Annotated in this window: 41 protein-coding genes, 2 tRNA genes and 3 rRNA genes (2 of these 46 only partly in view); 21 read left to right on the forward strand and 25 right to left on the reverse strand. The window is 34.8% G+C overall.

The window, feature by feature from the left end; translation table 11 throughout:
- A protein-coding gene (locus CGC48_RS03715; RefSeq protein ID WP_041992429.1) for a fused DSP-PTPase phosphatase/NAD kinase-like protein crosses the window boundary here: on the reverse strand, window positions 1–334 show its 5' portion. Its footprint begins 218 nt before the window's first position; 334 of the gene's 552 nt are visible here — the first part of the coding sequence; its start codon is at window positions 332–334; the stop codon falls past the left edge of the window.
- Between the two features lie 30 nt (window positions 335–364).
- Window positions 365–1,237 carry a bile acid:sodium symporter family protein gene (locus tag CGC48_RS03720; protein WP_098028505.1) on the reverse strand — a complete coding sequence of 291 codons (873 nt, stop codon included), beginning with the start codon at window positions 1,235–1,237 and terminating at the stop codon, window positions 365–367.
- A 245-nt stretch (window positions 1,238–1,482) separates the two neighbouring features.
- Between CGC48_RS03720 and CGC48_RS03725 the strand changes: the two genes are divergently transcribed.
- Window positions 1,483–2,433: a GSCFA domain-containing protein gene (locus CGC48_RS03725; RefSeq protein ID WP_098028506.1), complete on the forward strand. Its 951-nt coding sequence runs from the start codon at window positions 1,483–1,485 to the stop codon at window positions 2,431–2,433.
- Between the two features lie 35 nt (window positions 2,434–2,468).
- The gene (gene rlmB / locus CGC48_RS03730; RefSeq protein ID WP_098028507.1) at window positions 2,469–3,215 is read left to right on the forward strand and encodes a 23S rRNA (guanosine(2251)-2'-O)-methyltransferase RlmB; all 747 of its coding nucleotides are present in this window, start codon (window positions 2,469–2,471) and stop codon (window positions 3,213–3,215) included.
- Here the strand turns inward: rlmB and dgt are convergent.
- From dgt to CGC48_RS03745, 3 genes are all read right to left on the reverse strand, one after another.
- Window positions 3,210–4,544, reverse strand: a complete 1,335-nt coding sequence (dgt, locus tag CGC48_RS03735; protein WP_098028508.1) for a dGTP triphosphohydrolase — start codon at window positions 4,542–4,544, stop codon at window positions 3,210–3,212. The genes rlmB and dgt overlap by 6 nt on opposite strands.
- Before the next feature lie 21 nt (window positions 4,545–4,565).
- Complete coding sequence (gene yidD, locus CGC48_RS03740) at window positions 4,566–4,790, reverse strand: membrane protein insertion efficiency factor YidD (protein ID WP_098029748.1); 225 nt, start codon at window positions 4,788–4,790, stop codon at window positions 4,566–4,568.
- A gap of 100 nt (window positions 4,791–4,890) precedes the next feature.
- Window positions 4,891–5,697, reverse strand: a complete 807-nt coding sequence (locus tag CGC48_RS03745; RefSeq protein WP_018279577.1) for an enoyl-ACP reductase FabI — start codon at window positions 5,695–5,697, stop codon at window positions 4,891–4,893.
- 196 nt (window positions 5,698–5,893) lie between these two features.
- Here CGC48_RS03745 and CGC48_RS03750 point away from each other — a divergent pair, with 196 nt between their 5' ends.
- Both CGC48_RS03750 and recF read left to right on the forward strand, forming a co-directional pair.
- Entirely contained in the window at window positions 5,894–6,835 is a 942-nt protein-coding gene (locus CGC48_RS03750; protein WP_098028509.1) for an NAD-dependent epimerase/dehydratase family protein, read from the forward strand.
- An 84-nt stretch (window positions 6,836–6,919) separates the two neighbouring features.
- Window positions 6,920–8,002 (forward strand): DNA replication/repair protein RecF, encoded by a 1,083-nt coding sequence (gene recF, locus CGC48_RS03755; protein WP_098028510.1) that lies wholly within the window; start codon window positions 6,920–6,922, stop codon window positions 8,000–8,002.
- Here the strand turns inward: recF and CGC48_RS03760 are convergent, their stop codons facing one another.
- Together CGC48_RS03760 and CGC48_RS03765 are read right to left on the reverse strand one after the other, a co-directional pair.
- Entirely contained in the window at window positions 8,003–8,245 is a 243-nt protein-coding gene (locus tag CGC48_RS03760) for a hypothetical protein (protein ID WP_098028511.1), read from the reverse strand.
- A gap of 2 nt (window positions 8,246–8,247) precedes the next feature.
- Complete coding sequence (locus CGC48_RS03765) at window positions 8,248–8,517, reverse strand: Sec-independent protein translocase subunit TatA/TatB (RefSeq protein WP_098028512.1); 270 nt, start codon at window positions 8,515–8,517, stop codon at window positions 8,248–8,250.
- 162 nt (window positions 8,518–8,679) lie between these two features.
- Between CGC48_RS03765 and CGC48_RS03770 the strand changes: the two genes are divergently transcribed.
- The 11 genes from CGC48_RS03770 to CGC48_RS03820 all read left to right on the forward strand — a co-directional run bounded on the left by CGC48_RS03770 (window position 8,680) and on the right by CGC48_RS03820 (window position 24,127).
- Window positions 8,680–9,963 (forward strand): NAD-dependent succinate-semialdehyde dehydrogenase, encoded by a 1,284-nt coding sequence (locus CGC48_RS03770; protein ID WP_098028513.1) that lies wholly within the window; start codon window positions 8,680–8,682, stop codon window positions 9,961–9,963.
- Between the two features lie 70 nt (window positions 9,964–10,033).
- Window positions 10,034–11,464, forward strand: a complete 1,431-nt coding sequence (asnS, locus tag CGC48_RS03775; RefSeq protein ID WP_098028514.1) for an asparagine--tRNA ligase — start codon at window positions 10,034–10,036, stop codon at window positions 11,462–11,464.
- Between the two features lie 388 nt (window positions 11,465–11,852).
- On the forward strand, window positions 11,853–12,461 hold the full coding sequence (locus CGC48_RS03780; protein WP_098028515.1) for an outer membrane beta-barrel protein: 609 nt from the start codon (window positions 11,853–11,855) through the stop codon (window positions 12,459–12,461).
- A 704-nt stretch (window positions 12,462–13,165) separates the two neighbouring features.
- Window positions 13,166–15,532 (forward strand): TonB-dependent receptor, encoded by a 2,367-nt coding sequence (locus CGC48_RS03785; protein WP_098028516.1) that lies wholly within the window; start codon window positions 13,166–13,168, stop codon window positions 15,530–15,532.
- Between the two features lie 3 nt (window positions 15,533–15,535).
- Window positions 15,536–16,435, forward strand: a complete 900-nt coding sequence (locus CGC48_RS03790) for a DUF4249 family protein (RefSeq protein WP_098028517.1) — start codon at window positions 15,536–15,538, stop codon at window positions 16,433–16,435.
- A gap of 4 nt (window positions 16,436–16,439) precedes the next feature.
- Window positions 16,440–17,429 carry a glycosyltransferase family 2 protein gene (locus CGC48_RS03795; RefSeq protein ID WP_098028518.1) on the forward strand — a complete coding sequence of 330 codons (990 nt, stop codon included), beginning with the start codon at window positions 16,440–16,442 and terminating at the stop codon, window positions 17,427–17,429.
- A gap of 42 nt (window positions 17,430–17,471) precedes the next feature.
- Entirely contained in the window at window positions 17,472–18,338 is an 867-nt protein-coding gene (locus tag CGC48_RS03800; protein WP_018279565.1) for an OmpA/MotB family protein, read from the forward strand.
- 201 nt (window positions 18,339–18,539) lie between these two features.
- The gene (locus tag CGC48_RS03805; protein ID WP_098028519.1) at window positions 18,540–19,496 is read left to right on the forward strand and encodes a PhoH family protein; all 957 of its coding nucleotides are present in this window, start codon (window positions 18,540–18,542) and stop codon (window positions 19,494–19,496) included.
- Window positions 19,497–19,537: 41 nt separating this feature from the next.
- Window positions 19,538–20,404: a nucleotidyltransferase family protein gene (locus CGC48_RS03810; RefSeq protein ID WP_018279563.1), complete on the forward strand. Its 867-nt coding sequence runs from the start codon at window positions 19,538–19,540 to the stop codon at window positions 20,402–20,404.
- Window positions 20,405–20,478: 74 nt separating this feature from the next.
- Entirely contained in the window at window positions 20,479–21,534 is a 1,056-nt protein-coding gene (locus CGC48_RS03815) for a phosphotransferase (RefSeq protein ID WP_041992377.1), read from the forward strand.
- Window positions 21,535–21,619: 85 nt separating this feature from the next.
- Window positions 21,620–24,127, forward strand: coding sequence for a DUF5686 and carboxypeptidase-like regulatory domain-containing protein (locus CGC48_RS03820; protein WP_098028520.1), 2,508 nt, complete (start codon window positions 21,620–21,622; stop codon window positions 24,125–24,127).
- A 49-nt stretch (window positions 24,128–24,176) separates the two neighbouring features.
- On the opposite strand, the gene ypfJ is transcribed toward CGC48_RS03820, so the two are convergent.
- Window positions 24,177–25,037: a KPN_02809 family neutral zinc metallopeptidase gene (ypfJ, locus tag CGC48_RS03825; protein ID WP_098028521.1), complete on the reverse strand. Its 861-nt coding sequence runs from the start codon at window positions 25,035–25,037 to the stop codon at window positions 24,177–24,179.
- Window positions 25,038–25,226: 189 nt separating this feature from the next.
- On the opposite strand from ypfJ, the gene CGC48_RS03830 reads away from it, so the two are divergent.
- Entirely contained in the window at window positions 25,227–25,841 is a 615-nt protein-coding gene (locus CGC48_RS03830; protein ID WP_098028522.1) for a bifunctional nuclease family protein, read from the forward strand.
- Window positions 25,842–25,861: 20 nt separating this feature from the next.
- On the forward strand, window positions 25,862–27,283 hold the full coding sequence (locus tag CGC48_RS03835; RefSeq protein WP_198537152.1) for a NupC/NupG family nucleoside CNT transporter: 1,422 nt from the start codon (window positions 25,862–25,864) through the stop codon (window positions 27,281–27,283).
- Between the two features lie 39 nt (window positions 27,284–27,322).
- Here CGC48_RS03835 and CGC48_RS03840 read toward each other — a convergent pair whose 3' ends face one another.
- Both CGC48_RS03840 and CGC48_RS03845 read right to left on the reverse strand, forming a co-directional pair.
- Window positions 27,323–27,796: a type I restriction enzyme HsdR N-terminal domain-containing protein gene (locus tag CGC48_RS03840; protein ID WP_098028523.1), complete on the reverse strand. Its 474-nt coding sequence runs from the start codon at window positions 27,794–27,796 to the stop codon at window positions 27,323–27,325.
- A 42-nt stretch (window positions 27,797–27,838) separates the two neighbouring features.
- Complete coding sequence (locus CGC48_RS03845; RefSeq protein WP_098028524.1) at window positions 27,839–28,858, reverse strand: TQO small subunit DoxD; 1,020 nt, start codon at window positions 28,856–28,858, stop codon at window positions 27,839–27,841.
- Window positions 28,859–29,475: 617 nt separating this feature from the next.
- On the opposite strand from CGC48_RS03845, the gene CGC48_RS03855 reads away from it, so the two are divergent.
- Entirely contained in the window at window positions 29,476–30,180 is a 705-nt protein-coding gene (locus CGC48_RS03855; protein WP_098028526.1) for a carboxypeptidase-like regulatory domain-containing protein, read from the forward strand.
- 63 nt (window positions 30,181–30,243) lie between these two features.
- Window positions 30,244–31,863 carry an outer membrane beta-barrel family protein gene (locus CGC48_RS03860; RefSeq protein ID WP_098028527.1) on the forward strand — a complete coding sequence of 540 codons (1,620 nt, stop codon included), beginning with the start codon at window positions 30,244–30,246 and terminating at the stop codon, window positions 31,861–31,863.
- Window positions 31,864–32,031: 168 nt separating this feature from the next.
- Here the strand turns inward: CGC48_RS03860 and rrf are convergent.
- The 9 genes from rrf to purB form a co-directional block, all read right to left on the reverse strand.
- A 5S ribosomal RNA gene (gene rrf / locus CGC48_RS03865) occupies window positions 32,032–32,139 on the reverse strand.
- 116 nt (window positions 32,140–32,255) lie between these two features.
- Window positions 32,256–35,089, reverse strand: a 23S ribosomal RNA gene (locus CGC48_RS03870).
- A 227-nt stretch (window positions 35,090–35,316) separates the two neighbouring features.
- Window positions 35,317–35,390, reverse strand: a tRNA-Ala gene (locus tag CGC48_RS03875).
- 132 nt (window positions 35,391–35,522) lie between these two features.
- Window positions 35,523–35,596: transfer RNA gene (locus tag CGC48_RS03880), tRNA-Ile, on the reverse strand.
- Between the two features lie 148 nt (window positions 35,597–35,744).
- Window positions 35,745–37,260, reverse strand: a 16S ribosomal RNA gene (locus tag CGC48_RS03885).
- The 16S, 23S and 5S rRNA genes sit together here with 2 tRNA genes alongside, the layout of an rRNA operon.
- A gap of 870 nt (window positions 37,261–38,130) precedes the next feature.
- Window positions 38,131–40,755: a carboxypeptidase-like regulatory domain-containing protein gene (locus CGC48_RS03895; RefSeq protein ID WP_098028529.1), complete on the reverse strand. Its 2,625-nt coding sequence runs from the start codon at window positions 40,753–40,755 to the stop codon at window positions 38,131–38,133.
- A 5-nt stretch (window positions 40,756–40,760) separates the two neighbouring features.
- Window positions 40,761–41,435, reverse strand: a complete 675-nt coding sequence (locus tag CGC48_RS03900) for a GLPGLI family protein (protein WP_098028530.1) — start codon at window positions 41,433–41,435, stop codon at window positions 40,761–40,763.
- Window positions 41,436–41,505: 70 nt separating this feature from the next.
- On the reverse strand, window positions 41,506–41,670 hold the full coding sequence (locus CGC48_RS11720; RefSeq protein ID WP_157909862.1) for a hypothetical protein: 165 nt from the start codon (window positions 41,668–41,670) through the stop codon (window positions 41,506–41,508).
- Window positions 41,671–42,083: 413 nt separating this feature from the next.
- Window positions 42,084–43,421 carry an adenylosuccinate lyase gene (gene purB, locus CGC48_RS03905; protein WP_098028531.1) on the reverse strand — a complete coding sequence of 446 codons (1,338 nt, stop codon included), beginning with the start codon at window positions 43,419–43,421 and terminating at the stop codon, window positions 42,084–42,086.
- A gap of 153 nt (window positions 43,422–43,574) precedes the next feature.
- Here purB and pbpC point away from each other — a divergent pair, with 153 nt between their 5' ends.
- Window positions 43,575–45,932, forward strand: coding sequence for a penicillin-binding protein 1C (gene pbpC, locus CGC48_RS03910; protein WP_394336569.1), 2,358 nt, complete (start codon window positions 43,575–43,577; stop codon window positions 45,930–45,932).
- Window positions 45,933–46,002: 70 nt separating this feature from the next.
- Here the strand turns inward: pbpC and infB are convergent, their stop codons facing one another.
- The 3 genes from infB to rimP all read right to left on the reverse strand — a co-directional run bounded on the left by infB (window position 46,003) and on the right by rimP (window position 50,687).
- On the reverse strand, window positions 46,003–48,858 hold the full coding sequence (gene infB / locus CGC48_RS03915; protein ID WP_098028532.1) for a translation initiation factor IF-2: 2,856 nt from the start codon (window positions 48,856–48,858) through the stop codon (window positions 46,003–46,005).
- Between the two features lie 114 nt (window positions 48,859–48,972).
- A complete protein-coding gene (gene nusA, locus CGC48_RS03920; RefSeq protein WP_018280248.1) occupies window positions 48,973–50,208 on the reverse strand; it encodes a transcription termination factor NusA in 1,236 nt (411 codons plus the stop codon).
- Window positions 50,209–50,219: 11 nt separating this feature from the next.
- The gene (gene rimP / locus CGC48_RS03925) at window positions 50,220–50,687 is read right to left on the reverse strand and encodes a ribosome assembly cofactor RimP (protein ID WP_018280249.1); all 468 of its coding nucleotides are present in this window, start codon (window positions 50,685–50,687) and stop codon (window positions 50,220–50,222) included.
- A gap of 284 nt (window positions 50,688–50,971) precedes the next feature.
- Between rimP and CGC48_RS03930 the strand changes: the two genes are divergently transcribed.
- Window positions 50,972–51,793 carry a universal stress protein gene (locus CGC48_RS03930; protein ID WP_098028533.1) on the forward strand — a complete coding sequence of 274 codons (822 nt, stop codon included), beginning with the start codon at window positions 50,972–50,974 and terminating at the stop codon, window positions 51,791–51,793.
- An 83-nt stretch (window positions 51,794–51,876) separates the two neighbouring features.
- Here the strand turns inward: CGC48_RS03930 and dusB are convergent, their stop codons facing one another.
- The 3 genes from dusB to CGC48_RS03945 all read right to left on the reverse strand — a co-directional run.
- Window positions 51,877–52,851, reverse strand: a complete 975-nt coding sequence (gene dusB / locus CGC48_RS03935; RefSeq protein ID WP_098028534.1) for a tRNA dihydrouridine synthase DusB — start codon at window positions 52,849–52,851, stop codon at window positions 51,877–51,879.
- A 120-nt stretch (window positions 52,852–52,971) separates the two neighbouring features.
- A complete protein-coding gene (gene polA, locus CGC48_RS03940) occupies window positions 52,972–55,761 on the reverse strand; it encodes a DNA polymerase I (RefSeq protein ID WP_098029751.1) in 2,790 nt (929 codons plus the stop codon).
- A gap of 302 nt (window positions 55,762–56,063) precedes the next feature.
- Window positions 56,064–57,671: the 3' portion of a TlpA family protein disulfide reductase gene (locus tag CGC48_RS03945; RefSeq protein WP_098028535.1), read on the reverse strand. The gene runs 465 nt beyond the window's last position; the window shows 1,608 of its 2,073 coding nt (coding positions 466–2,073); the start codon falls outside the window, past its right edge; it ends in the stop codon at window positions 56,064–56,066.

The raw sequence follows: 57,671 nt of genomic DNA on the forward strand, positions 1-57,671 counted from the left end.
GCTGATGTTTTCTTATTTTTGAAAGCACATTGGCTATATCCTTTGTTTTAATTCTCCAAGTTAGTAATGGAACATTTATTAGGTTTATGTTTCCATTTTTATCAAAAACTTTAGAATTTCCACTACGTGTAAAATAACGCAAATTTATAATTGTTTTTATTGGTGTCTTTTCTATTGCTTGTCTATCTTCCTCTCTTAATTGCTCACTACGATACAATCTATCATCTACCTTATATAGATTAGCTTCAGCACGAATTAATTCTGCTTGATTTTGAGAAAAAAGCGATAAAAAACATAAAAAACAAACAACAAAAAACGTATACTTAATATTCATAATTTGATTTTCTGAAATTATTTATTTTTTCTATCTATTATATTTTGCTCTCATTGCAATAAAAGCAAAAACTAATGTCGTAAAAAAAGAAAACATAGCAAAAACTAAGGCTGGTTTTGCCATTTCTACACTTTGAATGAGTCCTGCCACATAAATAGCTAATACTGTATTTTGTAATCCTACTTCTATACCTATCGTGGCTGATTGTATGTTGGTGATGTGAAAAACCTTTTTAGAAATCACATAACTCAAAATCATCGAACTTAAGTGCATAATTAAAGCGTATGGAAGTATACTAAGAATTTCGTCAAAAACGATTCCTGTTCCTCCTGAATCCTTATCTGCAAAGAATTTAATAATAAAGACTAAGCCAAGTAAAATTGTATTGATAACTTTTAAAGGAATTTTGATTCGTGCTGTTACATCTGGAAGGTAGCGATTGAAAACCAAACCTAAAAAAGCTGGAATTATTGTAATTTTACTAACTTCCCAAAAAGTATCCAATATTGACAATGAAAACTCTGAAGAGGTTCCCATAAATAATGAAATCGCAACATTGGCTAAAGTAGGAATTGTTAGCAAAATTAAAATACTATTGATAGTTGTTAAAGCTACTGCCAAAGCCGTATCTGCATTAACTAAATAAGTAATAAAATTAGATGTTGTTCCTCCAGGACAAATAGCCACAATAATTAATCCCACTTTTAATTCAGGAGACAAATCGGAAAAATAAGCAACTAAAAACGCTAAAATTGGTAAAAATACCATTTGAGCTATTAATCCTATATTAAATGCTTTTGATTTTTTAAATACGTTCTCAAAGTCACTGAAACGCAAAGAACTACCTATCGCGAAAGTAATCAACATCAAAACTGCCGACATCAAATGATTTATCAAATCCATCTTCTTTTTCTCCTTAAAATTTATTCATACATCATTTTTGTATTCTCAAATGAAAACAATTGCCGAAATTACATATTTTTTTCATATCTGTATCTATTTTCACTTTTTTTAACTTTAAAAAGAGTAAAACAAGTATAATTCAATAATTTATATATCTCTCTTTTAAGTTTTCATTTTTTAATTCTCAATAACTAGCTTTCAACTGAAAATTTCATACTTTTGCCCTCAAATCACTTTCTATAAAAATGAATTTCAGAACCATCATCCCTTTGAAAGAATCAGACTTCAAAATCAGTTACAACAACCGAATTTTGAGTATTGGGTCGTGTTTTTCAACAAATATTGCTAAAAAACTAAAATACTATAATTTCCAAATAGTTACAAATCCTTTTGGAATTCTTTTTCACCCTTTAGCAATTGAAAAATTAGTAAAAAAATCATTGGAAAATACCTATTTTGATGAAAATGATTTTTTTAAACACAATGATTTGTGGCATTCGTTCGACTTACATTCTGAGCTAAGCCAAACCTCGTTAAGCGAGGTAATAGATATTGCGAATAAAAAAACTGAAGAATTCAAAAATTCAATTCAAAACTCTAATTTTCTATTCATTACATTGGGAACATCTTGGGTATATTCTCTCGAAAATGGAAATGTGGTGGCTAATTGCCATAAAGTACCTCAGGCAAATTTCTCAAAAAAATTACTTTCTGTTGGTGAAATTGAAAAAAGCATTCAAAATACTGTAAATCAAATAAAAAATAAAAATCCCAAAATAAAAATCGTATATACAATTTCACCAGTTAGACATTTAAAGGACGGATTTGTTGAAAATCAAATAAGCAAAGCTCACCTAATTGCTGGTTTGCACTCTTTTTTATTGCAGAACACTGAAATACAATACTTTCCTTCGTATGAAATTATGTTGGACGAGTTACGAGATTATCGTTTTTACGCAGAAGATATGTTACATCCTTCTGATGTGGCAATTGACTATATCTGGGAGCGTTTTGTGGAAAAATACATATCTGAAGAATGCTTTTCCGATATGAAACAAATAGATTCTATACAAAAAGGACTGAAACATAAAGTTTTCTACCCAAAAAGCGAACAATCTAAAATTTTTCAACAAAAATTATCTGAAAAAATACATAAAATCATCGAAAAGTATCCTTTTATGACTTTTCAACAATAAAAAACAACACTTTTTATTTTTTAAATTAAAAAACTATGGAAAAAGAATATCAAATTTTTGGCATTCGTGCCGTTATAGAAGCCATTTCAGCAGGAAAAACAATTGACAAAATTTTTATCCAAAAGGGATTAAAAGGTTCTCTTTTTCAGGAATTACAAGCACTACTGAAACAAGAACAAATTATCGCTTCTTATGTTCCTATTGAAAAATTAAATCGTCTGACAAAAAAAAATCATCAAGGTGTTGTAGCAAATCTGTCACCTGTGGAATATCATAATTTTGAAAATCTGGTCATTACAACAATTGAAAGTGGAAAAATTCCTCTTTTTCTGATATTAGATCACCTTTCAGATGTTCGCAATTTTGGAGCTATTATCCGTACCGCTGAATGCACTGGCGTTTCGGGAATTATCATACCTAAAAGAGGAAGTGTTTCAATAACTGCTGATACAATAAAAACCTCAGCTGGAGCTGCTTTTAATGTTCCCGTTTGCAAAGTTGACAACTTGAAAGATGCCGTTTATTATCTTCAAGGAAGTGGGATAAAAACCATTGTGGCTACCGAAAAGACAGATAAGCTCCTATATGATGTTTCGATGACTGAACCTCTGGCAATTGTAATGGGTGCGGAAGATGTCGGCGTATCTCCAGCCTTAATTAAACTTGCAGATGATAAAGCTAAACTCCCAATGACAGGAGAAATTAGCTCTTTGAATGTTTCTGTAGCTTGTGGCGTATTTTTATACGAGGCTATGCGACAGCGGATAATGCAAACTTTATAATTTACCTAAAGTTTTCAAATGAAGTTCTACAGCCTTACTATCGGTTAAGCTGGCTATATAGCAGGTAATCCCCATTATTTTATCATAAAGAGAAGTTTCTTTTTTATACTTTTCTGGAAGAATTTTGAAAATTGATTTATCAAAAGACGTAAGTCTGCCCTTATAATCGTTCATTGCCGCAGTAAAAAACACATCAAGCAGATTTTGAAGCACAACGTAACCAGAAATTTCCTTTTCAACCACCTCATCTGATTGATAAATATGTGATACACTGATATCTATGATATCTTCTATCTGAGGTCTGTAAGTACTTTTACTCAAAAGCGAAGAATGAAAATCACCTTTGAGAATATCCTCTTCATTTTTGATGAAAATTTCTACAGCTTCCTGAATAAGTGTACCAATAGCAATAGCCCTAAGATAAGCAATGCGTTCCTCTTTTGTAAGTAATTGGGCGTATTTCTTTGTGTTAATTCGCTCATTAATCAACTTTCCAAGATATTCCAATGCTAAATCCTCAGAAATTAGCCCCAAATTAATTCCATCTTCAAAGTCGATGATTGTGTAACATATATCATCAGCAGCTTCCACCAAAAAAGCAAGAGGATGTCGAGAAAACCGCAAATCAGAATTAGTAGAATTGGATTTCAATTGAAGTTCACTTGCCACATCAACGAAAAAATCTCTTTCTGATTGAAAAAAGCCATACTTCTTATCTGAAATATTTTTGGTTGGACGAACGGGTAAAGATTCCTTAGGGTATTTCGTAAACGCTCCGAGTGTTGCAAATGAAAGTCGTAAACCTCCTTCAACTCCTGGTCTGGATTCGTTTAAAATGCGAAATCCGTTGGCATTTCCTTCAAAACTACACAAATCCTCATACTCTTTTTCTGAAAGGAAAGACTTAATGTCTGCTCCTTTCTTATACCTAAAGAACTCGCCTATAGCTTTTTCTCCACTATGCCCAAAAGGAGGATTTCCAATATCGTGAGCCAAAGCTGCCGCTGCCACGATAGCTCCAAAATCATTCGCCTGATAGCCTAAGGTTTGTAAATTAGGATATTTTTCTAAAATATAATTCCCCACAGCCCTTCCCAAACTTCTTCCAACTACTGATACTTCCATACTGTGAGTCAGACGTGTATGCACAAAACTTGTTTTTGACAAAGGAATCACCTGTGTTTTATCCTGCAAACTTCTAAACGCACTTGAGAAGACAACACGATCATAATCTGAATCAAAATTCAGACGTGTTTCATTTTGTCCTTTACGCAAACGTTTCTCTAAATCTCCATATCGATTCAAAGAGAGTAAACTTTCCCAATTCATTGGCTTTTATATTTTTAACAATTAAGGCACAGGGTCATATCCGCTTCCTCCCCAAGGGTGGCAACTAAGAATTCGCTTAACCGCATACCAACCTCCCTTTAAAATTCCGTGTTTTTTTAAGGCTTCCAACGTATATTGAGAGCAAGTTGGTGTATATCTGCAAGTTGGTGGCTTTAACGGAGATATAAATAGCTGATAAAATCGAACTAATAGAACAAAGGGAAATATGAGTATTTTTCTTAACATCACTAATTTATAACCTAAAAGGCAGTAAGTTACAGAATAATCGTACGCAGTTGAAAAATCTGCAAAACTTACTGCCAAATAAAATGAAGTTCTAAACTAATTAGCTAAATCTTTCTATAACTTCCTGACTAACACCTGTATTGGAAAATCCTCCATCGTGGAAAAGATTTTGCATTGTAACCTTGCGAGTCAAGTCAGAGAACAAACTCACAGTATAATCCGCACAATCTTGTGCAGTCGCATTTCCTAATGGAGACATTTTTTCAGCATACGAAATAAATCCATCAAATCCTTTAACTCCTTGTCCTGCAGTGGTTGGCGTCGGAGACTGGGAAATTGTATTAACACGTACTTTTTTGTCTTTTCCGAAGAAATATCCAAAACTACGAGCAATTGATTCCAAATATGCTTTATTGTCTGCCATATCGTTATAATCAGGAAAAGTTCGTTGTGCTGCCATATAAGTAAGAGCTACGATACTTCCCCATTCATTCATTGCATCATTTTTGTAAAGAACTTGACACACTTTGTGGAAAGAAAGAGCCGAAACGTCCCAACCTTTTCCCGTGAAATCATAATTTGACTCTGTATAAGGAATATTTTTACGAACATTTACAGACATTCCGATAGAATGAAGTACAAAATCCAATTTTCCGCCCAATATTTCCATTGCTTTGGTTACCAAATTTTGCAAATCTTCCATATTGGTCGCATCAGCAGGAATAATTTCCGAACCTGTTTTTTCTGCCAGTTGTTTTATTTGTCCCATACGCATTGCAATTGGAGCGTTTGTTAGCACAAATTTTCCTCCTTCTTCGTGAACACGTTCTGCTGTTTTCCAAGCTATTGAATTTTCATCTAAAGCACCGAAGATAATTCCTCTTTTCCCTTTTAGTAAATTATACATAATGATTCTTTTTTATTCGGACAAAGGTACAAAAAAAGTTGAAAAATGAAAAAACTACCACCTATTCTGTTGTTTTTCAAAGTAGCCAATCTTTTATACTTTTTTTAACTTGAAAATGTAGAGTTATAAATTCTGGATTTACTTTTTTTTCTTATCTTTGTGGGATAAAATATTAATCAAGCCAATATTTAAGAAAATGACAAAAACACGTGTATTACTTACGGGAGCTGGTGGGCAATTGGGTAGTGAACTAACCGAGGCTTTGGCTCAAAAGTTTGGTTCAGAAAACATTGTCGCTACAGACATTAATGAAAAAGTTGCCGAAAAATTTTCATACTGCAATTTTGAAGTTTTAGACATTCAAGATAATTCAAGATTGGAATATCTTGTTGATAAGTACGAAATTACACAGATTTACCATTTAGCTGCATTGCTTTCAGCTGTAGGAGAAAAAAATCCTCTTTTTACTTGGAATCTGAATATGAACGGATTACTGAATGTTTTGGAAATTGCTCGTAAAAAGAACTTAGATAAAGTGTACTGGCCTTCATCAATCGCTGCTTTTGGCGTTAACACTCCTAAAGAAAATACTCCTCAAGAAACAGTAACTGAACCTAATACGGTTTACGGAATTACCAAAGTTTCAGGTGAATTATGGTGTCAATACTATTTTCAAAAATATGGAGTAGACGTTCGAAGCATTCGATACCCAGGTCTTATCGGTTACAAATCATTACCTGGTGGCGGAACAACAGATTACGCTGTAGATATTTATCACAAAGCTATTGCTGGAGAAGAATTTTCTTGCTTCCTGAGCGAAAACTCATATCTGCCAATGATGTATATGCCCGATGCTATAAAAGCTACAATCGATTTAATGGACGCTCCGAAAGAAAAAGTAAAGGTACGTACTTCTTACAATGTTTCGGCTTTATCATTTTCACCAAAGGAAATTTACCAAAGCATCAAAAAAATAATTCCAGATTTCAAAATTAAGTACGAACCCGATTTTCGTCAGAAAATAGCTGATAGTTGGCCAGATAGCATTGATGATTCTGCCGCACGGAAAGACTGGGGTTGGACACCGAGCTTTGATTTGGACAAAATGACAGAAGATATCATCAAAAACTTAAAATAAAATATCAATTTTCAACCTCTTAATAAGCTATAAGCCATAGAATCTGAAACTATTGCTTATAGCTTACTTTTATAAAAAAGGATTATGTTTCTGAAAAAACTTTCAATTGTAAATTACAAAAATATCACTTCAAAAGATTTTGTTTTTGATGCAAATATCAACTGCTTTGTTGGCAACAACGGCGTTGGAAAAACAAATCTGCTTGATGCTATTTACCATTTAGGAGTTGGGAAAGGATATTTTAATTCGTCTGCCAGTCAAAGCATTCGTCACGGAGAGGAATTTTACGTAATTGATGGTCTTTTTGAAACACAAGAACGTGAAGAACAGATTGTTTGTAGCATAAAACGAGGACAAAAAAAAATCATAAAATGTAACGGAAAAGCATATGATAAATTAGCTGACCACATAGGAAAATATCCAATGGTTATCATATCACCAGCAGATCAAGATTTAATAATCGAAGGAAGTGATGTTCGGCGGAAATTTTTGGACAACGTAATCTCGCAATCAGATTTGGAATATTTAGACAAACTTATTCGTTACAATCGGGTTCTTTTACAGCGAAATACTTTGCTGAAACATTTTTCTGAGAATCAATATTTTGATGCAGAAACGCTATCCATTTACGACGAGCAACTCTCTGAACTTGGGCAGTTTATTTATGAAAGAAGAAAACTCTTTATGAAAACCTTTTTACCCATTTTTGAGTATCAATACCAATATATTTCTGAAGGAAAAGAAAATGTAAATCTGACCTACGAAAGTACTCTTCATCAAACAGATTTAGCAACTTTACTTAAACAAAACATCAACAAGGACAGATTGCTACAACATACCTCTGTGGGCATTCACAAAGATGACTTACTTTTTGAAATAGAAAGTTTTCCGATGAAAAAATACGGAAGTCAAGGTCAACAAAAATCCTTTCTAATTGCGTTAAAACTTTCTCAATTTGAAATGATAAAAAAACAACTAAAAGTTGTTCCTATCTTCTTATTAGATGATATCTTTGATAAATTGGATGATAATCGAGTAGCCAAACTAGTATCTCTGGTAACAGAAAGGCACTTTGGTCAATTATTCATAACTGACACGCACTATGAGCGTACCGAAAATGTAGTAAAACGAACCCTTTTGAAGTACAAAATTTTCAGGATAGAATAGTTATTTTCCTCCTATTTTTTTAACGTCTTTGAAGAAAATCCACTTCATAAACAACTTCTCTCCCTCATCTGTAGGTACAGCTGCAAAACGAGGAGAAATGATTATCGTGGTTATTCCCGAAATGAGTGATGCGAACAAACGTCCTAATTCAGGAAAGAAATAATTAATCCCGAGCCTAATCGTAATAAAAATCACTCCAAAACAAATAAAATTAAATAAAAATGCTTTTGTTTTTGGTGCCATAATTATCGTTGTCTTTTTATAGTTCCCGTAATATTTGTTGCTTCCTCGATTTCTTCTTTTACCTTATCTATCTCATTTTGAGTTTCTTCTATGAAAGAAGTATCTATATTGTTCTGTTGTGCACTTTTTTTGATTTCGGACTTAATTTCGTTGGTTGCGTCACGAAGTTGTCGTATTCCTTTGCCCAATCCACGAGCTATTTCTGGAATCTTGTCCGCTCCGAAAAGTACTAGAACTACGAAAAGTATGAAAAAAATCTCAGAAAACCCCATATCCTAAAAATATTTGCAAACCTACATATTTTTTAAGTATCAGACAATTTTTTACAACAGAAATTAAATTTTGTACTCCTAAACAACCGAATTTCTAAATAAATCCATTCGAAATTTTTCAATTTTACATATCTTTGCGGATAAGCTAAATTTCACAAAAATATGAATCATATTATTGAAAACATACAACAATCTTACCTTTTATGGAAAGAGTACTCTGTAATTCAGCGAATAGAAATAATTAAAGACATAAAAGATAATTTACTAAAAAACACAGATTTACACGCAAAAGCAATTACTTCAGATATGGGAAAGCCTATCTCACAATCTATTGCAGAAGTCCAAAAATGTGCATATTTGTGCGATTACTATATCGAAAATGCCGAAAATTTCTTAAAACCACAACACATAAAAACCAAATGGACAGAAAGTTACATAACCTTTGAACCTATTGGAGTTTTGTTGGGAGTAATGCCTTGGAACTTTCCTTTCTGGCAAGTATTTCGCTTTGTGATTCCAAATCTAATTTTAGGAAATCTTTTCATTGTAAAACACGCCTCCAATGTTCCGAAGTCAGCAAACTTATTGGAAAGCATCTTCAATTCCAAAAAGCTAAAATTTCCAATATATAAAAATCTATCTTTAGAGAGCAAATTTGTTGCTGACATCATTGCTCACAAGCACATCAAAGGTGTATCTTTAACGGGTAGTGAAAAAGCTGGAAAAGCAGTTGCTCAATGTGCTGGACAACATCTTAAAAAATCGGTTTTGGAACTTGGCGGAAGTGCTGCTTTTATCATATGTGAAGACGCTAATTTAGAATTAGCCACATCAATAGCTGTTAATGCTCGTATGCAAAATGCTGGACAAAGTTGCATCGCTGCCAAGCGTTTCTTAGTCCACAAAAGCTTAAAGGAAAAATTTCTATCTACCTTCAAATCAAAAGTGGAAGCTCTGAAAAGAGGAGATAAATTCAACGCAGAAACAGAAATAGCCGAAATGGCTCGGGAAGATTTGGCTATAGAATTAGAAAAATTAGTAAATGAAAGCATTTCTTTAGGAGCAAAAGTGATTTGTGGAGGAAAACGAGAAGGAGCTTTTTATAAGCCCACAATTCTATCAGAAGTTACACCTCAAATGCCTGTTTTCAGAGAGGAAACTTTTGGTCCTGTTGCTGTAGTTACCTTTTTTGAAACTTTTGATGAGGCTGTAAACTTGAGCAACCAATCCGATTTTGGCTTAGGAGTTTCTATTTTTTCAAAAGATGTAGAATTCATAAAATCACAAACTTATCGCTTTGAGGAAGGAGCTGTATATATTAATGAAATGCTCATTAGTGACCCACATTTGCCTTTTGGTGGTGTGAAAAATTCAGGATACGGCCGGGAGCTTTCTCAATTCGGGATGTATGAATTTGCTAACATCAAAACAGTAGTGATTAAATAGCGAAAAACAAATCTTTTTCCTATATTTGCAAAATCTTTTCATATTAGAACAGAGAATAAAGCATAAATGTATGTATATCAGCATTAAAAAATTATTAAACGAAGGAAAAACAGCACAAGAAGTCATTCTAAAAGGTTGGGTTCGTACCTTCCGAAGCAATCGTTTCATTGCTTTGAACGACGGCTCGACTATTGAAAACGTACAAGTAGTTGTGGATTTCGAAAACACCCCCGAAGAACTGCTAAAACGCATCACCACAGGAGCCGCCATTGAAGTGAAAGGCTCTGTTGTGGAAAGTCAAGGAAAAGGGCAATCCATTGAAATACAAGCAACAGAAATTCATATCTTAGGAGATTCCAATCCAGAGGAATATCCTATTCAGCCTAAAAAGCATTCTTTTGAATTTTTACGCGAGAATGCACATTTAAGGGTTCGTACCAATGTTTTTGGAGCCATTATGCGGGTTCGTTCGGTGTTGGCATTTGCCATTCACGATTATTTCCAAAAAAATGGATTTTTCTACGTAAATACGCCTATCATCACAGGAAGTGATGCAGAAGGTGCGGGAGAAATGTTCCGTGTTACTACGTTAGACGCTAAAAATCCGCCACTTACTGAAGAAGGCAAAGTCGATTTCAAAAAAGATTTCTTCGGAAGAGAAACCAATTTAACCGTTTCCGGGCAGCTTGAAGGAGAAACTTTTGCAATGGCTTTGGGCAAAATCTACACATTTGGGCCTACTTTCCGTGCGGAAAATTCAAATACATCGCGTCACTTGGCGGAATTCTGGATGATTGAACCTGAAGTGGCTTTCCTCGACCTTGATGGCAATATGGATTTGGCTGAGGATTTCATTAAATATGTGTTGAAATACACTCTTGGGCGTTGCCGTGAAGATATTGAGTTTCTGAATAAACGTTTCTTGGAGGAAGAAAAAACAAAGCCGCAAAACGAACGTAGTTCGATGTCACTTATCGAAAAGTTGGAATTCGTAATCAACAATGATTTCAAACGTGTAAGCTACACCGAAGCGATTGATATTCTGAAGAATTCAAATCATAATAAAAAGAAAAAATTCCAATACATTATTGATGAATGGGGTGCCGATTTGCAAAGTGAACACGAGCGTTACTTAGTGGAAAAACATTTCCAGAGCCCTGTTATCTTGTTTGATTATCCAGCAAAAATCAAAGCGTTTTATATGCGACTCAACGAGGACGGAAAAACGGTTCGTGCAATGGATATACTATTCCCTGGTATTGGCGAAATTGTAGGAGGTTCGCAACGTGAAGAACGATACGATGTTTTGGTTGAAAAAATCAAAACTATGGGTATTGACGAGCAAGAATTATGGTGGTATTTGGATTTGCGAAAGTTCGGCACGGCAGTGCATAGCGGTTTCGGACTTGGTTTTGAACGCCTTGTGCTATTTGCAACAGGAATGACCAACATTCGTGATGTGATTCCTTTCCCAAGAACACCACAAAACGCTGAATTTTAATACTTAAATTTGAGAGTTATACAATTTGTTTTTTTATTTTTTACTGCCTGAAAGATTTTTTCTTTTGGGCAGTTTTTTTATTCTCAAAACTTGTAAAAAGAAAAGTTTACGTCATTTCCATATTTAGTTTTTATTAACAATTTTATGTTTTACGTCATATTTAGTAAACTCAAAAACTAATAAATGCAAAAAATCTATCTTATATATCATAATAATATTATAAATCAATATTTTATCATACTAACAACAACATATAATTTCACAATATCAATACAAATCTTCCTATTTTTCACATATTTTTCTTCTAAATAAAATTTGTTTATTTTAACTTTTATTTCTATTTTTGCCATCACTATTAGTAAATATTTAACAATAAAAACATATAGGTATGAAACGACTTTTAACAATTCTATTTTTAGCAACATTAGGTTCTATCAATGCGCAATCATTTGGGTTTGGAACAAAATTAGGTTATGTGAATTCAACTTTGAACTTACAAATCGACAATAGTACAAAAATAACTTCTAAATCAAAGTCAAATATTTACTTAGGAATTCAAGCTGAATATTTTTTCAATCCGTATATTGCCGCCCAAGCTGAATTTACTATGGCAGGACTTGGAGGAAGGGAAGTAATAGGAAATCTAAGATCTGATAATGGACAAACTCACGAAGGACATTTTGATATACATTTACAAACATACAGCCTTCCCATAAGCATTAAGGTATATCCTACTAAAGGGTTTGCTTTACTTGGCGGATTTAATCTTAGTTTTAATTTACTAGCTACAACAAAGCTAAACAATGAAAGAATTAAACTTAACAACATCAAAACAGGGAATCACGCTGCTTTTTTTGGTGGAGAATGTCGCATTTTCAAAGACTTTTTCTTAGAAGCTAGATATAACTTTGGATTAAGTAATATTTCTGAAATTGGACAAATTATTCGGAATAATTACTTTCAAATAGGAGTAGGATATTACTTTAAAAACTTTTAAAAATACAAACAGACCACCTAAAAGGTGGTTTTTTTATGCTTTTGATGTATGTAAATATTTCTTTTAAAAATAAGAAAGGTTATCAATCTCATATTTTTGTAGCAATTACATTAAAAATAGACTGATAATGTGATATAATTCTTCATTTAAAAATTAAAACAAGATTTTGACATCATATTTTTCATTAAATTAAATAGAAAAAAAGCCATCAACTTCATATTTTTATAATAATTAAACTAAAAATAGACTGATAATGCGATATAATTCTTCATTTAAAAACTAAAAGAAGGTTTTGACATCATATTTTACGTCAAATCAAATAGAAAAGAAGCTATCAACTCCATATTTTTATAATAATTACATTAAAAATAGACTGATAATGCGATATAATTCCCCATTTAAAAATTAAAACAAGGTTTTGACATCATATTTGTGTAAGAATTTTTATATTTTGTACACAAATCAATCCTTTTACAAATACTTTCAACATTGAAAAAAGGTAGAGACACACAAAAACACAAACAAAATAAAATTTACCAACGTAATTAGGCAGATACAAAATAGAAATTTTATAAAAATTTAAGATAAATCCAAATATAAGCTCTTCTTTTTCTAAAAAAACATATTTTTTCTGTCAATAAAAAGCATTTTGATTTATGAAATTAACAAATTAATGACTATATTTGCCACAAATAAAAAATTATATGAAAAAAGTAGCTTTCTTCATTCTTTTTCTCTTAAGTCTGGCAACATATTCTCAAAAAAAATATACAATTAGTGGGGTAATTTCTGATGCTTCCAACGGAGAAAAGATGCTTGGTGTAAATTTCATCATCAAAAAGTTGAACACAGGAACCTATACCAATGAGTATGGCTTCTATTCTATCACACTTCCTGAAGGAAAATACGAAATTTTGGTAGACTATATGGGGTTTGAAACCATCATCGAAACCATTACATTAGATAAGAACATACGCAAGGATTATAAACTTTCTCCTCAGGCTGTAGAGCTTGATGCCGTTGAGATTACTGCCAACGCCTCGCAAAAAGTGGATATCCGAAAGCCCGAAATGAGTACTATTAGTGTTCCTATTGCTACAATCAAAAAACTTCCTGTACTTATTGGAGAGGTGGACATCGTAAAATCTTTAATGCAACTTCCTGGTGTGAGCAATGCTGGAGAAGCCTCTTCAGGTTTTAACGTGCGTGGTGGTGCCGCTGACCAAAATTTAGTTCTTTTAGATGAAGCTGTTATTTTCAATTCATCACATTTGTTTGGATTTTTAAGCGTTTTCAATGCCGATGCTGTTCGGGATATGAAACTCTACAAAGGAGGTATTCCAGCACGATATGGAGGTAGGATTTCCTCCGTTTTGGATATCTATCAAAAGGAAGGTAACCGCAACGATTTTGGAATGACTGGTGGTATCGGATTACTATCCTCTCGGTTACTGGCAGAAGGTCCTATTATTAAAGACAAAGCGTCCTTTCTTTTTGGAGGAAGAGCCTCGTATGCACATTTGTTTCTAAAACTTCGTAACAATGACAATACGGCATATTTTTATGACCTTAACACCAAACTTTCTTATCAACTTAACCAGAATAACACATTTTATTTGTCAGGATATTTCGGGAGAGACTTATTTGAGCTAAGTGATGTGATTAAAAACGTATACGGAAATGCTCTTTTTAATCTGCGTTGGAATCATATTTTCAATAGCCGTCTTTTCTCAAATCTTTCATTAATCTTTAGTGATTACTATTATGGTTTTCGCCTCGATCCTATTGAATTTCAGTGGGACTCAGGAATTAAAAACCTCAATTTAAAGTATGATTTTAGAAACTATATTTCTGAGAATTGGAAACTCAGTTATGGTGTACAAGGATTGCTTTACAGGTTTATGCCTGGGAAATTATCTCCAACTACACCTACTTCTTCCATAAAAAATCTTCAATTACCCAATAAGAATGCTTTAGAAACAGGAATATATATTGATTCCGAACATAATATAACGTCTTCGTTAAGTGCTTCATTCGGATTGAGGTTAAGTTCCTTCTATCATTTAGGTACACGTTATATGCACGATTATAAAGATGACAAAGCTGTAGTTTTCAATCGTGACTTACAAATTTATCAAGAAGCCACTCCAATTGGTTCTACATACTATCATCGCGGAAAAATCATTGACTTATTTAGTAATTTAGAACCACGATTTACGCTCTCATATGCTTTGAATGACAACAAATCCTTCAAGGCGAGTTATGCACGTACTTCGCAATATTTACATTTGATAACTAACACGTCTTCTCCTACCCCACTTGATGTTTGGGCTCCGAGCGACCGCTTCTTAAAACCGCAACAAGCCAATCAGTTTGCGGTAGGTTTTGCAAGTAATCTGTCAGAAAACAAATATAGTTTGGAAGTTGAGGGATATTACAAATTTGTAAAAAATCGTTTGGATTATATTGATGGAGCAAATCTTATTGCTAAAGAAGACATCGAGCGAGTTATATTGAATGGACACAGTCGTGCATACGGGTTGGAGGTATTACTCCGCAAAAACACAGGAAAATTAACCGGGTGGATAGCTTACACACTTTCAAAATCCGAGCAACAAACCAAAGGACGTACTCCTGAAGAAATTGGCATCAATTACGGAAATTGGTACAATACTGCGTATGACAAACCTCACGACCTTTCCGTTACAGCTATGTATGCCTTAAATAAAAAATGGACTTTCGGAGCGATTTTCAATTATCAAACAGGCTTACCCGCCAATTTCCCCGTTGGTAAATACCAATATCTGGGGCTAACCGTTCCCAATTACAGCCAACGCAATGCATATAGGCTTCCAAGTTACCATCGTTTGGATTTATCGGCAACTTACACACCTACAAGGAAGGACAAACGATGGAAAAGCGAATGGAATTTTGGTCTGTACAATGTTTACAATCGTAAAAATGCCATTTCTATCTCTTTCAGAGAGAATGAGGAAACAAGAAGAAACGAAGCTGTTAAGCTTTCTATCTTCGGAATTGTCCCAAGTGTAACGTATAACTTTATCTTTTAAACTATGAAAAAAATTATTTACATATTTTTGTGTGTCACAACCTTACTCACTTCTTGTGAGGAAGTGATTGACCTGTCTTTAGATACGCAAGAAAAACAATTGGTAGTTGATGCCCACATCGATTGGAAAAAAGGAAATGAAAAAGCCTTTCCTATTGTACATTTAAGTTACACAACGAATTATTACGACCAATCTCCATCAGAAAAAGTTAGTGGAGCAGTCGTAAAAGTATCAACAAGCGACGGAGAAATATATCCTTTAAAAGAAATATTCCCAGAAGATTACAAAGATTTATATACAAAAGATAAAGACTTGGCGGGAATTGCTTTTTTCCCTTCTAAAGGGGGAAGTATCTATGCAAACACTGACGGAATTATACCATCAGTAGGGAAAGAGTACATTCTTACCATTGAGTATAAAGGTAAAACCTACATAGCAAAGGAAAAAATGCGAGAAGTTCCTGTCATAAATCCTGACAACGTAACACAAAAAGCTGATGGAGGGCTATTCAAAGATAAAATAGAGGTAAAATTTCCTTTTGATGGTATTCCAAACGAAGAAAATAACTATTTTATAAAATTAAAAGATCATAACAAAGATGTCTTTATCAGCCTGAATGACGAACTTCTTTCCGATCGCAAATTCTTCTTTACAACAAGCCTTATGGAATTGATTTTAAAGAAAGGATATCGAGTAAGAGCGACTCTTTTCCGCGTTTCTCCTCAATATCAACAATTTGTTAATATTCTCATAAGCAACACAACCAACAGCAGACGAGAGGGCGGATTTACCATTCCTTCACGTGTGTATGGTAATGTTGTGAACACAGAAAACCCCAAAGAAAACCCTTTAGGAGCTTTTCGCGTTTCGCAATACTCTGAAATATCCTACGAGGTAAAATAACCTTATGAAAATAGCTGTCGTCATACTTAATTGGAACGGAAAACACTTATTAGAGAAGTTTTTACCTTCGGTTGTAGCATATTCGCAAGAAGCAGACATTTATGTAATCGACAATGCCTCTTCTGACGACTCTATTTCCTACTTAACATCCCATTTTCCAGATGTTCAACTTATCAGAAATCCTTTAAATGGTGGATATGTTCAAGGTTACAACTGGGGACTAGCAAAAATTTCTGCAGATGTGTATTGTTTACTCAACTCAGATATTGAAGTTACTGAAAATTGGCTACTTCCAGTCATAAATGTTTTCAAAAATTCTGAAATCGGGGCAGTTCAACCTAAAATTTTGGATTATAAGAACAAAAAAATGTTCGAATATGCAGGTGCAGCTGGTGGTTTTATTGACAAATATGGCTTTCCTTTCTGTCGAGGACGTATTTTTGAAACGATAGAAGAAGACTATGGACAATACAACTCCCAAACAGATATTTTTTGGGCTTCGGGAGCCTGTCTTTTTATACGTTCGGAAGTTTTCAATCAACTAAAAGGTTTTGATGAAGACTTTTTTGCACATCAAGAAGAAATAGACCTTTGTTGGAGAATTCACCACCTCAACAAGCGAGTTGTTTTCTGCCCTGAAAGCATTGTGTATCACGTTGGCGGCGCTACTCTTCCAGTAGATAGCCCTAAGAAAACTTTTCTGAATTTCAGAAATGGTTTATTTATGCTTCTGAAAAATCTTCCGCAAGAAAACCTATATAAAACACTATTTATCAGACTAATTTTTGATGGAATTGCTGGAATACGTTTCCTTCTACAGGGAAAAATTTGGTTTACTTGGGCGATATTCAAAGCTCATATGAATTTCTACCACAATTTTTTAAAATTCAAAAACAAAAGACCAGAACAAACTTTCCCTTCATATTACAACACAAAATCAATTGTTTGGCTATATTTTGTTAAAAATAAGAAGTTTTTTAGTGATTTCCATTGATTTTTTTAGTAACTTTGCGGTCTAACTATTAAACATTTAGAGATGAGAAAAATTTTTATTGCTGTTTCGTTAGTGAGTATTTTAGCAACTTCGTGTGTTTCTAAAAAGAAATATGCAGAGTTGGCTGACAAGCACAAACAAACAGAAGATTTATTAAACTCAGCAACAATGAAGTTAAATATCTGTTTGAAAGATTATGAAGGATTACAACATCAAGTTGCAAGTTTGAAAAATCAGAATGACTTACTAAAAGAAAATAACCAACAGCTTATCAACAATATGGGTAATCTTACCACTTTGACCCAAAAAGGAGCTGAAAATCTTGAAAAATCATTGGAAAGTCTTCGAGAAAAAGACCTTACAATCAAAAACTTACGAGATGCTGTAACTCGCCGCGACTCTGTAAACTTAGCTTTGGTTCAAAGCCTCAAGGGAGCTATCGGAAACTTGGACGATCAAGACATCGAAATAAAGGTAGAAAAAGGTGTTGTTTTTGTAAATATCTCTGACAAGTTGCTATTCAGCAGTGGAAGTTATGCCGTAACAAATCGAGCAAAAGAGGTTTTGGGTAAGGTAGCAATGGTTGTTAAAAATAAACCTGATTTCGAGTTTATGGTAGAAGGACACACCGACAATGTTCCTTTCAAAGCAAATAGCTCAATTAAAGACAATTGGGATTTGAGTGTTCTTAGAGCTACCGCAGTTGTTCGTATCTTACAAAATGATTTTGGCGTTAGCCCATCACGTATGACGGCTGCAGGAAGAAGTGAATATGTTCCAGTAACTACTAACGAAACCAGAGAAGGAAAAGCTCAAAATAGAAGAACTCGTATTGTAGTACTTCCAAAACTTGACCAATTCTATAATATGATAGAGCAAGGAATGAAAGATCCTGCAATTAATAACTAATTTTGTAAACAATCTATTTAAAAAAGTAGTTGAGAGAAAATCTTGACTACTTTTTTTTATTTTTCCTACTTTTTCATTTGGACTTCTATTCAATATTCAAAATAAAAACGTTTTCTCTTGCAAATGAGTGTTTTTTTTTATAAAATTGCACTGTTTAATTAGCATTCAGCATTTGTTGAATCCTTAGAAAAGATAAAAACTTTGAACGAAATTACTTTAGAACTTACAGAAATAAATCCACAGCTCTTTTTCGGTGAAAGAGAAGCTAATATAAAGCAAATTAAGGCTCATTTCCCAAAACTAAAAATTGTAGCACGAGGAAATAGCATTCGTGCCTTCGGAGAAGAAGAGCAGTTGAAAGATTTTGAAAAGAAAATTGAACAACTAATCAACTTTTATTCAAAATACAACCGATTGGATGTGCAATCAATTGATGGCATACTGAATTCCAACGGAAAAACTACTGAAACTGATTCAAAAAACGATAAAGACATCATTGTTCACGGGGTAAACGGGAAAGTCATTCGTCCACAAACAAAAAACCAAGTTAAATTGGTTGAGTTGATGAAGAAAAATGATATGATTTTTGCTGTAGGACCAGCGGGAACAGGAAAAACCTATGTGGGTGTTGCCTTAGCCGTTAAAGCTTTGAAAGAAAAACAAGTAAAACGTATCATTTTAACTCGTCCTGCAGTGGAAGCTGGAGAGAATTTGGGGTTTCTGCCAGGAGACTTAAAAGAAAAACTGGACCCCTATATGCAACCCCTCTACGACGCTCTTCGAGATATGATTCCGTATGAAAAACTTGCTGGATTTATCGAAACAGGGGTCATTGAAATTGCTCCTTTGGCTTTTATGCGAGGGCGTACACTTGATAATGCTTTTGTAATTCTGGACGAAGCACAAAACACTACACACGCACAAATGAAAATGTTCCTAACTAGAATGGGACGAAATGCTAAGTTTATGATAACTGGCGACCCAGGACAGATAGACCTCCCTCGTAGAGTTTCTTCAGGATTAAAAGAAGCTTTGCTCATCTTACGAAATGTAAAAGGAATTGGAATTTTACACTTGGACGATAAAGACGTGGTACGTCACCCATTAGTAAAAAACATTATCGAAGCTTACAAAAGCATCGAAAATATGGAAGCATAATAAAAAACTCACATAACAAAGTTATAAAAATATAAAAAAGTATGAATACAACATTAGTGATTTTAGCCGCAGGTTTGGGTAGCCGTTTCGGTTCGGACAAGCAATTACAAGAAATTTACAACGGAAATGCTTTATTTGACTACGGAATTTTTGATGCTCTTGAGGCAGGTTTCTCGGATGTAGTTATGATTATCAGAACAGAAATTGACCAACTAACTAAAACACATTTAGAAAACCGTTTTAAAGGAGTGCCAGTTTCTTTCGTGTACCAAGATTTACAAAACCCAAAAGGAATTGAACGTCAAAAACCTTGGGGAACTGGACACGCAATGCTTTGCGTAAAAGATGTGGTAAAAAATCCTTTCCTTATCATTAATGCCGATGACTACTATGGAAAAGATGCATTCCACTTTATGGCAAAAGCCTTAAAATCAGGAAAAAATAAAACTTTCTTCTCCGCTGGTTATCTGTTAAGAAACACGCTAAGTGAAAATGGAACGGTATCGCGAGGAATTTGCAAAGTGGACAGCAACAATCATTTACAATCAATTGTAGAGGCTACAAAACTTATAAAAGTAAATGATACTACCGTTGTAGACCAAGAAACAGGAATTAACTATGATATCAATGATTTTGTTTCTATGAATTTCTGGGGATTCACTCCTGAAATTTTCCCAATGACAGAAAAACTTTTTGCCGATTTTGTTGAAGCAAACAGAGACAAACCAAAAGCGGAATTTTTCATTCCTTTGATTGTTCAACACGCTATCGAAAAAGAAGGTTACGTTTTGGAAGTTCTTCCTAATAACGATGCTTGGTTCGGAATGACTTATCGTGAAGATTTGGAAAAAGTTAAGAATGAAATTCAAAATCTGACAAAAAACGGAAAATATCCAGAAAATTTTTAAATAATTAACCACTAAGATGAGAAAGTTGAAAATTAAAAAATCTTCTTTCTCATCTTATTAAATTTTAAAAAACAATGAAAACCACAGCCGAAAAAATAGCTCCTTTGTTCGATTTAAAAGGAGAAATAATTTCCGTAGAACCTTTCGGAAATGGGCATATTAACTACACTTTTTTAGTAAAAACCACTGAAGATGAATACGTTCTTCAAGGTATTAACATTAATGTTTTTAAAAAACCTCACGCCATTATAAAAAATATAGAGCTACTTTGGGAAACGGTTTCAGATAATAATATTATTTTGAATATGTTACCCGTAAAAACAGGAGGTTATTCTATAGAAACAGAAAATGCTGTTTGGAGGACTGTTCCTTTTGCAAAAAATTACGTTGCTTATGAATTTGTAGAGGAAGCTTGGCAAGCGGAAAAAGCAGCTTCGGCTTATGCTACTTTCATCAAAACTTTTGAAAAAATAGATACTGATAAACTTCAAGATACCATTCCTGATTTCCATAATGGACCAAAGCGTTTTCAGCAATTGGAAGAAGCCTATGCACAAGCAAAACCTGAGCGGATTAAAAAGGCACAACACCTCTACGATTTTGCTAAATCACACAAGGTTATTTTTGATGAAGTAAAAAAAGCTGTTGATGAAAAACGCATTCCTATTCGTGTAACACACAACGACACTAAAATCAACAACGTTCTGATTAACAAAGATAATCCTAATGACTTCAAAGTAATTGACTTAGATACAGTAATGCAAGGAATCTTGTTATATGACTTTGGAGATATGGTTCGAACTTCTGTTAGTCCAACTAATGAAAATGAGTTAGATGAGTCCAAAATTGTATTCAACACTTCATTCTTTGAGGCTATCTGTAAAGGTTTCTCTGTGATGAAAAATGTAATGACGGAAACTGAAAAAAATATGATTTTAGACGGAGCTAAGTATATGATTTTCATCATTGGAGTTCGCTTCCTGACAGATTATTTTAACAATGATATTTACTTCAAAACGCACTTTGAAGATGAAAATTTCATTCGTGCAAGAAATCAATTTGTGTTGTTGCAACGTTTGGAAGAGAAAGAAGCTGAACTAAGAGAAATTACAGCAAAATGCTTTAAATAGAACATAAAATTAACCTATTAATTTTAAAAATCTGTCTGAAAAGGTTTATATTTGCCCCCTTTTCAGACAGATTTATTATTAAATTATGATGAGAATATATTTTTCTATACTATTGTTCTTCCTTCCCTTTTACATTTTCTGTCAAACAAACGTTTCAGGAAAAGTAATTGATGAAGACGGAAATCCAATCCCTTATGCCAATGTAATTTTCCCAAAAACCACGATAGGTACATCAACAGATGAAGAAGGAAAATTTTCGTTGTACTCCGAAAAAAAGCATCGTGAAATAGAAGTTTCATTCATTGGATATGCCACTAACAGAGTATCTTTAAATAAGGCTGATGTACATAATTTGGTTGTGGTACTAGCTGAAGGAGAAATACTTGAGGAAGTTACCATTATAGGAAAACCTAAAAAAGCCTTGTCCAAAAAAGAAAATCCTGCATATCCTATTTTGAAAGGTATTTGGAAAAACAAATCAAAACGAGGTTTGCGAAATTCTACAGCCTACGAATACAAAAAACATTACTCTACAGAACTGGGATTGAACAACTTGGATAGTATTTTCTTACAAACAACTTTAGGAGAAGAATACGATACCATACGAAAAATCCTTTCCGAAAAGAAATACAAAGAGCATTTTTCGCTTCCTATGTATCTAAAAGAAACCATTGAAAAAGTTTATGAAAATAACATTTCTGGTAAAAAACGTGTTGATATCCAAGCTGAGCGTTCACAAGGAATCGTTCAGGAAGGATTTGGCTTAGAACGAATTAGCCGTGCTTTTGATGAATTTGAAATTTATGATAATTCATATATCATTCTGAATAAACCTTTTGTTGGTCCACTTTCCGAGTTTGGTTATGGAACGTATCATTACGTACTAAGTGATTCTATTTCAGAAAATAACCGAATGTTCTACAAAATTCATTTCTTTCCAAAATCAGACCAAGATTTGGCTTTAGAAGGATTTTTTACAGTAGATAGTAAAACATTTATTATCAAATCAATAGAAATGAAAACAACTCCAAAAACCAATATTAATATGGTAAGGAGTTTGTTCTTTGAAAAACATTTTGCCATCGAAAATGATTCTATCTATTATCCTATAAAAGAAATACAAGAAGGTGATTTCACGTTAGTTACAAAAAGAGAAGACGAAAAAGGGCTATACGTTCACAATGAAATTTATTTTTCCGATGTTGTGATAAATAAACCAAAACCTTCTTCATTCTATGATGAGCAAACTGTGAGAGTCTCTAAAAATCAGTTTGCCAAAGATAATTCGTATTGGAATGATAATGCTACCGCTTCCAGCCATTTAAGCAAAACGAAAACATTGATACAGGAAGTTGGAAACAATCGACGTATTAAACTAATTGCAGACCTTATGGATATCATTGGTTCAGGCTATATTCCTGCAGGAAAGTATCTGAAATTTGGGAATCTTGGACAAATCTATTCACGAAACGATATAGAAGGAGGAAGATTAAGAGCAGGATTTAAAACTTATGTTTCAACAGAAGATAGATTTCGGTCATATTTCTATGGAGCTTACGGATTGCGTGACCACAAATTCAAATACGGAATTAGTGCTAAGTATCTATTAACACATTATCCACGTGTTACATTTGGAGCTTCCTTCCAGAATGACAATTTGCAATTGGGTAGCTTTGTAATGCACGATGACACTCGATTAGATTTCAGCAAAACGACCAATTTCATCATTGCTCGAGGTGAAAATTACTATCTGACTCACAACAAGAAATGGCAAAGTTTGGTTTCCGTTGGGATTCATAAAAATTTCGAAGTTTCATTTTTCGGCACACATCAAAGAACCAAATCTGCCGATGAAAATCATTTTTCGATAGCTTACAAAAACCCTGAAAATCAAGAGATACTAAATAATTATACTGATTTCAATACAGGGATAGTCCTTTCATATACTCCTAAAAGAAACGTATATGGTTACGGGGTAGAACAACGCTTTGGCAAAAAGTTATTTTCAACCTACCAAATTAAATACACCAAAGGAGTAAAAGATGTTTTTAATAGCCAGTTCAACTATGATAAATTACAGCTTTTAATACAAAAACCGATTCCACTTTTTGGTTATGGCTTACTTTTGACTTCGGTTGAAGCAGGAAAAATATTTGGTACTGTGCCTTTAACTGTGTTAAGCCCTACTCCAGCAAATCAATCTTTTTCAACGGCTCCTAACACATTTATTTTATTGGATTATTATGATTTTATAACGGACACTTACGTAAATGGTTATTTTGAACATCATTTTGAGGGGCTTATTTTCAATAGAATACCTTGGATTAGAGATACAAGATTGAGAAGTTTAATCTTCGCTCGTTTTGCCTATGGAACTATTTCTGACAAGAATAAAGATGCCACCATTTCAAATGTGGTTTTCAATGCTCCAAACAAATTGTACTGGGAATATGGTTTTGGAATTGAGAATATTGGTCTGGGAAATTTCCGTTTCATACGTCTCGACTTTGTTTGGCGAAGTGATTTTAATGACGTGAATGGCGTGAGAAATCCGAAATTTGGAATTAGATTGGGAATTGCTCCTGTATTCTAAAATGAAAAAGATTCAAAAACTAAGTTATGTTTTTGAATCTTTTTCGCTTTTAATCAATTTCTGCAAATGTATTTCCCTGTCTTATATCTCCTGTTGTATAACCTTTCATAAACCATTTTTTACGTTGTTCAGAAGTTCCGTGCGTGAACGAATCTGGCACTACGTGTCCTTGCATACGTTTTTGGATAGCATCATCTCCCACTGCGTGAGCTGCACTCATAGCTTCCTCTATATCACCTTCTTCCAAATATTTTTTATTATGATGAGCCCAAACTCCTGCGTAAAAATCAGCCTGTAATTCAAAAGCAACTGACAATTTATTAGCTTCTTTTTTGCTTTTTCCTTGTTGTGCTTGTCTTAACTTCTGTGAAGTACCTAAAAGTGTTTGTATATGATGACCAACCTCGTGAGCCATTACATAAGCTATAGCAAAATCCCCTCCTTTAGCTCCAAATCTTATTCTAAGTTCCTCAAAAAAAGCCATATCCATATAAAGTTTATGGTCTGCAGGACAATAAAATGGACCCACAGAAGCCGTTGCTCTTCCACAGCCCGACTCCACCACATCTGTAAATAACACTAATGTTGGCTTTTTATAAGTTCCTAAGCCATTCTCTGCAAAAATTTTTTCCCATACATCTTCTGTATCCGCCAAAACAGTTGCAGCAAATTCACCTATTTGTTTTTGCTCTTCTGTAAGTTCTATAGCTCGTGAAGTTTGCTCCACCTGTTGCCCTCTATTAAATTGCTCAAGTACTGGAGCAATATTCTGACCTGTTTCTCCACCGAAGAGTTGTAAAAGCACAATAATAATTCCCAATACTCCTCCACCAGCAGCTATTTTCTTACCTGCTCCCATTCCTCTTCTGTCCTCTACGTTTTTGCTCTGTCTTCTACCTTGCCATTTCATAATATTACGTTTTTTTATTCAATAGATAACTCATACAAATCAGCATAAATCTCTGATATACTTTTGGCAAATTTAGTACAACTATGCTAATATTCAAACCCCAAAAAGTAAATTTTAAACAAATACTTTTTAGTCTTATTTTTTTACACTATTTTTACCATCTGAATACCACATTGAATTTCAAACATAATGGACTTAGTTGAACTTTCCGTAGAAAGAATTGCCTACAGCCAATCTCAAAATGAGGCTTTCGTATTAATTTTACACGAGTTAAAATCTGATTTAAAATTACCAATTGTTATTGGTGCTTTTGAAGCTCAGGCTATTGCCCTCGAAATGGATAAGAATATGATTCCTCCAAGACCTTTAACTCACGACCTTTTCAAAATTTTTGCACAAACTTTCAAAGTAAAAGTGAACAAAATCATTATTCACAAATTAACTGAAGGAATCTTCCATTCCAATATGATTTGTGAACAAAACGGAATTGAACACTCCATTGATGCTCGTACAAGTGATGCCATTGCAATCGCTCTGCGTTTCAAAGCTCCTATTTACACGTACAAAAGTATTCTGCAAAAAGCTGGTGTTCAAATTCCTAATCAAAATTATACTATAGAGACAACCATAAGTCCTACACTGGATTATCCTGAAAAACAGGAATCTCCTAAAGAAAAAAATCGCTTTGAACATCATTCACTTCAAGATTTAAAACGAATGCTCAATGATTGTGTGGAAAATGAAGATTATGAATTAGCAGCTCAAATCCGAGACGAAATAACAAAAAGAGAAAAATCACTATAAATTAATCCTACAAATCAAAGATGAATACAGTATTAAAAATTCTTGGTATATTTTTTTTCTTTCCCGCATTTATTTTTGCTCAAGATGTGCAACAAGAGTTGGAAACTTCGACCGAAGTAACCGCAAAACTTATACAAAGTCAAGGTTTTACATTTGAAAATCTGTACAGAGGCGTTTTAGGAATGGTTGTTCTTTTACTGATTGCTTACATTTTTAGTAGTAACAGAAAGAAAATCAACTGGAAAACTGTTGGCATTGGGCTCGGAATACAAATCTTACTGGCTTTTGGCGTGCTGAAAGTGAGCTTTATACAAAATATATTTGAAAAAGTAGGAGGAATTTTCGTTTTGATTTTAGATTTTACTAAAGCTGGAAGCGAATTTTTATTAGGAGGACTGATGGATAGCAACACGTATGGTTTTATTTTTGTCTTCCAGATTTTACCTACAATTATTTTCTTTTCTGCTTTAACCTCTCTACTTTTCTATTTAGGTGTTATTCAAATCATTGTACGGGGATTGGCTTGGTTTTTATCCAAGTTTTTGGGAATTTCGGGAGCAGAAAGCCTTTCCGTAGCAGGAAATATATTTTTAGGGCAAACCGAAGCTCCACTGATGATTAAAGCCTATCTTGCAAAAATGACTCGTTCCGAAATTTTACTTGTTATGATTGGTGGAATGGCTACTGTGGCAGGTGGTGTTTTAGCAGCTTATATTGGTTTTTTAGGCGGAAATGACCCAGCCTTACGATTGATGTTTGCCAAACACTTATTGGCAGCCTCTGTAATGGCAGCACCTGGAGCCATTGTAGTTTCAAAGATATTATATCCACAAACTGAAACTTTTTCAAATGACTCAAAAGTATCTGTTGAAAATGTAGGTTCTAACGTATTAGACGCAATAGCCAACGGAACCACTGAAGGACTGAAATTAGCAGCCAATGTGGGAGCGATGCTACTGGTTTTTGTAGCTTTTATTGCAATGATTAATTATTTCTTTTCTTGGGTAGGAGATTTCACTTCCTTGAATGGATTCATTGCAGAAAATACGCCTTACAAAAGCCTGTCATTGGAAATGATTTTAGGATTTGTTTTCTCTCCATTAATGTGGCTTATTGGTGTTCCCAAAGAAGATATGATGTTAATGGGGCAACTTTTAGGGGTAAAATTAGCTTCTTCTGAGTTTGTAGCATACACACAATTAGCCGATTTGAAAAATGTTGCAAGTGCCACACATTTGTTGTATGACAAATCGGTAATCATCGCAACATATATGCTTTGTGGATTTGCAAACTTTGCCTCTATCGGAATACAAATTGGAGGGATTGGCTCTTTAGCTCCCAGTCAGCGAAAAACTCTTTCTGAATTTGGACTGAAGGCCGTTTTGGGTGGTTCGTTAGCCTCACTTCTCTCCGCAACTATTGCAGGAATGATTATAGGATAATTTCCTTAAAACATAGAAAAAAGAGGATAAAGATTTTTTTCAATCTTTATCCTCTTTCATTTTAGTTAAAAAATCATACTCGGGCAATTCTTTCAGAAAAAGATATTTACCCTTCTCGTAATCCATCTGACAGAAATAATGATTTAGACCATTGGTTACCATTAAAATTTTAGATTTCAACATTAAATTATAACGTGCAATTTGGTCAAAAACCGCTTGCGAAATTTGTATCATAGGAGCCTTACACTCTACAGCCAAAAGAATATTGCCATTTCTTGAGAAAACTACTATATCATAACGTTTTACCAGACCATTAATGGTTATTTCTTTCTCTACATTTATCAGTGATTTTGGTACTTTTTTTTCCTCTATCAGAAAACGAATAACGTGCTGACGTACCCATTCTTCTGGCTGTAATGCTACAAATTTCTTTCTGATTTCATCAAAAATAAATAACTTATCATCTATTTTTTTGAATCGAAAAGAATATTCTTTGAAATTTAATCTTTGCATAAGGCAAAGTTAAATAATCTTCTTAATAAGAACAAACATACTTTATTTTCGGTGTATTTCGGCAGTCCACTCAGCTCCACTAATATCAATAAGTTTCAACGTTTTAACTTCTGATTTAGGTAATCCATCTAACGAAACTGACAAATCTGCTTTTGCTCCCAAAGGCAATATCAAACTATGTTTGCCTGGCTTCACTTTTGCTACATAATAGTTATTGATTTTTTCCTGAGGGAATTTTGATAAATAGTTCATATTCCAACTTTTAGAAACTTCTCCTTTTTCATTTAAAATTTGTATTTCAATTAAAAAAGAACCATACACATCGGCTCCTTCTACTCGAAATACTTCAAAAGTGAGTTCATCATCAGCTAACATCACATTTGAGATTTCCACCTTGGGTTTCACCGATTTATTATGTAATTTTCCAAATACTCCCCCGTGAAAATATTGGTTTGTAAATAACGTAATCGAAAAGATTAATAATGAAAATACCAATACCAAAGGTTTCAATTGTTTGATTGTCAAAATTCCTGAACCTAAGTAATTAAAACATTTTTTGGAGGTAAAAGCATATTTTTTACGCATCAGAAAATCATCGAGTGAATAAAATCCACCACCCGTCAGGAAAATGGTAAAACCTCCCGCTAAGCCCAAAACGCCGATTTGCCATTCGTCTAAACAAGTGGTTCCCAACCATCCTGAACCTAACAAAATTCCCATTGCTAAAGAAAAAACTCCAACGCTCATCAAGCGTGTGAATAGCCCTAACATAATGAACAAGCCCACAATCGCTTCCACTATGGTAAAGGCTATCATAGCAAACTCTAATTTATCGGGATTAGAGACTAAGTATTCAATTAAAGGTTTTATTCCCAATGCATTAGGTAAAAAATGATTAAACTTCTCACCTACATAACCTGCCACTTCCGGAGAAAGTTTATCTTCTAAAACTACGCGTCGCCAAAAGGCAGAAAAGTACGTCCAACCGATAACCAAACGTAAAGACAAAGCGAACAACCCTGCCCAAGAGGAGAATTGCTCCTGATATGTATTATTTTTCATTTAAACTCTTTTTAATATTAAAATTTTATTACAAAAATAGCTTACTTTCCAAATCAGAAAAGTAAAAATAATATAATAGCTGTAGGTTTCTTTCAATTTATTTCAATTAGACACCTACCATAAAAAATTAGCTTAAATGAATTCTTAAACACCTGAAAAGAATGTATTTAGGAGGAGCATTTGCAGAATTTTGATTAAAATACTCCTTTTTTATTTTTGTATCAAAAGCAAATATCTCAGTAGAACAAAGCAAATCATTCTCGTGATTATCAAAAACATTTAGAACACATTCCGTACGAAGTTTTTTATTCGCAAAGACGAGATTTTGACATTGAAATGAAGAGGTAGTCGTTCTATTTTTATGAAGCGGTTTAAAAAATGATATTTCAGCACTATCAAAAAGAATCCCTTTCACAGTACAGGGCGTAAGCGAAAACAAAATGAACATTCCCCAAAAAAGGAACTTAACTTTTTTGATATGTAACAACAACTCTTTCACGGATTTTGAAAACGCGTTATTGGGCAAATGTACATTTTTTTGAATAAAATTTCTGATTTTTTGTAACATTTTTTTCTTTCATACGTCTTCAAGGGTAGAAAACAATAATCAATATCATATGAAAACCACGTTATCCTTTTTATGTTTACTTTTTGCTACCGTTCTTTACTCTCAAGAAATCACCCTTTCGGGAGAAGTGAAAAATCAACAGCAAAAACCCGCTGAGTTTCTGAATGTCATCTTAAAGAAAGACGAAAAACCCGTACAAGGAACACTTACTGATGTTTCGGGCAAATTTTTGGTGAAAATCCCGAAAGGCGATTACACCCTCATTTTAGAACAATTCGGAACGGAACTTTTCAGCAAAAATGTATCACTTTCCAAAAATACTGATTTAGGAGTTATAAAAATTGATGAGTCTATTCAGATGGAAGCCGTAACTGTTGAAGGACGTAAAAAACTTGTAGAACAGAAAGTAGACAGAATTGTTTTCAACGTAGAAAATTCTGTTCAAGCAAGTGGTGGAGACGCACTTGACGTGCTAAAATCGACTCCAGGAGTGCAAGTTAACAATGAAGATATTTCTATTGTTGGCAAAAATGGTTTACGCGTAATGGTCAATGATAAAATAATGCAACTTTCGGGAGAAGGACTGACCAATTTTCTCAAATCTATAGCGTCCGACAATATCCAAAAGATTGAAGTTATCACCACACCGCCTTCCAAATACGACGCCGAAGGCAATGCAGGGCTAATCAACATCGTACTTAAAAAAGCCAAGGAAGACCATTGGAGCACTACACTTCGAACTTCCTATCAGTAGGGAATTGTAGGGAAATTACGCAACGGCATAAACTTTTCCTATCGAAAAAATAAGTTTTCCGCTTTGGCTGATTTGGGATATACGAACGGCAAGCAGCACTACGAAAATGATATTCATTTTTGGTATCAGAAAGAATATTGGGTGAATCGTTTAATGTCTAAGAGTAAGGTGAAAATTTGGTCGCCTCTTTTAAATTTAAACTACGACCTAACTGATAAAAGTACTCTTGGGGTGCAATTTATGGGAAACTTTTTTAACAAGGAAATCAATGGTTCTACCGCAAGTCGTGCGTATCTGTACAATAGTCCGAAACTGATGAAAGAATACATAACGCATCAAAACAAACCTGAAAACACTCAAAATCTGTCTGTTAATGTGAATTTCTTGCAGAAAATCGGAGATAAAGGAGCTAAACTTACCATCGACGATGATTATTTCCATTATAATAAAGATAGAAACGATGATTTAAACACTATTTTCTATAATTATCAACTAAATACGCAACCAAAATTATTTGGAAATTCTCTCTCAATGCAACAGATAGATAATTATTCTTTTAAGGCAGATATGGAAACACCTGTTTCGTTGGGAAATCTTTCTTTCGGAGCAAAAATTGCCCGAACACAGACTGATAATATAGCTGAATCCGATTTTCGTGATGAAAATCAAATAAAGACTCTTACTCACAAAGATCACTTTCTTTATACAGAAGATACCCAAGCCCTGTACGCCGATTGGGCAAAATCTTTCGGAAAGAAATGGAGCGTAAAAGCAGGGCTTCGAGGCGAAAATACACAAACCAAAGGAGTTTCCGTTTTAGCAAATAATGAAACACACAAACGAAATCTCTTTAAACTTTTCCCGACATTATTATATATTCAATATCAAATTAATGAGAATCACAACATTTCGGCAAATGTAAACCGTCGTATTTTTCGTCCGCAATTCTTTTCACTTAACCCAGGGAGAAACTATCAGAATCCGAAATCATATGTGGTAGAAAATCCGTTCTTACAACCTTCCTATTCATTAGGAGCAATGCTGAACTATACCTATAAACATTGGCTAACATTCGGGTTATCATATTCTAATATAGAAGATAACCGAACTCAAATTACGTATCACAATCCTGATTTGGAAGAAACTCAAATCCAATGGGAAAATTTTGCTAATGGTAATGAGTGGAGTGCTTCGGTAAATATCAATAAAAGTTTGTTTTGGTGGTGGGAATTTTCTGTGTATATGGTTGTAACTTACGAAAATGTAAAACCTTATGTTGCTGCATTTCCCGACCCAATGAAAAGTTGGGGAGGTTATCAATATTTGGGAAATACTTTTATGCTGAATGAAAACAAAACTTTACAAGCAAGTGTATCGTATGAGTATCAGTTTCCGTGGGACAATGAAACATCAAAAAGCTCGGAGGCTTCAAGTTTAGATTTGGGTATAAAATATTTAGCTTTCGATAAAAAATTAACTATTGCTCTCAATGCAAACGACATCTTCAAAACCAATATAATGGCTTATACCCAAAAAATTAAACAACAAGGCATTGCAGAAAGCTATTGTCAATACTACGATACGCGTTACCTACGTCTTTCGCTTACCTATAAATTTGGAAATAGCAAAATTTCAGTGCAAAAAAGAGAGGGAGGAAATGCAGAAGAACGCGGAAGAAGTTAAACATACATTCTAGGATTACTACTCAAAGGATATTATAATAAAAAAACAGCTTTAAAATTATAAAGCTGTTTTATTATTTAAAATATCTATTTTTTTAGTATATACGCTAAAATATTGAAAACATTATACAAACAAAAAAGTCCCTAAATTTTCACTTAGGGACTTTAAAGAAGGCGGCGACATACTCTCCCACTTGCGTAGTACCATCTGCGCTAAAAGGTTTAACTGCTCTGTTCGGAATGGTAAGAGGTGAGACCTTTCGCTATAACCACCTTAAATCGTTGAATCAGTCGCTATAAGCTACAAGCAATATGCTTTTAAGCAACCAACCATAATATTGTAACATACTAGGATAAAAACACGTTATAAACAACAAGAAAAAGAATCTCTAACGCAATAAGTCTACGGGTTATTAGTATTACTCGGCTATGACATTACTGCCTTTACACCTGTAACCTATCAACGTGGTCATCTCCCACGACCCTTAAAAGAAATCTCATCTTGTGGCGGGTTTCGTACTTATATGCTTTCAGCACTTATCCCATCCCAACGTAGCTACTCAGCGGTGCTCCTGGCGGAACAACTGATACACTAGAGGTTGGTCCAACTCGGTCCTCTCGTACTAGAGTCAGCACCACGCAAATTTCTAACGCCCACAGTAGATAGAGACCGAACTGTCTCACGACGTTCTGAACCCAGCTCGCGTGCCACTTTAATGGGCGAACAGCCCAACCCTTGGGACCTTCTCCAGCCCCAGGATGTGACGAGCCGACATCGAGGTGCCAAACCCCCCGTCGATGTGAGCTCTTGGGGGAGATCAGCCTGTTATCCCCGGCGTACCTTTTATCCTTTGAGCGATGGCCCTTCCATACGGAACCACCGGATCACTATGCTCTACTTTCGTACCTGATCGACTTGTAGGTCTCTCAGTCAAGCTCCCTTATGCCATTGCACTCTACGCACGGTTACCAAGCGTGCTGAGGGAACCTTTAGAAGCCTCCGTTACGCTTTTGGAGGCGACCACCCCAGTCAAACTACCCTCCACGAATTGTCCTCCACTCTATGCGGAGTTAGACCTCAGATAAGCAAAGGGTGGTATTTCAACAACGACTCCACAACTACCGGAATAGCCGCTTCTAAGTCTCCCACCTATCCTACGCATCACTTATCCAAGACCAATACGAAGATATAGTAAAGGTGCACAGGGTCTTTTCGTCCCACTGCGGGTAATCGGCATCTTCACCGATACTACAATTTCACCGAGCTCATGGCTGAGACAGTGTCCAGATCGTTACACCATTCGTGCAGGTCGGAACTTACCCGACAAGGAATTTCGCTACCTTAGGACCGTTATAGTTACGGCCGCCGTTTACTGGGGCTTCAATTCAATGCTTCGAATTGCTCCTAACATCTCCTCTTAACCTTCCAGCACCGGGCAGGTGTCAGACCCTATACATCATCTTTCAATTTAGCAGAGTCCTGTGTTTTTGATAAACAGTCGCCTGGACCTTTTCACTGCGGCCTCCCAATGAGGAGGCGACCTTTCTCCCGAAGTTACAGGTCTATTTTGCCTAGTTCCTTAGCCATGAATCTCTCGAGCGCCTTAGAATTCTCATCCCAATCACCTGTGTCGGTTTACGGTACGGGTTTCATAACTCGCTTTTCTTGGAAACGTTATCAACTCATTGTCACCGCAGCCGAAGCCTTAGTGTACTGTCAATGTCATAACAACACCTTCAACGTACTATTCCGTCAGTACGCAGAGTCTACCTCATTCCGTCACTTTTATCGTTATGAAAGTACAGGAATATTAACCTGTTGTCCATCCACTACTCCAATTCGGATGCGCGTTAGGACCCGACTAACCCTCAGCTGATTAGCATAGCTGAGGAAACCTTGATCTTTCGGCGGGCAGGTTTCTCGCCTGCCTTATCGTTACTTATGCCTACATTTTCTTTTCTAATCGCTCCAGCAAACCTCACAGCTCACCTTCAACGCCATTAGAATGCTCCCCTACCACAATTTACATTGTCCATAGCTTCGGTAATATGCTTATGCCCGAGTATTATCCATGCCCGACCGCTCGACTAGTGAGCTGTTACGCACTCTTTAAATGTATGGCTGCTTCCAAGCCAACATCCTAGCTGTCAGTGCAGTCAGACCGCGTTTGGTCAACTTAGCATATATTTGGGGACCTTAGCTGATGGTCCGGGTTCTTTCCCTTTCGGACATGGACCTTAGCACCCATGCCCTCACTGCCGTGAATCATTTACTAGCATTCGGAGTTTGTCAGGAATTGGTAGGCGGTGAAACCCCCGCATCCAATCAGTAGCTCTACCTCTAATAAACTATAACACGACGCTGTACCTAAATACATTTCGGGGAGTACGAGCTATTTCCCAGTTTGATTGGCCTTTCACCCCTACCCACAGGTCATCCGAAGTCTTTTCAACGACAACCGGTTCGGTCCTCCACGCTGTGTTACCAGCGCTTCAACCTGCCCATGGGTAGATCACCAGGTTTCGCGTCTACTACTACCAACTTAATCGCCCTATTAAGACTCGCTTTCGCTACGAATTCGCATCTGAAATGCTTATCCTCGCTGGTAAAAGTAACTCGTAGGCTCATTATGCAAAAGGCACGCCGTCACCCAAAAGGGCTCCGACCGCTTGTAAGCGTATGGTTTCAGGGTCTATTTCACTCCGTTATTCACGGTTCTTTTCACCTTTCCCTCACGGTACTGGTTCACTATCGGTCTCTCAGGAGTATTTAGCCTTACCGGATGGTCCCGGCAAATTCAGACAGGGTTCCACGTGCCCCGCCCTACTCAGGATATCCCTATGATTTATTAAAAATTACCTATACGTGACTATCACACTCTATGGTGTATCTTTCCAAATACTTCCAGTTCCATTTAACAACCAATATCGGGTCCTACAACCCCTATATTGCCGTAACAATATAGGTTTGGGCTAATCCAATTTCGCTCGCCACTACTCTCGGAATCACTTTTGTTTTCTTCTCCTCCGCCTACTTAGATGTTTCAGTTCAGCGGGTTCGCCTCCTATAAAAAGGATACTGCACCTTCAATGCAGTGGGTTGCCCCATTCGGACATCTGCGGATCAACTCGTATGTGCCAATCCCCGCAGCTTTTCGCAGCTTATCACGTCCTTCCTCGCCTCTGAGAGCCTAGGCATCCCCCATACGCCCTTACATAACTTATTGCGCTTGTAGTCGCTTCTATCGATAGAAGCGTACCTCGTTCTCTTTGATTCTTTTATATTTTATTTCTTTCTCGATTTAATCAATATTTTATTTGATCTCTCGTGTTTTTATCCCAATATGTCAATGAACTCTTTTTGAAAGTATAAAGTGTAAAGTTAAAAGTACAAAGTTAAAAACGTAAAGTTTTATTTTTATACCTCTCACTTTATCCTTTATCCTTATTATCGTGGAGAATAAGGGAGTCGAACCCTTGACCTCCTGCGTGCAAGGCAGGCGCTCTAGCCAGCTGAGCTAATTCCCCATAAATATAGGTATTAGGGGTTAGGCAATAGGGAATAGTTTATATCAATCCCAAAACTCTTACCTATCTTAAAAGCATCAACCTCTAAAATTTCCTTTCAATATTAATATCAATGAACTTGATTACTATCAGTAGTCCCAGGCAGACTCGAACTGCCGACCTCTACATTATCAGTGTAGCGCTCTAACCAGCTGAGCTATGAGACTGCATCTTTTTAGCCACTAGCTATTAGCAAATAGTTTATGTAACTCCAAAATACTAACTACCAAACACTAACCTCTAATTAGCCTATGAATATTGACTGCACAAGATTTAAAGATTCATCCTAAAATAACACCCTTTGGACTTCTCTAGAAAGGAGGTGTTCCAGCCGCACCTTCCGGTACGGCTACCTTGTTACGACTTAGCCCCAGTCACTAGTTTTACCCTAGGCAGCTCCTTGCGGCAACCGACTTCAGGTACCCCCAGCTTCCATGGCTTGACGGGCGGTGTGTACAAGGCCCGGGAACGTATTCACCGGATCATGGCTGATATCCGATTACTAGCGATTCCAGCTTCACGGAGTCGAGTTGCAGACTCCGATCCGAACTGTGACCGGCTTTATAGATTCGCTCCTGCTCACGCAGTGGCTGCTCTCTGTACCGGCCATTGTAGCACGTGTGTAGCCCAAGATGTAAGGGCCGTGATGATTTGACGTCATCCCCACCTTCCTCACGGTTTGCACCGGCAGTCCCGTTAGAGTGCTCGACTTAACTCGCTAGCAACTAACAGCAGGGGTTGCGCTCGTTATAGGACTTAACCTGACACCTCACGGCACGAGCTGACGACAACCATGCAGCACCTTGAAAAACGTCCGAAGAAATATCTATCTCTAGATACGTCGTTTCCCATTTAAACCTTGGTAAGGTTCCTCGCGTATCATCGAATTAAACCACATGCTCCACCGCTTGTGCGGGCCCCCGTCAATTCCTTTGAGTTTCACACTTGCGTGCGTACTCCCCAGGTGGGATACTTATCACTTTCGCTTAGCCACTCAAAATTACTTCCAAACAGCTAGTATCCATCGTTTACAGCGTGGACTACCAGGGTATCTAATCCTGTTCGCTCCCCACGCTTTCGTCCATCAGCGTCAATAATTTGTTAGTAACATGCCTTCGCAATCGGTGTTCTGTGTAATATCTATGCATTTCACCGCTACACTACACATTCCAGCTACTTCACAAACATTCAAGACCTACAGTTTCAAAGGCAGTTACTCAGTTGAGCTCAGTGCTTTCACCTCTGACTTATAAGCCCGCCTACGGACCCTTTAAACCCAATGATTCCGGATAACGCTCGCATCCTCCGTATTACCGCGGCTGCTGGCACGGAGTTAGCCGATGCTTATTCGTATGGTACCGTCATCAATCTACACGTAGACCTTATTCTTCCCATACAAAAGCAGTTTACAACCCATAAGGCCGTCATCCTGCACGCGGCATGGCTGGATCAGTCTTCCGACCATTGTCCAATATTCCTCACTGCTGCCTCCCGTAGGAGTCTGGTCCGTGTCTCAGTACCAGTGTGGGGGACATCCCTCTCAGAACCCCTACCCATCGCAGCCTTGGTGTGCCGTTACCACTCCAACTAGCTAATGGGACGCGTACTCATCTTTTGCCACCGTAGCTTTAATTATTTAATGATGCCACCAAATAATACTATAAGGTATTAATCCAAATTTCTTCGGGCTATCCCTTAGCAAAAGGTAGATTGTACACGCGTTACGCACCCGTACGCCGGTCTCAAGTGCCGAAGCACTCTACCCCTCGACTTGCATGTGTTAGGCCTGCCGCTAGCGTTCATCCTGAGCCAGGATCAAACTCTTCATCGTTAAAATCTTTAATATTATAACCAAAGAAAGTAATTGACTCTAGGATAATTCTTTAAATCTTTTTTTTGTGCTGTCAACAATATATCAATGAACTATTTCGTCTATTCCAAAATTCACAACCTTATCTCAAGTTGCGGATGCAAAAGTAATACTTTTTTTAAAACTACCAAAACTTTTTGAACTTTTTTTTCAAAAATATTTTTTTTGAACTTTTCACTTTATTGCTAATCACTAACCCCTATTGACTAATGATTCTCTCAAAGCGGGTGCAAAAGTAATACTTTTTTCTAAACTACCAAAATTTTTTAAACTTTTTTTTAAAATATTTTTTTTTGAACTTTTCACTTTATTACTAATCACTAATCCCTATCGACTAATAACTTTCTCAAAGCGGGTGCAAAAGTAATACCTTTTTTGATATATCCAAAATATTTGATGAAATTTTTTACAAAATCATTGCCAATAAAAACAAAAAAACTGAAAAACAATAGTTTATGATTGTAAAAATATTATTTAAATTATACAGGTTACACGGAAAAATATGTAAAAATTAAATATCGAAGTTACAACACTTAAATCAAGTTTAACAAAAAAGTTTTACTATTCTCTTAACTTAAAGCATTCACTATCGCACAAGTTACCTCTGAATAACAAAGAAAATTAAAATAATTTCTTTCTTTTTCAGTCATAAAAGTCTACTTCATGAAAACAACTCTCTTCAAACGAATTTATTTATCCCCTCATATGATCATATGTATACTATCACTTTCTATACTGCGTAAGACTCTTTCACAAATACCACTATCAAAAAAGAAAAAATTATCTACAATTTCAAAATCAAACAAAGCAATATTTACTTCAATAAAGCTATTAAAATTTATAGCTTATGGAAAGTAAAATAACACGAGGCAAAACATTAATTTCCTGTTCACTAACCAGAAAATTAGATAAAGAACTACTATAAATGCTTTTATTGCCAAGTACATTTTTAGCTTGTAACTCTATTCGCCAAGGAGAATGTTCTTTGCGGTACTCCAAAGAAAAATCCAAATTATTCGAGCTTTCTTTATTACCATTACGAATTAAATTCTTCCACTGGTATATTCCTTTCAGCCTTATAGTTTTGTACAACTGATTTTCAATAGAGAACGAAAACAATTGCGTCTGATAATAGTTTTTGAGTCTGTTTATGAATTGATTAAATCCGTGAGAATACCGAAGTTTAAAAATATGCAATTGACTAAACATTGACCGAGAAAGAAATGATATACTTTGTACACGATGCGAAACAGGATTTATTTCTGTATTTACCAATCGCGAATAATTAAACACATTAGCACGAAAATTAACCGATACAAAGTTCTTAAGAACACGAGTTCCTGTCCACCAAGCACTAACTCCTAAGCTATTTTCGGGAGTAGTAAGTTGTACAGAACTATACAATTGATTGATTCCGTTTAAGATTAAATCATTACTAAAAGCTTTATTTTTATGTGTGAAATTTGCCATAAACCCGATAAAACTTTTATTGAAGGATTTACTTTGCATAAGGGAGAATGTATGATACTGTGCATTTTCCAAGAAAGGATTTCCTTTACTTATAGTATTAAAGTTCTGAAAAGTAGGGTTTTCAGTCAATTGGGTTGCCTCGGGAAATATGTTTGTTAAACGATAATTAAACTGAAACTTACCCCATCGCGATTCATACTCACTATCCAATGAAGGCTCTAATTCAAAATAATTTTTCCGTACAAAATTATTATTTTGACTAATTTTCAGATAGTAAAAATGTGCAGCAAGAGAGATTTTACTTTCAAATGCAAATAAATTAAAACGATATTCTGTATTTATGTACAAATCATTGAGTAAATAACCCAAATCATTTGAAGAATAGTCTTTCCTTTTTTTATTAATTAACTGATAATCATAAGTCTTTAAAATATCACTACTTAAGTTATTACCTAAGGAAATATATAAACCTCTCCCTTTAGGTAATGCCCAATATTGCTTGTACATTGCATCAAAGGTATGTTGTAGCAAACTTTCTGTTTTAAAAAAATTATAGTTTGAATTACCTTGTAAAACATCAAAAACATTGGAAATATACTTGTTACTAAACCATTGGTCGTCAGCTTTTTTTTCCAAATAACTATGATTTAGCACAAACGTACTTTTGAGTTTTGGAGAATGTACCTTATGATGCTCAAAGTAGTGCCCAAACTCAGTTAGAGGCGTTTTATCACGGAAACTAAGCCGTCTTTCTTGACCATCGTGAACTGAAACAATGTCTCTATTGCTTTTGTTTTCAGAGACGTTGCTATATATGTTATAAATCAGCTTAGTATTTTTATTGGGAGTAACATCAAACTGAAAATTGAAATTCACTAACTGATTTTTGAAATCATTATGATTTTGGCGTATTTCAAAAACATCATTTTGAAGGTAATGATACTTGTTGAAAATATCTTTCTGAGTAACCACATCTGAAAGAATGATATATCCTGCAGCCTGTGTTTTTTTATTAAGACTAACATTAATATTCATTGCATTGAGCAGTGATTCGTTTTTGCTCATATTTGTATTTTCGTTAGAAAGCACCTGTAAATCAAATGAGTTTGAACGACGACTTACAAAAGAGCTAATTCCTTTTCGAAAAACAGAAATATCGTCTGAGGAAAATACTTTATCACCAAAATTATTTCCATTCCCGATATACGAACTACTAAATTCAGGAGAATAATAAAAAAGGGCTGTGTGTGCCAAATAAAAATCTTGATTACCATAACCTGCATTAACATCACCAAAGAAAAAACGCTTCTTCTCCTCTTTTAATTTTACATTTAAAGCAAGTTCTCCTGTTTTGAGTTCGTCTTTCAAAATAGCGATATCGGTATAGTTATCAATAAACTGAACCTTATCTACAGCGTCTGCTGGTATATTCTCAACCCCTAATTTAGTCCCTCCACCAAAGAAAGATTTATCTTCAACAAGCAGTGTAGAAACTTTTCTGTTATTAAAAAAAACTCTCCCATTATTATCAACTTCAACCCCAGGCAATTTTTCAAGTTGTTCTTTAAGCTTTAATTCTTTACCAGATGTAAAAGCATTGACACGAAAGGTTGTGGTATCTTTTTTTTGCTGTATAGGTAGTTCAAAGTTAATTATCACTTCCCCAAGTACCTCGTTCGAAGGGACGAGCTTAAAATTATGAGTTATTATTTTATTTTCAGAAGAGTACTGTATAATTTGTGCTACAAAACCCATATACGAAACTCTAATTTCGTAAGACACTTTGGGTTGTAATGATAGTTTATAAAAACCTTTATTGTCCGTAATGGCAAAGGTAGGTGATGTCGCCTCTTTAATAGGCATTGCTATGACATTGGCTCTTTCTAATGGATTGTTAAGCGTGTCGGTAACATATCCTGTAAGTGTTTCTTGTGAAAAAACACTTTTGACAAATAAAAAAAACAATAATGTACAGATATATCTCATTATAATCACTTACTTTTCAGAGCTTGTTCTTTTAATTTGTTATATTCTTTAGGAGGGGTAATAGCTTCCTTGGAGGCATTGAATATGATTCTTTTAGCTACATATTTATTTCCGATACTTTCCAAACTCAATACTAATCCTGGCAAACCGTGATAACCTAAAGGCGAATAGCCATACGGAATGTCAGGGCAATACCAAGCCACTACATTATTGATACGATTCACACCTTTCGCACTTATATAAGGAACATCTACATAAGCTTTATAAACTCTGTAACCATTTATCTCTGCTGTTTCGTTGGTTAATATCCAATCAAAAACTTCCGGATTTCTGCTTTTCCAGCTATCCCAATACAAGCACAATACATTATCATTAGCATTATAATACAACTGGTAATACTGCCCTATTATTAAGGCACTTCTCTTTCTGGAATATCTAAAATCACCTGAACGACTCAGATTTTCAAACTCTTTATCATCTACTTTGAACGTATAACCTGTATGGTCAAACTCCAAAAGAACGCTTAATTTTAATTGGTTATGATATTTTACCTCTTCACTATTTTTAAGTTTTTCAGTAATGACAATCGGACGTGGCGTTAATTCGTACTCCACCAAATGACGTTGAGCAAATACGGATAACGGAAAAATAAACAGATATAGATATAATAGTTGTTTCATATTGTTAATGTTAAAAAACTACAGCCCTATTTTTATAGAGCTGTAGTTTTTAGATTTAATCAGCCTTAATTCAACCTTCTTCCTTTTGATTATTCTGCCAACAATCAGCCTGAGCATCATTCAAAATTTTTGTGTACTCATCGTGAGACAAATCCCCGTTAGCATCTGCTGCATCTGCCTTTTCAATTGCATAATCAAAGCAATCTAGTGATGTAGATGCATTCAAGCCTACCATTCCTAAAAGGAAAACTGCGATAAAAACAACTTTTTTCGTATGTTTAATTTTTATTGTTAATAATACCGCAAATGTAGCAACTTGTTTTTTTAAAAAAACAAAATATTAATTATATTTAACATTTTAAAACACAAAAATATTATTTTATCACATTAAAATTTTATGATTTATTCTATAAAAGATAAAACATTTATAAAACAAAAATGCAAAAGAGTTATTTTATTAACAATTCCTTTGCATTTCCTATTTTTTTACCTTTGGATATAGCCCTGTATGTTTATTTGCTCCATTTCGAGGCTTACAACGCATTAGCAAACCACTATATCATATATCTTCTTCTTATTACCTCTTTATTAATTCTTGATAAATATCCTTTCTCTATAATGAGATATTTGATACTACTTTCTATAAAACTAAAGGATTCCTGTATAATTTTCAGGAGTGATTGCTTTTAATTCTTTTTTGATTGTTTCGGAAACTTCCAAGGTTTCAATAAATGAGGCTATAGTCTGTTGGTTAATTTTCTCGTTAGTCCTAGTCAGCCCTTTCAGAGCTTCATACGGATTAGGATAGCCTTCTCTACGAAGAATTGTTTGAATAGCTTCTGCTACTACTGCCCAATTTTGCTCCAAATCCCAACGAATCTTCTCTTCGTTAAGTAATAATTTCCCGATTCCTTTCAGCGTAGACTTCAACCCTATTAGCGTATGACCAAATGGAACTCCTATATTACGTAATACGGTGCTGTCTGTAAGGTCGCGTTGCAGACGAGAAATAGGAAGTTTTGCCGATAAATGTTCAAAAATAGCATTCGCAATTCCTAAATTTCCTTCAGAATTCTCAAAATCAATCGGGTTTACTTTGTGTGGCATTGCTGACGACCCCACTTCTCCTGCTTTTATCTTCTGTTTAAAATAATCCATTGAAATATATGTCCATATATCACGATTGAAATCTATTAATATGGTGTTGATACGTTTTAAAGAATCAAAAAGAGAAGCCAAATTATCGTAATGTTCAATCTGTGTGGTAGGAAAAGAATGGTGCAATCCTAATGTATTTTCAACAAATTTTGTACCAAAAGTTTTCCAGTTTATAGACGGATACGCCACGTTATGAGCGTTATAGTTTCCTGTTGCCCCTCCAAATTTTGCGGAAAAAGGTATGTTTTTGAGTTGTTTCAATTGTTCTTCTATTCGAACTACAAAAACCTCAATTTCCTTACCTAAACGAGTTGGTGAAGCTGGTTGCCCGTGTGTACGTGCCAACAAAGGAATATCTTTCCATTGAGATGAAAGAGACTTTAAGTTATCAATAATATTTTGTAAATCAACATAATAAACTCTATCCATAGCTTCTTTGATAGAAAGCGGAATTGCTGTATTATTAATATCTTGTGATGTAAGCCCAAAATGTATAAACTCCTTATATTCAGATATATTTAATTTATCAAAAGCATTTTTTATGAAATATTCGACCGCTTTTACGTCGTGATTCGTCGTCTTTTCAATTTCTTTAACCTTGGCAGCTGAAGTAGAATCAAAATTCTGATACAATTCACGAAGTTTTGGAAAAATATTTTTTGGAAAATTTTTCAATTGAGGCAATGGCAATTCACAAAGAGCAATAAAGTACTCCACCTCTACTAGAATTCGGTATTTAATCAATGCTTCTTCCGAGAAAAATGGTATTAATTCTTTTGTTTTATCGGCATAACGTCCATCAATGGGAGAAATTGCTTGTAATGACATCTTTATTTATAGTTTTCGGTAAGGGACAAAGATAGGAATTTTTATGAATTACGAATTATGATTTATGATTTATTTCGCTACCTTTGTGAAAGTAAAACAGAATACTTTCTTTAAAATTCATTTTTTTTTACATTGAAAAATATCTTTTATCATATTAAACGTTTTATTCTCTGGAAATTTAAAAAAATTAAATCTAATCCTATTAAATATCTGATAATTACAGCCTTATTAATATGGTACTACTATTCACTCCCTAAACACTTATTTTCAAATAATTACGCTACAATTGTGGAAAGTTCTGAAGGAAAACTTTTGGGAGCAAAAATTGCTGAAGATGGGCAATGGCGATTTCCAGAAAATGATAGTATTCCTCATCGTTTTAAAACTTCTCTAATTCATTTTGAAGATGAATATTTTAATTATCATTGGGGAGTAAATCCTATTTCTGTTGGGAAAGCTTTATTTGAAAATCTTAAAAAAGGTGAAATAATTCGTGGAGGAAGTACTATCACTCAGCAAGTTATTCGCCTTTCCAGAGAAAATCAAAAACGCACCTATTTTGAAAAACTTACCGAAATGATTTTGGCAACTCGTTTAGAGTTCAGATATTCGAAAGACAGAATTTTGTCTCTTTATGCCTCTCACGCTCCATTTGGCGGAAATGTTGTTGGGTTAGATATGGCTTCTTGGCGTTATTTTGGAGTTGCTCCTCAACAATTGTCGTGGGGACAAAGTGCTACATTGGCTGTGCTTCCAAATGCTCCAAGTCTAATTTTTCCTGGAAAAAATCAGACAGCTTTGAAGAAAAAACGAGATAATCTTCTTAAAAAAATGTATGACAAAAAAGTTTTTGACAAAGAAACTTATGAACTTGCTTTGTTGGAACCTCTTCCTCAGAAACCACACAAATTGCCTCAAATAGCACCACATTTCTTAGAATTTGTTGCAAAAAAACAACAAGGGCAACGTATTCGCTCAACTATTAAAGTTGCTATTCAGGAAAAAACAAATCAAATTGTAGCAAATTATCACAAACATTATTCACAATCCGAAGTGCATAATATGGCTGCAATTGTGGTTGATGTAAAAACTCGCAACGTACTATCTTACGTAGGAAATACGCCTACCGATGAAAATCATCAGAAAGATGTAGATATTATTCACGCTCCGAGAAGCACAGGAAGTATATTAAAACCAATACTTTATGCTGGAATGCTTGATAAAGGAGAATTACTACCTCAGGAATTAATCCCCGATGTTCCCACTCAAATTTCAGGATATTCTCCCCAGAACTTTAGCAATACTTTTGAAGGAGCTGTCTCGGCTGATATAGCTTTAGCAAAATCATTGAATATTCCATTTGTTTGGCTATTGCAAAAATTTGGAATTTATCGATTTTACGATATTCTTCAGAAATTGAAGCTTTCAGATATAAAAAAACACCCTGACCATTACGGGCTATCAATCATTTTAGGTGGAGCAGAAAGCAATTTATGGGACTTGGCTCGTGCATACACTAACTTAGCCTCTGAACTAACTATTTTCAGCCAAAGACAAATATATAGAACTGATGAGTTTCAAGAATTAAAATACAATTTAACGGAAGATATTTCTACTTTTGGAAATTTTACTTCTGAACCTACTATTTTTAAAGCGGGTGCTATCTGGAAAATGCTCGAAGCTATGAAGGAAGTAAATCGTCCTACTCAGGATATTGCTTGGAAATACTATGAATCTTCTCGAAAAATTGCTTGGAAAACAGGCACAAGTTTCGGTAATAAAGATGCTTGGGCGATTGGTGTCACTCCAGAATTTGTAGTCGCCGTTTGGGTGGGAAATGCTACAGGAGAAGGAAGACCCACACTCACAGGAGCTTCCTATGCTGCACCTGTAATGTTTGAAATTTTCAATTCATTACCTTCTACTTCTTGGTTTTCAAAACCTTATGATGATTTAGAAGAACTTATAGTATGTGAAACCTCAGGTTTTTTAGCAAAAGAGGAATGCCCCAAAAAGTCTGTTCTCACAACAATTACAACCAATGACCATACTATTTGCCCATATCATAAAATCGTTCATCTTGACAAAAGCGAGCAATTTCAAATAAATACTTCTTGCGAATCTTCAAACAATATAATTTCAAAGTCGTGGTTTATTCTCCCTCCAGTTATGGAATGGTACTACAAAAATAACCATATTGATTATCGAAATCTTCCTCCTTTTCGAGAAGATTGCTTGGAATTAAGCAATTTTAAAAGACTTGACTTTGTCTATCCAAAACACAAAAGTATTATCTACACAACTAAAAATTTTGGCGGAGAATTACAACCTTTCATAGCAAAAGCAGCGTCCTCTGAAAAAGGAAATGTTTTTTGGTATTTGAATGAAACTTATTTAGGAACAACAAATCTTTTTCACGAAATGAACATATATGCTCCTAAAGGAGATAACATTTTACGAATCATTAATACTAAAGGAGAAGAAAAAGTAATACAAATTGTCGTTCAGTAATATTCGTTCGAAAATAAACAAAAACAGGAGCAGATTAATCTACTCCTGTTTTTTATTGTGCTTACAAATATTATAATTTCTTTTTAACCGCCACCTCTTGGAAAGCTTCAACTACATCACCTTCTTTAATATCATTGTAGTTCTTAATTTGCAATCCACAATCATAGCCTTTTGAAACTTCTTTAACATCATCTTTAAATCGTTTTAATGATGCTAACTCTCCAGTATAGATTACAACACCATCTCGGATAATTCGTATTTTTGAATTTCGGAATATTTTTCCGTCAGTAACCATACATCCTGCAATAGTCCCTACTTTTGAAATTTTGAACAACTCACGAATTTCGACAGTTCCTGTAACTTCTTCTTTAAACACAGGAGAAAGCATTCCTTCCATAGCGTCTTTCAAATCATTAATAGCATCGTAAATGATTGAATACGTACGGATATCTATTTCCTCTTTATCTGCTAAGGTTCGTGCATTTGCCATCGGACGAACATTAAATCCAATAATAATCGCGTCTGAAGCTGATGCTAACAACACATCTGATTCTGTAATTGCTCCGACTCCTTTATGAATTATGGAAACCTGAATTTCTTCTGTTGATAATTTTTGGAAAGAATCCGTCAAAGCTTCTACTGAACCATCTACGTCTCCTTTTAAAATGATATTTAATTGTTTGAAATCTCCTAAAGCGATACGTCTTCCAATTTCATCAAGAGTGATATGACGCTGTGTACGTACAGATTGTTCACGTTGCAACTGAGCCCTTTTGGCAACAATTTGTTTTGCTTCACGTTCATCTTCAAACACATAGAATTTATCTCCTGCCTGAGGAGCTCCGTCCAATCCTAAAATAGAAATCGGAGTTGAAGGCCCAGCACTTTTAACTTTTTTGCCTCGCTCATCGTGCATTGCACGGATTTTTCCGGAGTTTGTCCCAACTAACACATAATCACCTATGTTCAACGTTCCTGATTCAACCAATACTGTTGAAACATATCCTCGCCCTCTATCAAGCGATGCTTCAACAACAGTCCCCACAGCACGTTTGTTCGGGTTGGCTTTCAGCTCCAACAATTCAGCCTCCAGAAGTACTTTTTCTAAAAGCTCCTGAACACCAATCCCTTGCTTTGCTGAAATATCTTGTGATTGGATTTTTCCTCCCCAATCTTCTACCAATAGGTTCATTCCTGCCAAACGCTCTTTAATTTTTTCTGGATTTGCAGTAGGCTTATCTATCTTATTAATTGCAAATATAATAGGAACGCCTGCTGCCTGTGCGTGGCTAATTGCCTCTTTTGTTTGTGGCATCACATCATCGTCAGCTGCTACAACAATAATGGCAATATCTGTAACTTTTGTACCACGTGCACGCATTGCGGTAAAAGCCTCGTGCCCAGGTGTATCCAAGAAAGTTATTCTTTCGCCACTTTCCAATTTAACTCTGTAAGCTCCAATATGTTGCGTGATACCTCCACTTTCTCCTGCTATTACATTTTCTTTACGAATATAATCTAGCAATGAAGTTTTTCCGTGGTCAACGTGTCCCATAACGGTAACTATAGGAGCTCTTGGTACCAAGTCTTCTTCTTTATCTTCTTCAATATGAATTGATTCTTCTATATCTGCAGTTGCAAACTCAACTTCAAAACCAAATTCATCTGCTACAATTGTTAAGGTTTCTGCATCCAACCGTTGATTCATTGTTACCATAATACCCAACGACATACACGCTCCAATTACTCTATTAATTGGCACATCCATCATTGTAGCTAACTCATTTACAGTAACAAATTCCGTTACTTTGAGTATTTTTTCTTCTTGTTCTAATTGTGCTAACTCGGTTTCTGTTTTCTGGCGATGTAAATCACGTTTTTCCTTACGATATTTGGCTCCTTTTGATTTAGCAGCTTTTCCTTGCAGTTTTTCCAGAGTTTCACGGACTTGCTTTTGAACTTCCTCTTCAGTAGGTTCTACCTTTGTGAAAGTTTTTGCTTTTTTATTTTTCCCGTCCTTTTTGTTATTGTTAGCTGATGAAAGGCTTGGCTCATCTTTTCGAATGCGTTTGCGTTTGCGTTTCTCAGCATTATCATCTTGTTTTGGAGTTTCTGTATTAGGTTTAGTATTTTCCTTTTCCTTCCCTCCTTTTTTCTTTTTCTTCTTCTTTTTCTCGAACTGGCTTAAGTCAATTTTTTTTCCGACCAATTTTGGACCAGTAAGTTTTTGATATTGAGTTTCAAGAACTTCAGGTTCCTCTGGTTCTTTTTCTTCAACCTTTTGTTTGGGAACTTCTTTTACTTTCTTGTAAGTATCTTGCTGATTCTGAGTTTTATCTTTTTGAGGTTTGTCTTTCGAGGGAAATTCTATTTTTTTCTTTTGTTGTTCTTTAACCTTTTCTACGATAGGTTCTACCTTTACTACAGGAACTTCTTCTTCAACAGATTCAGGTTTTGATTCCTTAATTTCTTGAGAAATCTCAGGTTGAACTAAGGTTTCGACATCTTTTTTCTCTACTTGTTGAGTAGGTTCTTCTTTTTCAGTCGGAATTTCAACTGACTTTTCTTCCTTTTTAGGCTCAAGGTCAATTTTGCCAACAGTTTTTATTCCTGCAACAGTTCCTTTAGCTCTAATAACTTCTTGTTCTTGTTGCTTACGTTTTTTCTCATTTTCTTTTTCTTGTTCAATACGGATAGCTTCACGCTCTTTACGCTGATCTTCAACAATTTCTTTTGAAGCTTCACGTTTATTTTTATCCGCATTAAACTTATCGGAAAGGAGTTTCACAACTTCTCCCGAAATCTTTACATTGGGATTGGATTCAATTTCAACCCCCTTTTCTTTCTTAAGATAATCAACAGCCGTATCCAAAGAAATGTTAAACTCCTTTAAAACCTTACTTAATCTTGTAGTTCCCTCGCTCATATATTTTTTATTTCGCCACAAGCAAATAGCTTATAGCCTTGTAAACCTCAATTTTTTTGTTCTCACAAACGTTCAAAACCCTACCGAAAGCGAAAATTTCGGCAAAGATAATCATTAATCTTCAAATTCCTCTTCTAAAACCTTAATAACCTCACGAATTGTTTCTTCCTCAAGGTCTGTTCGTTTCATCAAATCAGAAACTTCTAATTCCAAAATACTTTTTGCTGTATCTAGCCCTGCTTTTTGGAACTCTTCAATAATCCAACCTTCAATTTCGTCATCAAACTCGCTAAGCTCAATATCTTCATCGTTAATTCCTTCACGATACACATCTATCTCATAACCAGTCAATTGACTTGCTAAACGGATATTGTATCCAGACTTTCCAATCGCTTTTGAAACTTCTTCTGTTTGAAGGAAAACTTCTGCTCGTTTTTCTTCTTCATTAATTGTAACTGAACTTACCTTAGCAGGAGCCAATGCACGAGCAATCAATAATGAAGCATTTGAAGTATAGTTAATTACATCAATATTTTCGTTTCCTAGCTCACGTACAATTCCGTGAATACGCGACCCACGCACACCTACACAAGCTCCCACAGCATCTATGCGATCATCAAAAGAGTCTACCGCAACTTTTGCTTTATCTCCTGGTATACGAACAACTTTGCTAATCGTAATTAACCCGTCCATAACTTCGGGAATTTCCTGTTCAAACAAACGTTCCAAAAACACTGGCGACGTTCTTGACATTATGATAGAAGGCTTATTCCCTTTAAGTTCCACAGACTCAATAATACCGCGAACGTGTTCACCTTTTTTGAAAAAATCAGAAGGAATTTGTTTTTCTTTTGGTAAAACAATTTCATTTCCCTCATCATCTAATAATATTATCGCACGATGCCTAATATGATGAACCTCAGCTGTATATATTTGTCCTATTAAATCTTTGAATCTGCGATAGATGGTTGTACTATCGTATTCGTGTATTTTGGATATCAAGTTCTGACGCAACGCCAAAATTGCTCTACGTCCTAAACTTGCAATTTTTATTTCCTCAGAAACATCTTCTCCTACCTCAAAATCAGGCTCAATTTTTCGTGCTTCTGTTAATTCTATTTCCTGATTTTCATTCACAACAGCCCCATCTTCAACAACCACTCGGTTTCTGAATATCTGTAAATCTCCTTTATCAGGATTAATAATTATGTCAAAATTATCATCTGAACCATATTTCTTTTTCAAAGTATTACGAAATACTTCTTCCAAAATCGCCATTAAAGTCTCACGGTTAATTAATTTGTCATCTTTAAACTCTGAAAAAGACTCTATTAATTCAAGATTATCCATAATAATTTTAATTAAAATTTAATGATTACTTTTGTTTCTTTTATATCATTTAAAGCAAATAAATGCTCTCTTTTAACGGTTATTTTACCTTTCCCTACAGGTTTGGGTTCACGCGTTTCCGTTTCAAGAGTTATATTACCTCCTTCTACATTCTTAAGTAGTCCTTCGTGTTTTTTCCCATCAGTGGTTTTAACTTCTACGTTTCTGCCTATATTTTTGCGATATTGACGTTCCAGCTGAAAAGGCTCAGTAGCTCCGAAAGAAGTTACCTCAATAGAAAAATCAACTTCTTCCCTATCTAAATTATGTTCAACCGCACGACTAATTGCTATACAATCATCAATTCCCACACCTTGATCACCGTCGATGACAATACGTACTGCATTATCATTTGAAATTGATAAATCAATCAAAAATAGTGTCGGATTTTCAGACAAAACACTGTCTATAAGTTCTTTAACTTTATCTTTAAAATTCATTTTTCTATAAAAAGAGGGGACTTTATGTCCCCTCAATACTCCATTCCACGAGGCAAAGATACAATTTTTTCAATAAATCAAGAAAAAAAACAAATTTATTTTGTCATTTGGTTTTTATTCCATACCTTTACGGAAAGTTAATTGGCATTGAATTTATCAACTATAAAAATTCAAAACAAAAATTAATGGTATTCAAATTATTCCACTCATAACACTCATAAACAATGGAATAAGGAATGTCAAAATAGTATAAAATTAATTATTTAACTCTAAAAGTAATAATCATGAAAAAGATTCTCGTTACCACCGACTTTTCAGAAAAATCAATTGCTTCTTTGAAAGTTGCGATTGAATTGGCAAAACGCCAAAAAGCTGAAGTATTCTTGTTACACGCTCTTGAACTGCCTTTCCGATTAGCAACACAAGAGCATTCCTCCATACCTGAAGCTATGTATTTTTTAAATTTATCGAAACAACGTTTTGACAGCATCAAAAAAGAATTAGGAGGAGAAATTGAAATTAAAGATCTTATTGAAACAGCCCCTTTAGCTGACGCGGTTGAGGATGTTGTTAAAAAGTATGGAATTGACCTAGTTTTTATGGGTTCAAATGGAGCATCAGGCACTAAGGAACTTTTTATTGGGTCGAATGCAGAAAAAGTAATTCGAACAGCAAGTGTTCCTGTACTTGTAATCAAAAATCCTGAGGAAAAGCTTAACATCAAGCATATTATGTTTGCGTGTGACTTTACAAAAAGATTTTTGAAACCTTTTGAAAAAGCTGTAAAATTTGCAGAACTTTTCAATGCAAAGATTGATTTAGTTTTTGTTAATACACCTTACCAATTCCTAACAACTTCTGAAATCAGAGAGCGTATGAATGAATTCTTAGAAAGTCAAAATTCAAGTATTGAAGAATTTGAAACACACGTTTACAATGATATTCGCATTGAGACTGGAATTCTGAATTATGTAGCAGAAAACGATATTGATTTGATTTGTATGTTCCCAAGCGGAAGAAAAGGAATTGCTCATTTCTTTAATGGAAGTATCAGTAGTGATTTAGTGAACCACGCAACAAAACCTGTACTTACTATAAAAATGTAATCTTTTCAAAAGATTTAGTAATTTTCAAACTTTGCCAAAGAAAAATATAAAAAAATTGACTTTGGCAAAGTTTTTTTATACCCTTAAAATTTATCTTTTATTTCCTCAAGTACTTCTAAAATTTGCTGCAACTCATCTAAAGTAACTAACTTCTGCCGATATTCTTTGAAATTGGGAATTCCTCGAAAATAATTCGCATAATGGCGACGCATTTCCAACACGCCCTGACGTTCTCCTTTCCACTCTGCTGACCAAGTTAAGTGATTTTTAACGGCTTCCACCCTATCCGAAATGGTTGGAGATGGTAATTTTTCTCCTGTTTTAGAATAATGTTTTATTTCATTGAAAATCCAAGGATAGCCAATTGCTGCCCTACCTATCATTATACCATCAACGCCATATGTATTCCTATATTCCAATGCTTTTTCAGGAGAATCAATATCTCCGTTGCCAAAAATAGGAATTTTAATGCGTGGATTTTCCTTAATTCGTGCAATATGAGACCAATCCGAATGTCCTTTGTAAAGCTGTGAACGTGTCCGAGCGTGAATAGATAACGCCTGAATGCCAACATCTTGCAATCTTTCGGCTACTTCGTCAATATTTATTGAATTTTCGTCCCAGCCTAAGCGTGTTTTAACCGTAACAGGTAATTTTGTGCTATTAACCACCGCTTTGGTAAGCCTTACCATCAGGTCGATATCTTTTAAAACTCCTGCACCTGCTCCTTTTGAAACTACTTTCTTTACAGGGCAACCAAAGTTAATATCCAATAAATCAGGATTTACAGTCTCAACGATTCTGGCAGAAAGGGCCATTGCTTCTTCATCACCTCCAAAGATTTGAATTCCAACGGGACGTTCATAATCAAATATATCCAGCTTTTGTTTACTCTTTATCGCATCTCGGATTAATCCTTCCGAAGAAATAAATTCACTAAAAAGCATATCTGCTCCGTGAATTTTGCACAATCTGCGAAAAGGAGGGTCGCTCACATCTTCCATCGGAGCAAGTAACAACGGAAATTCTCCCAAATCTATGTTTCCTATTTTAACCATTTGCAATTTAAAATATCTATGCCTTAAAAAAGACTGCAAAACTATTGCATTTAAGTGAAAATCCAAAATGTTATTAAATCCCTACCCTAAAAAATCGATTTGTTTGTTCGCTAAAATCAATTAATGTGCTTCGAGCCAGTTTGTTCCAACGCCCAAATCCACAACTAAAGGTACAATAAGCTTGAAAGCGTTTTCCATTTCGTATTTAATAGCATTTTTTACTTCTTCCAATTCTATTTTTGGCACATCGAATACTAATTCATCGTGTACTTGTAGTAACATTTTGCTTTTGAAGCTTTCTTTTTCCAATCGGTTTTGAACACGAATCATTGCTATTTTTATAATATCGGCTGCACTTCCCTGAATAGGAGCATTGATAGCATTTCGTTCAGCTGCACCTTTAACCACTTGATTTCTAGAATTAATATCTGGTAGATAACGTCTTCTTCCTAAGATAGTTTCTACATATCCATTTTGTTGAGCAAAAAATATTTGCTTATTGATATAATTACGTAAATTAGGATATGTAGCATAATAGGTTTCTATGAGTTCTTTACTTTCTGTACGTGAAAGGTCGGTTTGGTTACTAAGCCCAAAAGCTGATACACCATAAATAATTCCGAAATTTATTGTTTTGGCGTGGCTTCGTTGTTCGCGTGTAACTTCTTCAATAGGAACATTAAAGACTTTAGCAGCTGTTGAGCGATGAATATCCTCATTATTCAAAAAGGCTTGAATCATATTTTGTTCTTCACTTAATGAGGCAATGATTCTGAGTTCAATTTGTGAGTAATCTGCTGCTAATAAAATGTGATTTTCGTCTTTAGGAATGAACGCCTTACGTATTTGCTGCCCTCTTTCTGTACGAATTGGGATATTTTGCAAATTTGGGTTGTTACTGCTCAAACGCCCAGTGGCTGCAACCGTTTGCATATAGGTTGTGTGTACTCTTCCTGTTTTAGGATTTACTTCATTGGGGAGTGCATCAATGTAAGTTGATTTTAATTTTTGAAGTTGCCTCCATTCCAAAATATCGGCTACGATTTTGTGTTTATCGGCAAAGTATGATAGTACTTCTTCCGATGTTGCATATTGCCCTGTTTTGGTTTTTTTAGGTTTTTTATCAATTTTAAGTTTTTCGAATAAGATTTCGCCCAATTGCTTAGGAGAAGCTAAGTTAAAATCTTCTCCTGCAGCTGTTAAGATTTCTTTTTCGTAAGCGATAATATCTTCATCTAATTTTTCCGAAAGCCTTTTTAAGAAAGAAGTATCCAAATTAATTCCTTCCAACTCCATTTTTGCAAGTACTTGTACCAAAGGAGCTTCTAACTCACGATAAATTTTATCTGCATTTACCTTTTTGAGTTCTTCTGTAAAGATTTCTTTCAATTGCCAAGTAACATCGGCATCTTCAACGGCGTATTCTTTCTGGTCTTCAAGAGATACAGAACGCATCGAAAGCTGATTCTTGCCTTTTTTTCCTATTAATTTTTCAATAGAAATGGGTGTATAATCTAAATATGTTTCAGAAAGTACGTCCATATTGTGACGCATATCAGGATTAATGAGATAGTGAGCTACCATCGTGTCGAACAATTCGCCTTTTACCTCTATTCCATAATTGTACAATACTTTTATATCATATTTTAGATTTTGCCCTACCTTTGTAATTTGCTCATTTTCAAAAAAAGGACGAAATTCTTGCAATAATTCAGAGGCTTCTGACCTATTTTCAGGAAACGGAACGTAATATCCTTTACCTTTATGCCATGAAAAAGCAATTCCAACCAATTCAGCATTCAAACTTTCAAGATTAGTTGTTTCTGTATCAAAACAAACTGCTTCTTGTTGCAATAAATTTTGAAGTAAAAGCCTACGAGCCATTGCTGTCTCCGCCAATTGGTAATGATGAGGCGTATCTTCAATAGTTTTTTTACCAGAAGATAGATTTTCTGCAAATAAATTACCTTGTACTGCAAATAAATCTGTTTGACCTTCCACTGATTTTGATTTTTGAACCACTATTTCAGGAGGTTGGTACGTACGCATAAAATTCTGAAGCAATTGCCTGAATTCCAATTCTTCAAAAAGTTTTGCGACAGACTCAAAGTCAGGTTTTGAAAGTTCAAAATCAACTTCATCAAACTCAACAGGAACATCTAACATAATGGTTGCCAATTTTTTGGACAAAATTCCTTTTTCAGCATTATTTTCGATGTTCTCTTTCATCTTTCCTTTGAGCTTATCTGTATTTGTCAACAGATTTTCCATACTTCCGAACTCTGCCAGAAGTTTTTTAGCTGTCTTCTCACCCACTCCAGGAAGTCCAGGAATATTATCAACAGCATCGCCCATCATTCCAAGAAAATCAATCACTTGCTCGGGTGATTGTACTTCAAACTTTTCTTTGACCTGCTCCACTCCCCAAATCTCAACATCATTTCCATTACGAGGAGGACGATAAACAAAAATATTTTCAGAAACTAATTGTGCATAATCTTTATCTGGAGTAACCATATACACCAAATAATTCTGCTTTTCGGCCTTTTTGGCAAGTGTACCAATAATATCATCAGCTTCATAACCTTCCTTTTCAATGATAGGAATGTGCAAAGCCTTTAGTATTTCGTGAATGTAAGGCACTGCAATGCGAATAGCTTCGGGAGTTTCTTCTCGATTAGCTTTGTAATCCGTGAACATTTCCGTACGAGCCACACTTCCACCTTTGTCAAAGGCAACAGCCAGATGGTCAGGTCTTTCTTTTTTAATCACATCAAAAAGAGAGTTCATAAAACCCATTATCGCCGAAGTGTTCAACCCTTTTGAATTAATTCTCGGATTTTTAATAAAAGCATAATATCCTCTGAATATCAAAGCATACGCATCTAAAAGGAAAAGTTTCTTTTTCAAAATAATCAAAGTTTTTTAATGCAAAATGAAAAGCAAAACATCACTTTTTATTCCCTTCATTTTGGGCAAATATAATCAAAATAATCAGAATTGGAGATTTCAAACTTCAAAAAAATAACAAACAACAGATTGATTATTAATACAAATCCATAATTTTTAGATTTTTTTGCTTCAAGAAGCTAAATTATTGTATTCAGGATAAATGGTTTTTCTTCACAATTAAAAAAATAGCATACACAACAATTAAAAAAAACTCCAAGAAATTGTAGAATTCTTGAAGTTTTTATTTATAAAAATGATTTTTATTTTTCCAACGCTTTAAGTAGTTCATTTTTCATTGTATTTACACCTGGAAAACCTGAAACTTGATACGAGTGTTCTCCTTTCTTATCAACGATGATATAAGTAGGTACACCTCTGGCATTAAAGCTTTGTTGTAAATAACTCCATTGATTTTTATTAACACGATAATGTTGCCCTTTAATACTCGGAATCATATTTTTCCAAGTTTGTTCCGGTGAATTTTCTCCTGCTAAATACAAGAATATTACATCTTTATCAGCAAAAGCAAACTCTGCTTTAAGTGGTTCCATTTGTTTATTCGCAGCCAAGCAAGGACCACACCAAGTTGCCCACATATCTATCAAGATTACTTTTCCTTTAAAAGGCTTTAACATTTCTACCAAAAGTTGCTCATCACTGGTTTGAGGAACGTTAAGCACAGTAAAACCTGTTCTCTTTTTGTTTTCTTCAATTCTTGCTAAAAGTTTATCATTTTCATCTATTAAAATTTGCTGAATTTCAATAGGGAATGATTTCATTTCTTCTTTATTTTCTTCGGTAAGAGGTTCGTAATCTGCAAACTGATTAGCGATTTTTCGAGCTTTGATAAGGTCTAATAAAAGGGCATTATCTGTACCCCAGATTTTAGCAAGCACTGTTGCTCCTCTGTTTTTTTTGTCATACTCTTTTATCAAATCATCATACTTCATTCCTACTTCCTCTAATTCTTTCATTTTTAAAAAAGAAGTGTTATTTTGTTTTGCTTCAAGAAATTCTTTAAAAAGATTTCTATCAACATCAGTAACTTTTGGACTTTCCGATAAGAAACGAACAATGTCAAGAATTCTATTTTCTCCTATATGAAAAAACAAAAGGTCATTAACAAGTTCGCTTACAATGGGTGAAAGCAAAATATCAGAATCATTATATGGAATTTCTTTATAGAAATCATAAAAATCAGCTCTTTTAGGTTCAGAATAATACTTTACTTGAGCTTCTTTTTCTGAGATGTTATACTTTTTGGCATAAGATTTTCTTAGGTAATATCCTATATTTCCAATTTCATCCTTCAACTCATTAATCGCTTTTGAATTTAATATTTTTCTTGATAAATCGTTTATTTTTAAGGCATTATTTTTTGAAATTTCTTTATAATACTCCTGTTTGAAATGTTTTTCGAGGGCATCTGCACCTAAATCGGCAATAGAATCTATATTGACGCGATTTTTTCTCTCTTCGGAGGAAATTTTATATACATCATTATTAACATCGGCTAAAAATCCAGCATAGTAAATTCCTTCTCCTTTTGAAACTATATTTCTCTGTAAACGGCTTTGTTTACGTTGCATTTCAGGAAGATTAATAAGTACTTTCAATTCTTTATCAGGAGCAACTATTAAAGGAATGTAAAATGAATCGGAAAGTAGTATAAGTGATGTGGGGCTATAAATGGTAGTGTTAATTTTGAACGTGCCATCTTCCGAAATGGTTACAAGATTTTTATCTCGATTACCAGTAATAGGATTTGGGTAAATGAATACAACGTCTCCTAAATCAGGTTTATATCCTATGATTTTACCACTAATTAAACCTTTTCCTTTTTGCCATTTTGTCGAAAAGTTCTTCGT

It is taken from the genome of Capnocytophaga cynodegmi, assembly GCF_002302475.1.
Lineage (GTDB): Bacteria > Bacteroidota > Bacteroidia > Flavobacteriales > Flavobacteriaceae > Capnocytophaga > Capnocytophaga cynodegmi.

Bases quoted from the DNA above. Each gene is read 5' to 3' on its own strand.
- CGC48_RS03720 (WP_098028505.1), bottom strand. From the start codon at position 1,237: ATGGATTTGATAAATCATTTGATGTCGGCAGTTTTGATGTTGATTACT.
- CGC48_RS03725 (WP_098028506.1), top strand. From the start codon at position 1,483: ATGAATTTCAGAACCATCATCCCTTTGAAAGAATCAGACTTCAAAATC.
- rlmB (WP_098028507.1), top strand. From the start codon at position 2,469: ATGGAAAAAGAATATCAAATTTTTGGCATTCGTGCCGTTATAGAAGCC.
- dgt (WP_098028508.1), bottom strand. From the start codon at position 4,544: ATGAATTGGGAAAGTTTACTCTCTTTGAATCGATATGGAGATTTAGAG.
- yidD (WP_098029748.1), bottom strand. From the start codon at position 4,790: ATGTTAAGAAAAATACTCATATTTCCCTTTGTTCTATTAGTTCGATTT.
- CGC48_RS03745 (WP_018279577.1), bottom strand. From the start codon at position 5,697: ATGTATAATTTACTAAAAGGGAAAAGAGGAATTATCTTCGGTGCTTTA.
- CGC48_RS03750 (WP_098028509.1), top strand. From the start codon at position 5,894: ATGACAAAAACACGTGTATTACTTACGGGAGCTGGTGGGCAATTGGGT.
- recF (WP_098028510.1), top strand. From the start codon at position 6,920: ATGTTTCTGAAAAAACTTTCAATTGTAAATTACAAAAATATCACTTCA.
- CGC48_RS03760 (WP_098028511.1), bottom strand. From the start codon at position 8,245: ATGGCACCAAAAACAAAAGCATTTTTATTTAATTTTATTTGTTTTGGA.
- CGC48_RS03765 (WP_098028512.1), bottom strand. From the start codon at position 8,517: ATGGGGTTTTCTGAGATTTTTTTCATACTTTTCGTAGTTCTAGTACTT.
- CGC48_RS03770 (WP_098028513.1), top strand. From the start codon at position 8,680: ATGAATCATATTATTGAAAACATACAACAATCTTACCTTTTATGGAAA.
- asnS (WP_098028514.1), top strand. From the start codon at position 10,034: ATGTATATCAGCATTAAAAAATTATTAAACGAAGGAAAAACAGCACAA.
- CGC48_RS03780 (WP_098028515.1), top strand. From the start codon at position 11,853: ATGAAACGACTTTTAACAATTCTATTTTTAGCAACATTAGGTTCTATC.
- CGC48_RS03785 (WP_098028516.1), top strand. From the start codon at position 13,166: ATGAAAAAAGTAGCTTTCTTCATTCTTTTTCTCTTAAGTCTGGCAACA.
- CGC48_RS03790 (WP_098028517.1), top strand. From the start codon at position 15,536: ATGAAAAAAATTATTTACATATTTTTGTGTGTCACAACCTTACTCACT.
- CGC48_RS03795 (WP_098028518.1), top strand. From the start codon at position 16,440: ATGAAAATAGCTGTCGTCATACTTAATTGGAACGGAAAACACTTATTA.
- CGC48_RS03800 (WP_018279565.1), top strand. From the start codon at position 17,472: ATGAGAAAAATTTTTATTGCTGTTTCGTTAGTGAGTATTTTAGCAACT.
- CGC48_RS03810 (WP_018279563.1), top strand. From the start codon at position 19,538: ATGAATACAACATTAGTGATTTTAGCCGCAGGTTTGGGTAGCCGTTTC.
- CGC48_RS03815 (WP_041992377.1), top strand. From the start codon at position 20,479: ATGAAAACCACAGCCGAAAAAATAGCTCCTTTGTTCGATTTAAAAGGA.
- CGC48_RS03820 (WP_098028520.1), top strand. From the start codon at position 21,620: ATGATGAGAATATATTTTTCTATACTATTGTTCTTCCTTCCCTTTTAC.
- ypfJ (WP_098028521.1), bottom strand. From the start codon at position 25,037: ATGAAATGGCAAGGTAGAAGACAGAGCAAAAACGTAGAGGACAGAAGA.
- CGC48_RS03830 (WP_098028522.1), top strand. From the start codon at position 25,227: ATGGACTTAGTTGAACTTTCCGTAGAAAGAATTGCCTACAGCCAATCT.
- CGC48_RS03835 (WP_198537152.1), top strand. From the start codon at position 25,862: ATGAATACAGTATTAAAAATTCTTGGTATATTTTTTTTCTTTCCCGCA.
- CGC48_RS03840 (WP_098028523.1), bottom strand. From the start codon at position 27,796: ATGCAAAGATTAAATTTCAAAGAATATTCTTTTCGATTCAAAAAAATA.
- CGC48_RS03845 (WP_098028524.1), bottom strand. From the start codon at position 28,858: ATGAAAAATAATACATATCAGGAGCAATTCTCCTCTTGGGCAGGGTTG.
- CGC48_RS03855 (WP_098028526.1), top strand. From the start codon at position 29,476: ATGAAAACCACGTTATCCTTTTTATGTTTACTTTTTGCTACCGTTCTT.
- CGC48_RS03895 (WP_098028529.1), bottom strand. From the start codon at position 40,755: ATGAGATATATCTGTACATTATTGTTTTTTTTATTTGTCAAAAGTGTT.
- CGC48_RS03900 (WP_098028530.1), bottom strand. From the start codon at position 41,435: ATGAAACAACTATTATATCTATATCTGTTTATTTTTCCGTTATCCGTA.
- CGC48_RS11720 (WP_157909862.1), bottom strand. From the start codon at position 41,670: ATGGTAGGCTTGAATGCATCTACATCACTAGATTGCTTTGATTATGCA.
- purB (WP_098028531.1), bottom strand. From the start codon at position 43,421: ATGTCATTACAAGCAATTTCTCCCATTGATGGACGTTATGCCGATAAA.
- infB (WP_098028532.1), bottom strand. From the start codon at position 48,858: ATGAGCGAGGGAACTACAAGATTAAGTAAGGTTTTAAAGGAGTTTAAC.
- nusA (WP_018280248.1), bottom strand. From the start codon at position 50,208: ATGGATAATCTTGAATTAATAGAGTCTTTTTCAGAGTTTAAAGATGAC.
- rimP (WP_018280249.1), bottom strand. From the start codon at position 50,687: ATGAATTTTAAAGATAAAGTTAAAGAACTTATAGACAGTGTTTTGTCT.
- CGC48_RS03930 (WP_098028533.1), top strand. From the start codon at position 50,972: ATGAAAAAGATTCTCGTTACCACCGACTTTTCAGAAAAATCAATTGCT.
- dusB (WP_098028534.1), bottom strand. From the start codon at position 52,851: ATGGTTAAAATAGGAAACATAGATTTGGGAGAATTTCCGTTGTTACTT.